We start from the raw sequence: 57,671 nt of genomic DNA, 5'->3' as shown, positions 1-57,671 counted from the left end.
TTCTGCTTCTGTAAAGGCTTCCGTAACCTCTGGTTCAGCCATCAAGGCATCTTTCATTTGTGCTTCTTCTTCATAGGCTTTCATACATGTACGGTAAACAATGGAATGTGCTGTCATACGGCCCAAACGAGGTGCCAAATGCATCATGATACATTCGCTCATCATCAAGCCACGTAGTTTGTATAGGTTTTATTCCATATGTTTTGGATATACAATAAGATTTTCTAATACGTCTTTAGATTTTTCTAAGGCAGCAGCCAATAATTCACAGGCTCTTGGAATGGATTCCCATTCTGTTAATAAACATCCCCAATCGCGTTCATTTTCACAGATCATGGCTTCCGTAATACCAGGAGCAATAGTACGTACGCTACGACAAACAGCGATAATGTTTTCTAATACTTGAGGATTACGTTTATGTGGCATGGTAGAGGAACCAACTTTACCCATGAAGAACGGTTCTTCTAACTCAAGAATTTCGGTACGTTGTAAGCTTAATATTTCATGAGCGATGCGGCCTAATGTACCTGCACATAAAGCTAGTGTACTAGCAAACTCTGCTTGGCTATCACGAGCAACATGCCAGGAGATAGTCGGTTGACCGAGCCCCAAAATTTCCATCATGCGTTGTTGTGTTTCTAAGCCTTTTTCTGGTTGTGATGCTAATGTACCAACCGCACCAGACATTTGCCCCACAAATACACGTTTTTCAATCTCTTCTAACCGTTGAATATCGCGCCCCAATTCATCGGCCCATACGGCTACTTTATAACCTAATGTAATCGGCAACGCATGAATAACATGAGTACGACCACACATAATGGTATCTTTATATTTTTTTACAAAATTAAGTACATGTTGTTGGCACAATTTCATATCTCGTAAGATAATTTGGTATGCCTCTTTCTCTTGCAGGATAAGACCTGTATCGACAATATCTTGGCTTGTGGCTCCCCAATGGACATATTCGCCTGCATTATCTGGCAGGATTTCTTTGAAAGCTTTCAACAAAGGAACAATGGTAATAGAGGATTTATAAAACTCGCCAATCTCGTCAATATTAAGAGCCTTAGCATCAGCATACTTAACGATATCTTCAGCTTGAGTTTTAGGAATCACACCGAGTTCACCTTGTGCCTGTGCAAGAGCTGCCTCGGTATCTAACCATTTCTGTACAAGATTTAGATCGCTAAATACACGTCTCATTTCATCAGTACTAAATAATGCCCCAAACACTTTACTATCGATTACTGTGCTTGCCATAATATGCGCCTCCTATTCTCCAACTACATCATCGAATTGCACACCATACACATTCATATATGCGGTTTGCCAAGAGTATACCTAATGCAAATTATGTTGCTTGAATCACTATACTTTATTATACATCTTATCATTAAATTTAATTATCAGTACTCAAAAATAAATCCGTTTAAGAATACTAATCTAATACAATTGTACATATTCATCTTAATTTGATGATATACCTTTATCTCTATAATATTAAAAGATAGTCAGACAAGTCGAAACATCGAGCGCATCTCGAAATCGAAAAAAGATTAGTAAATAGCCTTTCAGTTATCTAGTTAAACTAGGTAACGGAGGGCTATTTGCTTTTTGTAAGACAAATAAAGGATACTAGGGATCCCAAAGCAATGACAATAATCAGTTATAAATAGTGAGTGAAACCTCGTTACCACCAAAGAAAATAAATTCACCATGACCAATAGAAAATGGCAAATGATATTTATCCTTTGAAAGCTCCCCAATCCCATACACACTAAATAATAAATATAGTTACTTAATATATTATATATTATAAATATCACTTATTTTATTTCAATAATCCACCCTTCATTCCAAGAGAGAAAGTAACGAAACCTTAAGTATTTATAATACAAGACAATTAAACCCTTAGATTATACATAAGGCACTACCTACAATAATAAGGTAGTGCCTTTCTGTCCCCTAAAAGGGATTATTTAATTTAACGCCTTAGTGAGGCAAGAAGTTACCTTGTCAGAAATGTCGAACTGTTTCCGTCCCCTAAAGGGGATTATTTAATTTAACAGTGTCCCTGATGCCTATTACATCCAGTGTTAGCACTATATGGCGTTTCCGTCCCCTAATGGGGATTATTTTATTTAACTATCAATTTCTTCGGACTCCACTATTCTATCCGAGAAATATAGTTTCCGTCCCCTAATGGGGATTATTTAATTTAATCGAACGGGCAAGTCGACTGGGAAGCAGAATACGAAAAAGTCCACGGGTCTCCGTCCCCATCAGGGGATTATTTAATTTAACAATTATGATCCAGAATTCGTTAATGGATGGATTATCCCATTGTTTCCGTCCCCTAATGGGGATTATTTAGTTTAACTATTAGTACAAGAGATTTCCATGTTAAGAACGCCAATCACTTGTTTCCGTCCCCATCAAGGGATTATTTAATTTAACCGGTAAATCGCCACCATAAGAGCGAAACGAAAAGAGCGGTAAATGTTTCCGTCCCCATTGGGGGATTATTTAATTTAACTAAAACAGCTTACCTAAAATTGAACTTACGTGATGGCGATACGTTTCCGTCCCCATTGGGGGATTATTTAATTTAACTTCAGCAATCAAGAGGAACGCAAGAGATAAAGACACATGGAATAAGTTTCCGTCCCCATTGGGGGATTATTTAATTTAACACCTGTAGCCATGTCGATAATTTGCCAAACTGCGTTCATAGGGGTTTCCGTCCCCATTGGGGGATTATTTAATTTAACGCCATATTTACTTAACAAACGTTTGAGTACGGTTTTGATGGCCAGTTTCCGTCCCCATTGGGGGATTATTTAATTTAACATTCTCAAATTTTTAATAAAAAGGAGTTTTGAAATGAAAATCTGTTTCCGTCCCCATTGGGGGATTATTTAATTTAACAAGCGTATTCTGGTTACTCTATCGATTTTTTACCAGAAGAATGTTTCCGTCCCCATTGGGGGATTATTTAATTTAACATGTAATTTAAACTATCGTTTGGATAAATGGAAGAGTGAGGTTTCCGTCCCCATTGGGGGATTATTTAATTTAACTGCTCTTAGTATTTTAAAACGCTTGAATAGTTATTTTGAGTCGTTTCCGTCCCCATTGGGGGATTATTTAATTTAACTCGTATAGTCGCACTATATATTAATTCATCTTATTGTGATGAGGTTTCCGTCCCCATTGGGGGATTATTTAATTTAACCCTGTCTTTGAAACAACAGATATTTACTGGTTCCAAAACACAAAAAACGGCGGAGATTACAAATTAATCCTAAAAAGCACTTTAGCAAACTAAAATAACACTGTTAAACAGCACCATTATAACAACGGCGCAGATTTAATTTCTCAGGAGTTAAATTCTAGACCCATTATATCATATAGGGAAATAGATACTACAATAATAGAATCATCAATACAAAACATCAAATCCTGAAATACTTTTACCAATATTAATGATCCTATTATTGTTAATTACACCTCTACATCGTAACAGTATTAATCGAGAGTAACTGTTTATATTTAAAGAATGATGCAGTCTTGTTCCTTACGTTCTCCAATCCCCCAAGTATAGATATTTATAATGTCATCAAGGACATAGACTCGTAAGGAGTCCTCTATAGGATTAATCATCTTGCTAGCTCGCCGCATCATAGCATCATATTGCTTCCTATTAAGCAATGCTTCAAATGCAGATTTTTGGACACGAACGCCATAACGTTCCAAGCATTTAACAAGACGGTTACGCGTTTTGTTATCCACCACATCATAGATAACTAGGACGATAAACTTTTTCATATCAGTGAATCTCCAATGGCGTATACAAATCTACATCTTCGTGTATAATTGCACTAGCAAATTGCTTACACTGTTTATAGATAGATTCACGATAGCTTTTACAATCATCAATATATTGATTTTCAGAACGAATTTTCTTATTATAGGCCATTAAAAATGCCTTACGCCCCTCTGCTGTCAGGTAGCAACCTTTATCAGAATTATCAAATTCAGATAAATCTACCATATTACGGCTCACCATAGATAGCACCATAGAATCTATAATTGGCGCCCGCCATTCTTCAATTAAGTCAGATGCGAGGGCTGGATGACCTTTAGCTAGGCTATGCATGACTCCTACGAATGGATGGAGACCTGCATTAATAACACCAGCTAAGATTTCATTAAACAGCATGCTGTAACCTAATCCGAGCATGGCATTAAACGGATCTCGAGGCGGTTGTTTTGTACGTTTTGTAAAAGCAAAGGCAGATGGCACAATTTTACCGAGTGCTTCAAAATAAAGACGACTTATCAGCCCTTCATACCCCATGAGTTCAGATACACGCATACATTCACCAATATGACTACGTACAGATTTAATATTCGCAATCTGTACATCTATATTGATATCCTCTTCCAAATTACGTGCGTAGCGGCGAAGAATAGTCAGCTGATTACGCACCTTTGCCCGAATAATTTTACGTGACATAGCCACTCTAAATGCATTATCATCTAACAGATCAAATTGCTTCTTATGTTTGTTAATGTCAATAGTATTCGTATTGATTATAGTACCAAAATACTTGCCATAACCAGATAGCCATGTAATCGGTACGCCACGTTCAATAAAATCAGTTACCAATGAGCTTGTTATAGATACTGAGTCAAAGACAGTAATATCTTCGATTCGCTCTAAAGGAACCTCGAACAATACCTCATTATTACGACCAACTACAACATGACCACCGTCACGCTTGATAAACGATCCTGCTTCTGTAACATATAAGGATGACATATAGTCGCCTCCTTTTATACAAATGAATACGCTAAGGAATCAATTTGGGTCTAAAGATGATAACGATTGAATTTCTACAGCAGTACAAATGTCTTAGCCTTCACATCGCCGCCAAACACTACTAAGAATTAAAGCTCTCTTTTTTCATTATATATTCATTTCCAATTTAATCCAATAGAAAACTACCAGATTTATACAAAAAACCAGTATATTCACTAAAAAGAATATACTGGTTATATTTTTGTACTCATATGAGTTTTTGAGATAAAAACCGACTCCTAGTGGGGATTATCTTTTTAACTTGTACCGTTGGCGAACACTAAGGGTATTCGTGGTGGCGGGTTTCCGTCTCCTAATAGGGATTATTTTATTTAACTGGTGAAGGTCTATATCAATTAGTTGATAAAAAAGCTGAAAAGTTTCCGTCCCCTAATGGGGATTATTTTATTTAACACGTGAAAGGCTTTAAATACATGGTTGCCACTGATAGCAAAGGGTTTCCGTCCCCTAATGGGGATTATTTTATTTAACTGTATACACTGGGATGTATGATACGACTCAGGTAAATCCAATAGTTTCCGTCCCCTAATGGGGATTATTTTATTTAACGTACAGCCCAACTAGAAGCGGATATGCAAGCCTTATTGAAAAAGAGTTTCCGTCCCCTAATGGGGATTATTTTATTTAACACGGTTTAACAGTACGTCTGTTCACAGATAGAATGTACATTTGTTTCCGTCCCCTAATGGGGATTATTTTATTTAACACCAACACCTTGGATGTGTAATCTGGGACGATACTCAGAAAGATGTTTCCGTCCCCTAATGGGGATTATTTTATTTAACGTGTATTTACAAAATAATCAAGGCGAATTTTTAATATATGAGTTTCCGTCCCCTAATGGGGATTATTTTATTTAACATCTTGAATGTTCGCAAGTTATCGAATTTTATTACTAAAAAGGGTTTCCGTCCCCTAATGGGGATTATTTTATTTAACAATACTGGATATACACAAGTAATCCTGAAACACCATGATAAAGAGTTTCCGTCCCCTAATGGGGATTATTTTATTTAACCCTGTCTTTGAAATCACAGGTATTTACTGATCGGAAAATGAAAAAAACGGCGGAGATTACAAAACCGACCTAAAAAGTACTTTAGTCCACTAAAATAACGCCGATAAACCGCACCATTATAACAACGGCGCAGATTTGGTTTTCCGAGTTTTAAATCTAGCTATATTATACCATAAACAAAAGAAATAGAACCATTGGCATTAGTGAGATAACTCTATCAATATATCAAACTAAAAATAATGGTTCTATTAATATACTATAAACGTTAATTGCTGTTGCAACCTAATCACTGATACTTGTGGTATGCTTGAAGCTTACTCGTTTCAATACCGTAAACGGTAAGTGCTGTTGCAACAATGCCAATATCAGTACAGGCAATACAGATGTCGGCAAGTTTCAATACCGTAAACGGTAAGTGCTGTTGCAACCCGTAGATCCATTCTTCGGTCTACGTTGGTTATCAAAGTTTCAATACCGTAAACGGTAAGTGCTGTTGCAACTGGCCAAATCGTTGATTGGAGTGGCCGTCCTGATGGGGCGTTTCAATACCGTAAACGGTAAGTGCTGTTGCAACTAGGAGATTTTATGGAAGAAAAAGTTTCTTTATTAGAAGTTTCAATACCGTAAACGGTAAGTGCTGTTGCAACGATGCAGTAGCTGAATCTTATGATGGCTACTATTATGGGTTTCAATACCGTAAACGGTAAGTGCTGTTGCAACTATATTATTATTGTGAATATATGATGAGAATATTTAATTTAGTTTCAATACCGTAAACGGTAAGTGCTGTTGCAACTCAACTCCGACAAACCAAAATACTGCTCTGATTGTATGTTTCAATACCGTAAACGGTAAGTGCTGTTGCAACCTTAATTGTAGCATCAATAACTTCATTGATATTATGCTGTTTCAATACCGTAAACGGTAAGTGCTGTTGCAACATGGCGAAACTATGAATAGCATCATAGAAGATGCTAATGTTTCAATACCGTAAACGGTAAGTGCTGTTGCAACAGCAGGCCTCAGTAGTCCAGTATTCATGGGGCTTAAAAATAGGTTTTGGCAAACCTCACACCGTAAACGGTCAGATTGAGCTCCCATGGGATTAAAAATGCCGATGAGCATAGGTAAATACTGGTGGTAAATGATTTTTCTAATGTTACAGTAATTATAAGGTTTTTCAGATTTTGCGTCAATATTTAATTCATTTTCTTTTCATTATATTTTAAGGAAATACTATTAATAAAATTTTGATAGTTATTTTTTTCGATATACAGTTTAAACAAAAGAACCCTCCTAACATTTTGTTAAGCGAGTTCTTTTATTCTTTAAGGCATAAAGATAATAACTATATAGTTATATTTTAGGCTCATAACCTCAATCTATAAATAAAATTTTGTATGGAAATCTTTATAAAAATAGGTATATAGATTTTTCTATATAGTCTCTACTTATACATATAAAATACATACTTATCTAATGCTTTTTTATATTCTTCTATGGTGTCATAGGTCACGGTACTATCTTTAATCCAATCTTCAAATTTCAGATCTGGTCCACTATAACCAAAGTCTTTGTAGGTCTTCCATATGCCACCATGTTGTTCTTCGTATTGTTCCCAGCGTGCTTCGCCAAAAGAAGCCATGGAAAGAGCTTTGTGATAGTATTCTTTTGCTATTTCTATATTTCCTAACGTTTCATTAACTTGAGCTATTATATAGCAATCGAAGAAAGGCCATGTATATCCACTAGGTGCATCCTCCATAGGTTCTTTCTTATTAGGAAGAGCCATATCAAATTCTTTTTTATATTTCTCGGCTCGTTGCATATCTCCAAAATGAACAGCTAGCTTAATCATATAGTTAACACATAGCTCATAGTCATTTATGCCATAAAAAATAGGTATATAGTCCTGTTTTTCCCATTGTTCTGCCAATTCATTCCAAAATTCTTTATCAATATCATCTAAGTAGAACGCCCACAACGCTTTCACCCATAAATAGAAATCTCTATTAGAATAATTTTCACAATATTTACCATCTTCACCGTATAACAGTATATTCTTTTGTACTTTGTAATCTGAATCTATCCCTAATATTGGTGGATACAACTCTTTAATATAACGCTCATAGCCAAGTTGATTATTTGTTTCTATGTAATAATGTAGCAATGCATAGAGTAAATGTTCTATATTAAAAGCATGTTCTGGATCGTCTAAATTCTCAAAAATAGAATCTATATGTTCTTTATACAAAACTGGATCCTGCTGTTGTATAACCATTAAATCTTGTAATATTGGCTCTATTCTTTCATCTCCTAAACAAGCATAGGCTAGTGCTCGATACCACTGAGATATGCGAGATACTTTCACTAAATACTCAACTTGCCAAGCATCTGTCGCAGAAATTTGTACCTTTGCAAGTTGAGCATCTAACTTGTCTACAATCGGTAAAATATCGGCATACATGCGTCTATTAAAAGCATAGCGACATGCATCAATCATACAATAAAATGTACAGCACAGGCGAACGTCTAGAGTTAGTACAGTTGCTAAGTCTTGCTGCTTATAGATGTCTCGTCGATTTATCTTTTTTTCACATATTTCCTCAAAAATAGACTGCACTGCCTCATCATAGGTGAGTATAAAGTTAAGATACTCCTTACGCTGCTCATTTTGAGGAGATAACTGAACTAACAGTTTCTTTCGTGTGAGGTCTTTTACAAGGTTATCAAGTAAAGGTCCTACAAGATATTGTTTCTCATAGCCGATTACCCCATCGTCATAGGATGGAAACTCATCATTATAAACGTTAAGAATCTATAAATAATCATGTATAACATAAGCATCTAATATTTTATCTACCCAAATATTACATTCATCATAAATGGATATGCTAAAACATCTATTGTTAATCATAAAACACTTATGTAAACTACAACACATCTCACAGACAAATGGATCCTCTGTTAAAGCAGCTAACTGTTCACTCTCTGTATCACCTTCCATTGCTTGTACCATGTAAGCACCAAAGGCATCAGCGATTAATAGGAACTCTGTATTAATTATCGTAGGTTCGTCCAGGGTATAGGTATTGGGAATTGAGGAAACCGACAATGGAGATGGTACTGCTTCACGCTCGAGATCTTCCAAAATCTGTTGAACTGTTGTGACAGATAAAGGGGTATCAATATGAAATGCACCGTCTAAATAACCAAAAAAAGCATCTGGTTCAAAGAAGGCCTTTAAAAAATATCTAAGCATATGATCGAATATATACTGAGCCTCCTCTTTAGAAGATTGATGTGTTGGGAATAGCATATCCCTACCTCGATAGCTTTTATACATAGGATAAATAGTATAATATCCATCACGAGGTTCAGATAATAATGATTCCCCATTATAGGTACCATGACTAATAAACTCTGGCAAACAATTGATAACTTCTGTTCGCAACTCCTCTATAGGCTTTCCCCAGTCATTGTAAAGTGCTTTTACAAAAGCACGAATACGTTTACGTTCTAAATCATACCTTTCTCGAGCTGCCTCCACATCCTCTTGTTCATCTTCTAAGAAACATCGATCTGGTACATAATAATCCAAAGCAAGCAAAAATGTCGTTGTTTCCTTTCCTTCTATGGGTAGAAACAACGATGGTCGAATCGCATTAAATATACCTGTTGTGCTTAAGGTTAAAAATCTCATAAATCCTCCCTATGCATAATACTACATAATAACAAACTCTCTTTATACAAACGTTTTAATATATAACAACCAATTCCTATCATTGTCAAATCCTATTTCTCTATTTACCACATTCTGCAACTGATTCCACAGCCATTACGGTCAATCCTAGATTCCGAAGATAGTTAATAACCTCAGGATTGTCTTCGTGAAAGCATAAGTCCTCAGGCTCACAACCAAAGAGTACACAGAAATCCTGTACAGCATGGGCTACATCATCCTCTTTTTTATTGCTAAAGCGAATCGCTCTATATTCGGTAATCTTATGGTATCTTAGTAACATACGCACCCGTTCAGGATTGGCCACAGTCCACAGGGCACAACGTTCACTACCATAGGTAACAAGCACACGTGCTACAGATTCGTTCAGCTGAGATACCTCTAAATGGCGTTCTACATAGTCCTGTTTGAGTCTAGTAATATGCATTACTTCACCCTTTGTCAGCTGAGGATACCATTCCTGCACAATTTCACGTGTGATGCGTGGCACGACCTTACGAGGTTCTAAGTCCACACAGGCAAAAGCATGTACATAGCCCGCTGTATTAAGTTCGTCGGTGAACACCAAGGTGTTATCTACATCTACAATGTGAAACATAAGAACCTCCTTTAGTCATAAAAATATTAAAATAGTTTTTGCTGTGCCTCTAATGCAGGATTCACAAGGCTTACGAGGTCATCCACCATTACCGAGCTATATCCTGCCGTACCGACTCCACTTGGATTTGTCACCAATTGTTTTGCTTTTTGCTGTGAAAGTAGGCTACGGTTCAATTTCATCTCAAGTACTTCGCCATCTGTCGTTTCATCATACATGACACAGGCTAGATGTCCATAAGAGTGTGCTTTGCCCATAGCATGACGGGAGCCACTATCTCCATCTCGGCCTTCATAGCTAGCGATGAGCACTACAGCCTTGGCAAATAACGCTTGCAACCGATCTCGCTCTACATAACGATTAATCGCTTCATGACGACTGCGCGGCCCATTGTAGTATTCAGAAATAACAAGACCACCTTTTTCGATAATTTGATGGGCCATGTCCCGATGGTCTGCCGGTGAAATAGCATTTAATGGTGATGGCAAGATGGCAATCGTCTTTCCTCCACGTTCCATACATACCGTATGTCCGATGGCATCACAGCCTTTAGCAAGGCCGCTTACGATATGTTGGCCATGATGGACTAAATACTCAACAATCTTGCTTTCACGAGCAATGAGATTTTCATTAGGCGTCGTATAACCGATGACCGCCACATTACGATTTAAATCACCTAGTAAGGACAAATCCCCCTTGTAGAACAAGAGATACGGACAATCCCCTTTAGGGGCGCTTTCATTAATAACTGGAAACTCCGCATCAAAGCAGCATACTGCACCGTCCATCCAGTCCATGTCATCTACCGCTACGGATAGTTCATGCACTACATCATCGATGTTGGGAATTTCGCTCATCATGGCGAGGAATTCATCCTCCGTTTTCCAAGTATCGTGAAAGCTCTTTCTAGTTGTAATGCGGCTCGTCGTATTATGGACGGCCCAAATTTTTAAAGCTATCGGTGAAATATTCATATTATGCCCCTTTTCTATAAGAAGAACGACGGTAGGTGTATGCAACGGCGTAGAATACAACACGAGCTGCGCCCGCATCATATAATGCCTGAATACAATCCTCATCAACGTTCACTGTTTTTGTATAAATATCATCAATTAAAATAACCGTTTTGCCTCGAACTGCATCGGCGTCAATATGACAAGTGTCATTTGTAATGCCCACATAGGGCTCGCTACCGCAATTATCAAAGCCTGGCAAATTTTTATGAATATGTGTTGTCTTCGTATTTGTATGTCGCATAATACAACCGATGCCATCTCTGATACCTGAGTATCCGTTGGCCTGTAATATTCTGACACACTCTTGCACCGCATCGCGGAAGCCTAACTGGTTAGGTGACATAAGGGCTTTAGATCTAGGTACAACGGCAACAACCGCCTCCTCAAGCTTTTCAGCCTTCATGATATCGGGAATATCCCTTTTTACTCTATCATACACTTCCTGACGGGCAGATTTTAGGACACTAGGACAATAGTTGTTCAATGTATTTTTTAAGGTATTAAGAAAATCAGGATTTCCTGGCTCACGAAAGCGTAAATACAAGTCACGATAATAACCAACACAATCACGAGATAAATATTCATTGCTAGATAAAGTAAAACGTCTAATTAACTGTTCCATAAGAACCTCCATGTGTAAAAACTACATATAACAAAATTTCAAACTATACAATAAAACAAACAACACTTACAACTATAAGACCAATCAAACAATCATCAAAAAATAACAACACCCATCAAGAAAGAAACCATACTATCAATTAACACAAACATTAAAATTACTGTTAAACCTGTGAGGCGAGCATCGCTAAATTTTAAACCGTTAAAGACGGCCTCAAAACCCTAAAGGGTTCATGTGTGTAGAAAGGAGAAATTTTATTTTATAAAAGGAGAAATATCATGCTCATAGGAGGTAAAATGATTACTCGATGCTTTACCCCTCAGGCTTAACTTGTGTGTTCATTATACGAGTAATCCAAAAATGGAGATAATCAAAAAAACTAGGAACAAAAAGAAGCCTCAAAGACATCTATAACAGATGCCTTTAAGGCTTCTTTCATTGAGAGTAACTATATCTATGCTCCCATAGAATTTAGTTGTATGGACTATATGTCCTATTTGTTTTGTAATGTAACACGTACTTGACCAAGACTTTGGCTAGATAATCTACCTATGCCACTGTGCTGACCGAAGAGTGCCAAAATAGTAATGAGTTGGTTTTCCTCTTCTGTAAGTTTAGAAATATTAAAGGTAAACTTGCCTACAAAACCAGTAAGGCCACGATCACGACCATAAAACACGCGTTTTGTATGACCTTCCCAGCGTTCAAGAGTAACCTTCTCAACGACCGTCCGTATTAAATCCTTATTTAATGCATCGGTCATATCACCAGCATTCCATTTGTCTACAAGTGAGGAAAAAATAAGACTTACTGTAGGAAAGGTTATATCTCCATGTGTCCCATTAAAGGATGTAGGCATCATAACTTCAAAAGTAATACGTCTCACCTGTTTTGCAGAAAGGCGCCGACTGATGAGCTCCAGTTCATTATCTACTTTCAACGGTAGATTAAACGGTGCCCCGTAACGAACCCCTACAATTGTAGTTCGTAGTCTACCAAAGACTACTTCTAAGCCCTCAGATATACCTTCTACTAATCCCCATAACTCACTATGCCATACAGAAACATGTAAATATAAGATATCCCCACATCGAATGATATTATCTTGACGAAGCTCTTTAAAGGATAATTGTAGTGAGAAAGGCTTTATTCCTTCCATATCATGCCACCATGTAGCCTCATCTGCATCTATATGACTAAGAATAGAGAAGAGTGCTGCATGTAGATATCGCCCAGGAAAGGCAGGCAAGCTGCCTCTATTTTGAGCTTCTAAAGCAATAGTAACTGTGCCTAGCATTATTTAGACCACTTTGCGATGAAGGATTTAGGTGTATCTAGCTTGCTACGGTATTTGATACGAGGATCCATTTTATTATTCTTAATGGTCATCATAGAAATACCATCAGTCCAGTTTTTAGCTGCATTTGGACCATTAGCAATATTCCAATCTAGCATCATGAACAAATCATCTAGCATCGCTTTATAAGAGGATATGTTAGAACCTAGTACATTATCGCGATACTGAGTGAAAGAATCTACATACTCATTAGGAGTAGTTGTGCTATCTCCAGTATTCCAAGTATCACCACCGAATAGGCTGCCATAGCGTTCTTTACTATCGAAAACCGTTACAGCAGACTCTAGTTTAATACTACCAAAACCGATGGATTTTCCCATACCAAGTTTATAGTATGTACGACGATTACCGCCAGAGTAATGATCTAAATCTAAGGACATCAACAATGCGCCTAGCTCAACGCTGCTTAATCGGTCAAAATGAATGCGGCTTTTAAAGGTAACGCCAGTATCAACTGGACGAATTTTACGAGTACCTTTAATGGCTTTTTCCTCTTCTGTACGAGTCCAATCTTTTACTTTTGCTAACGGTTGATGCCAGTACATTTTATAACCGCGAATGGATGCCCCTTCATGCCCCCAATGGTTATAAGTGGAGTGATTATCTACATCTTGCTCTAAATACAATTGAAAGGATGTTGGATTAGGCCCCATCAATGGATGTGGGTAATCAGATTGGCACATTCTCACAGGTCCCACAACATGAGCATCGGAGAAGGATAAGCGGCCAGCCCAATTATCGCCATAGCCAAATACACTATCACAAAGATCCACACCATTATTATGTTGCTCTAATGTAGTTGGTAAGTGGTCGCTAATTTTCAAGTCATATGCAATACGATAGAATCGACCATGACCAAAATGCTCTACAATACCATCTTTTTCAGAGAAGAAACATGGTACTACAAACTTAACATCATTACAACGAGTATAATTCTTGGCTGCATCACCAGATTTACCGACTTTTTTATCCAATAGATTTAATGTACCACGGTTTTTATCGTCTTTATAACTGTCGATACATTCTTGAAGAATCGGAATGCGCTTACCTTCAAAATTACCAGGTCGAGTAATACGCATATAAGACATTTTAGAATTCATTCTACCAGTATGGATGTTTACATACTGATCCGTCCAATCAATAGACGGAGTATTTTTCTTCTTCTGCATTTCATAATCGTCAGAATAAGACATTTTTCTAGATTCACTAGGTATAGCAAAATAGTTATTATCTACAGTCTGAATGATAAAGCCAGGTGTCGCTTTTGTAGCAGCCTTTTCTTCACCTTTTGCATTTATTTCCTTTCCCACCATACGAGCAGCATAGTATTCTTTGAGGGATTTAATAGAGCTTGCAAAATCACGGAAATAAAGATATCTATCTTCGAAATCACCAAGACCCGTTCCCCGTTGGTATGGTCTAAAGCTACTAGCTGTAACAATCTTGAAGATTTGTTTTACCATACCTTTAAGGCTTGTCCCCGGAATTGTAGGATTATCTTGGCCACCATAAAATTCAAGTGGTGTATCCTCGTCTTGTTTAGACGGTCCACCAATGAATAGAGGTGTTTCAGTTGTAATGGTAAGGTCTATATAACCTGTATGTATATCAGCTTGTTGTACATGATCACAATAAGCCTTCAACACGTCTTTCGTAACTCCTTCAAAATGACCATTGTAAAACTCAGCTGGAATTACATGCTCTGGCAAGCGTACAAAATTATACGCTGCACTTGCTGGCTCACTTGGGTATTTGCTGTTACCACCACTACGATTACCGCCTTGATTATTGTAGGAATTATTATAGCCACCAGAACGATTTTGCCCACCACCACGATTTCCGCCAGAATGTCTTTCATTAGCTACTTTTTCAACATCCATTCCTGGATTATTTCGTGCAAAGAAGGCCGCACTAGCAGCATGTCTATTTTTACTTTTACCTTTACCAGCCATACTAGACCTCCTTATCTACGATTTTGACATATCGATAATCTGTATAGCTCGCTTGATGATTATCTAAATAGCCAATGTAATTGCGTGTCGTTAAATAACAGTATTGTTTTGTTGTGGACACAGGGATAGTTTGTGAAAGTTTACGTCCTGTATCAACTAAGTTTGTAAATCCTTCTGCTCGGTTCAACTGAGTACGACCTGCATCAACTTCACCAATCATACGAGAGGAAGAGTCAACAAAAGTTACAGGTTCACCAGCTTCATCGTTAATATAGCGATATACAATCTCACCATGTTGTATAGTGAGACGCAACTCTTCTGTTTCATTAAAGATACGCATATCTTGTAGATACGCCAAGTCTACGTCAGTTGTACCATCAGAAAATTGGAAACTACCTTGCTTGTAATAGCCCCATTTAACTTCATGGACAGACCAAGTAATAACTAGGCCCTCTTGCTTCATGTATTCATTTACTACAGCTAGTACGTTCACATTAGCTGTAGGGCCGCATGTACCGCTAGTACGTGTATATACACCTTCATGGCTATGTAATTGTTTACTCATGAGTGCCCTCCTTAGCTAACATTGTATCTTCTGTAGATTGATGTAACGCTTGAACCAAAGCTTCAAGTTTAGTAGCTTCACCTTCCGTAACCTTACCAGTATCATCGATACTATAACGTTCACCATGATATTGAGCCGTAACAGAATTACCTTTAATGCGGCCATAACCGATTGTACGATTAGCACCCAACGTAATTTGACCTGTCATAAGATCTTTCACAAGGAGTAGCACAAGGCCCGCTTCACTATCACTACAGTCTTTAACAGTCATACACAATGGGAATACTAACTCTTTACCTTTCCCCTTACGTACAGGATGGTCTTGGAATAAAGCACCATTCATGGCACCGCCTGTAAAGCGGTCCATGCGAATGCGAGGTTGCTCCTCTTGTGTAAAAGATTTATCAAAGTAAACTTCATCTACCATAACACGACCTTTACGGCTTTCATTGGTTTTTTCAATGCTATAGCCAAAGAGTGCATCCACCGCTTGATTGCTACGGCCTAATACCTGTAGTATACAGCTACAATGGTGACGTAATACGCCCTTAATTGATGTACCTGGAATAAAGAGAGCCACGGACTTATCTTCCCAAGCCTCTTCGAAGATAGATTTAATAAGAACAGTATCTTCTAAATAGCATTCCATATCTATAACAAGGTCTTTTTCAGCAATCATGCGTTGCTCAGGAATAGCAACAGATGTACCAACTTTGCGTAATAACCACGCTTTTACATGTTCTGGCTTAGTGAAGTCATAATGCTCTAAAGAAATATCTTTACATGTTATGCGACCTAAACCATTCACCGTACGAGCACCAATGGAGATGCCGTTTTTAAGTAGATTAGCTAACGCTACAAGAGCTCGCTCAATCTTATCCGCTTGATTTTCGTGGCATTGACGAATCACGCAATCGATACGCAATCGACCAGTCGCACCAGACTCGATGACTTCGAAGTCATATTTTGCGCCATCTTTAGTGACACCACGCACATCGTCTATACAGATGCCATCACGAACGACAATATTTGTATTATCTAATGGAATATCATTGATCTGTAATGCGCTTTGTGTACCTTTGTCATCAATGGAACCAAATAATACATCTTCAGATACAGGTTTAAGGCCTTGAATCGCTTGGCGCAATACGCCTGCTAAGGATGTCCCAGGAATGAATGGTTGGCCATCGTGATAGGTTACTACAATATCGTCTACAGTATCATTTAAAATATCATTACTAACACCAGCTCGAATAACGAGAGGGCTTGTGAGTTTGACAGTACCAGTTAGAGTGTACCGCCCTATTACACTTGCAGAGTTTAACATACGACGGTCCTCCTTACTTAATCTTTCTAATATGTCTAAAGAAATATGTCCAATATTCGTAGGCCACTACATTTGAAAGTTTTTGTTTGTCGAGCCCTACTATATCGACTAATTCAGCAGGAATTTCGTAGTATGTTCCACTTTCACCAGATTTTGCCAAACAAGCTGCCACTAATGTAGGAGCATCAAAATCAATGATATACTCCATCAAGTTAACACGCTTTGTTTCACTCCGCGTATAAGCATGCTCTAAATGGAACTCACGCAAGTTCTTTTCAATAACTCTAGGCTCATTTTTCTTTTGTCCTTCTGCCTTCTTGTCTTCCAAGAATTGTTGTAATTGCTTATGACCAGTTTCATGATTTGTACCAAGTTCAGTCAATAGTACAGATGCAAAATGCTTAGATACACCACTTCTAGACATAGTACGTTTAATATATGTATCTACATCGTGAGCAGCACGCAAACGAGCATTTACAATAACTTGTTTTTCCAAAACCTTTTTAGCAATTTCTTGTGTTGGCGTATGTAAAGATTTGAGCTTAGGTGCTTCTTGCTTACCTAATTTCACCATCTTGAACTCGCCAGGAGTCCATAAACGGCCTTGACCATAGCCCTCTTGAAGTCGAGTACCCATGCCGTTATACAAGATATTTTGTAGTTTATCTAGATCATCTTGAGACCAACCAGATTCCTTTACAAGCTCTACGATACTACCAGCAGATGCAGACGCTTCAGCACTACTACGAACGCCCCAAATACTATTAAAGCTTTGCTCCTCTTGATAAGAGGCAAACACAGTACCTACAGAGATATCTGAACCAATCGGTTGTACTGCTTGTGCTACTACATGACTAATAGATTCATTGCCTAACACTAATGGCGTATGAAGTCGCACATATACAGAGTTACCAATATTTACTGGCGTTGGAACAACTGTAATATCACCAATTTCAACGAGACAATGACCATATTCAGTACGACGAGAGCGACCGATATGACAATCCAACTGTTTAGGGAATTGACGAACAAACTCTTCTAATGCAGCTTTAGGCCCCACCACAGAACCTACAAATACTTGATTTGGCTCAATGTATTCATAATTAAAGATATTACCATCTTTACTGCGACCTTGCACACGTTCTTGCTCTAAGGAACGAGACATATGTAATTTAATAGCCGTTTCAATTTGTACAGGACTACATTCTTTGCCATCTACAATGACAAAACCTTTAACACCTTTAAAACCCAAAAGATCTTTACCCGTGTAGAAGTCTACGGCATCATCACTGGCATAGCCTTCTGCATTTTTGTTCTTTTGTAAGCTCAACGGTGCTGGGAAGGACGTACCTTTTGGCGTATGCTTATAAGCAGCAACAAATCGTAAGTCACCATAGAATAACTTCATAAAATCCTGGTTTTTATGAGCTTCTCTACCAAGTTTATGAGAGGAAATAAACTGAGAAGCAAAAAGACCGCGCAATACTCGACCATCAATAGAGCCACGTGTAGATGTTAATACACCTGCCGTGGAGGAATTCGCAATAAGCGTTGGGGATTTAACGGTAATCGTAATATTTACTTGTTCCATAATGTACCCCCTAAAGATTCTAAATCAAAAGATGTGTCATCAATTATGCATTCCACTTGACCAAAGCCACGATTACGTTTACCACCAATGCCAGTCAAATTACGCACTGCACATGCTAAAATCAATCGTTCTAATTCCGTCATATCTTCCACATCGATTTGACCACTGAAAGCAAGACCTCTATTGAGAACGCGAGAGTTATGCAACGTCCCCTCTAGTGCTGTACCTGTTACTTGATCGATAGATGTGTAATAACGCATAGATGTGTACTCTTCGAGGACACGTTCCTTCGTAAACACTGCTGGATATTGCTCTTCAAGAGCCGCTAATTCACTAGCTACCACGTCATAATCAGCAATTGTTAAATTAGAAATAGATAATCTAGGGTTATCCTCTGCACCTTCAAGGCGATTAAACAATACCTTTACATCATCAATAGTAAAGGTATTCAAACCTACGGCATACATCATTTCAGCTACTTCAATGGCACTTTCATATAAAACACCACGCACACGTTTAGCAGGAATAAAAGGAATTCCATAACGATCATGGACGATAGTGCTGTCCGTGTTGACATCGCCTTGGCCAGACATAAGCATCGTTGGCGACAATAATTTAATAGTTAATGTGTACATACTTACTCCAATCCAGGCAAAACATAATCCATTAATTCTATGGCATCAACATATGGCGTACGCATTTTACCATTTACCTTAGCCCACAGTTTTTCTTTGAAAGCATCCCAACCAAATACAGTAGGCATAAATTTATTAGTGTTGCGCAGCTGCTCGAGGAATACAGTCCACATATGTTCATTATCTTGTAATACAGAACGCAATTCTTTGACCTTATTATGAGCCAGCAAATCACCTGAATATGCTTTATCCTTAACCAAAATAAATTGATGTGTACACTCTAATAATTTTGAAAGAGCAAATATATCTTTTTCAGCCTCAATATTATCATTAAACACTTGATATGGCCCAAAATGCATATTACCGGTTAAGCTACTATATTCATTAGCGAAAAACTGCTCCAAGGTAGGTGCTGTTTCACCATGAAGGAAGGCAAAATCCATCCAACAAGACTCATTAACCTTGTGCACCGCATTATATTCACGCATTTTAGATTTAGCGCTATCGCAAAGCTGCTCTGCCATTTCATAGCCTCTAAAGAATGGGTAAGACGTAGGAATTACAGCAATACCAGCACAAGAAGAGATGGATATGCCGTTCTTATCACTCAAGAGTTGTTGCATTAAATAGTGAGAGGCTTGCACTGCAATACGAGCATTGCAAATAAAAGTAATATCATCGCCACCAATGATAATCGGACGGATTGGCAACATATTCTTAGACAATTCGAGGTTTTCATCAAGAATATCGTATTTATCAATAATCCATTGCACCAATGCTTTAAAGCTCTCCAATGTCTTTGTAGCTACACGTTTAGAAAGAGCACTGCGTTCTTCTAATGTTTTACATTGTCTAAAGTGAGCACCCATGTTATTACCATCGATATGAACGATAGCAATATCATTGATACCTGTTTTACTCTTTTCGGTAGATTGGTTTTGACCTAACTCTTCAAATTCAGATGGAAATACCCAATCAGTCGTTTCCGTACCAAATAAGTCTATTTTTAAACGGCTATTCGCAGCCTCAAAGGCTTCAAACTTAGCTGTGAAGGATGTAGCAACTAAGCGCTTGTCATCACCAAAGCTTTGCGTTGTATCTGCTACATCACCACTGAAATCACAAATGGTTGTCAAACCTGTATTGGCAGGATGCACAATTAGATTCAATGCAAATTGATTAGCTTTCAGTTGTTTATATAATTTGCCGAGATCTGCAGAAAACTGTGTTCCATCAAGAGTAATGTAACCAGTTGTGGCACCTACTTTTAGACCTGGATACTGCACCAAAACTTGAGTCGTAAATTTCTTAACAATATCTTGAACCAAACTTTCATGTTTATCATCTACAAGAACCAGAGCATTACCGCCGCCAATATACGCAACGTATATAGGTTTTGGAAGAGATGTAATGCTGTCACTACGTGTCAACCAGGATATAGTGTCAGCCTCTACCCCAAGCTTATTGATAATTTCTTTACACAGTACATCCTCAAACAATCTATCCACAATAAACGATGCTCCAACATTGGCCTTCAGTTTATTGTTAGCAAAAATATACTTTTGAATAGACTGCACATCAAACAATATGGCATTTACTTGCATAGGCTCACTCCTTACCTATTAACACAACATTTATAAATGACAATATTCTCGAAATTGAACAAACTGAAAGTTGACGATTTTCTCATTTATGCCTGCTTCGTAAGATTCACTCACCAAGCGCTCACTAGTGGCCGCTAATACAGTAATTCCCACTGCTAATAGTCGTTCCACTAAAGCGTGACAGTATACAAATTCCCCCTGGCACAAGACAGCCTGTGGATTAAGACTTATAATCCTCCCTGCATATTCCTGTACTAGCTGCCCAATTTCACCAGATGGTAACGCTGGATCAATGAGGGGAAATGGTATATCTACCACCTCACCATATTGATGAGCTGCTGCCAACTGTTCATCCGACCAATATTGAGAAGGATGATTCGTATGATTGATAAACATAACCACTCCTCACTATACAAACTACAAAACAAAATTCATTTATTATTCATCTTTAATAATAGCAAATCGTATAAAAAAAATCACTCATAAATACATGATTTATGAAAGATTTTTCATATTTTATAAATTGTATATAATTACACGAATGTATAGGCTGATACCATATTTTTACATATACATCGGCCCCTACTATCAAGATATATTCTCAGATTTTTCAATATCTACTGTTTCACCTAACGATTTGAGATATGAAATAAAAGCTTGTATTTCTTGTTGAATCCATTTTCTTGGTGCTAGATTATCAAGGCGAGAAAGCTCCGCTTTCATATAGTCCTCATAAAGCTCCACCCATTCCTTATTGGTCTCTTTAGATAAAAAACAACCTCGTTCTGATAGATCAAAATCTTCAGGGAGTATCATATGACGATTCAATAGTTTTAATACAAAGCGATCGATTATATCTTGTCTAAATATATCCATTACATCGTACACTAAACTATCCTTTCGATTATTCGTGCTATGTAGAACACCTATGCGTACATCTAAACCAGCAGTCAACAAACAGGCACGTACTTCCCGTTCTAAAAACGAATAGCCATAACTCAAGATAGCGTTAACAGGATCAGGGCTAGGATGACGTCTACGGCCAGAAAATTCCCATGGTTCAGATAATACATGTCTTAATACAGAAAAATAAGTCCTAGATGCTAATCCCTCTATACCACGTAATGTGTCTACTTTTTTTGTTCTTTCTACACGTTTCAGCAACGCTTGCATCGTTCTATGTACGGCCACAAAATTTGGAATGCATTTACTCTTTTTGTACTGATTCAACAAGGCTATCTGACCTTTAATCTTACGTCGCACAATATATTTGGCCCCATCTAAGGCAAATTCTTGATTTTGAAAGCATGCTACTTGCCACAACAAACGTTGTAAAGTCGTATGCTCATCCCCTAAGGTCCCTACAAGCTGATACTTATAATCTACAAACTGAATGAGAGAACCTTGCTTCACTAAAGAAAACATAACCTGCGTAGAAATTTGAATCGTTCGGCCTAATACAAGATTTGATACAGTCGCTATAGGAATTTCTTTAATAACAGAATGATCTTTTTCAAGTACTAACAATCCTCCATCTTGTCGTATCGATATACCAGGTGTCATTACATATAAAGTTTCTAACATCACAACCTCCTACAAAATTAAATGATCAACATCTTATCCTCTGTTAATGGAATCATTTTATTACACCATATAGGTGTCTTAGCTGTGTCAGAAATAGAGACGATGAGGAGACGCCGTGTTTCATCCCCTTGTGTTAGCACCTCGAGCTTTTTGGCAATCGTTTCTACTCTAACGTGAGCATGAACACATAAAAACACACTATACTGTACGCGGTAACAGAAGGATTCTAAATACTTAACTACCTTATTTCTAATTTTAGTATCGGAAATATCATAAGAAATAAGATACTGCATCAGAACCTCCTGTATCTTTACTTTCTACCATTAATCAGAGAATCAAAAATCATAAGCAATACAATCCCACACAAAAATATCCCTATGAAGCCAGTCATTCCATTTACTCCTTTACTAAACAACAATCATTGAATCCGGTTTTTCACCATAATTATTAGGATCTTCATTCCCTGGCATCAGCACTAAACCAATTTTTACAAATCCCATTATTTTAGCCAAAGTGGGCTCAAAAATAGCTATTATAGCGGCCACAATATAAATACCTGCTAGATAAGTTGGCCCATTTAAATCATGAATACGACGCGATGCAATAGCTAACTCTCGAACAACAGAATACCCTATGATTGACCAACCCAATACCCAGAAAAACTTTGATACAGGGGCAAGACTAATACAAAGGCCCCCAAGATAGCCAATACCAATAATCATCAACAAATTCATAAAATAAGAGCGACGATTCATACGCCCTGATAAGGACAACATAGACTTTAATTCTTGCTGTAAATTTTCCATAATACCCTCCTTAATAATCATTCCGTGATGGTAATATAAACCACACCAATAAAGTTAAAAACAACATTGCCATATACTACCTCCTATATAAGACCAATTAAACTTGTTGAGTTCATTATACGAATCATACTGAAAGTAAACTAATCAGAAAAACTAGGAACAAAAAAAGAACTGTATCTTTGTGTGATATACACAAAAACACAGTTCTTTATTATTATGTAATTTTTAAGTTAGATATTCCCATTCTTCGACGCATACCGTAAACGGTAAGAGCTGTTGCAACTGTAAATTTACCTAAAGCTACTGAAATTGATAAAGAGTTTCAATACCGTAAACGGTAAGCTGAATCCTTTATCACCTTCGTTTTACCTTTACTTCGTTCAGGTACTTGAGATGTGCGGACCTCATCGTCGCTTTGATTCTCTGCTGTCTCGCACCCTTCTGCGCATACCGCAAACGGTAAAAGCTGTTGCAACTGGGTAGGTAATTACTGTTTCTGAAGACCCAATGACACCGTTTCAATACCGTAAACGGTAAGCTGAATCCCTTATCACCTTCGTTTTACCTTCACTTCGTTCAGGCACTTGAGATGTGCGGACCTCATCGTTGCTTTGCTCCTCTGTTGTCTCGCACCCTTCGGCGCATACCGTAAACGGTAAGCACTGTTGCAACACAGCATACCTCAGAAAGCCAGTATTCATGGGGCTTAAAATTAAGTTTTGGCAAACCTCACACCGTAAACGGTCAGATTGAGCTCCCATTGGATCAAAAATACCGATAAGCATAAGTAAATACTGGTGGTAAATGATTTTTCTAAGGTTACAGTAATTATAAGGGTTTCTCGATTTTACGTCAATATTCTTTATCGTTTTCTTTCTGACTTATGGCTTATTTTTAATTAAATGTAGATAGTATCTAAGTTTAACAACTTTTAACTTAATTTGAATACCTAAAAAAGGATTTAGTCTATCTACTACATATAAAAAGACCTATCCATACGATATCATATGAATAGGCCTATATACAATTATATTCCATCATTATTTCTACTATTAATCCTCAAGATACCAAGCGAATATATACAACAATAATAATCCTATTAGAGTTGACATGTACACCTCTCCTATACTCAATCAAATAATTCGTCTAGTACAAAATCTACTGCTTCATCAACAACTAGTTCTATTACTAGATCCAATAGTTCATCCATATTTTCACCTCATTACAATTAAAACCTTTTAATACAATCCTTAAAACTTACATCTCCTGTTTTCTACTAATTTATATTGTAACAATTGTTTCATACTATTTTCTCCTTGTATTAGTCCTCAAATAATTTACATACTATTAATCCTACGGCAAAACCTATATATGGATACATACTATCACCTACCTTTCTTAATATATCAACCAACAACTAGTCATCAGACTTAACGGCTTGATATACGGACACACCTAATAATACACCTGCTGCAAAACCTTCCCATGCGGCTGCGGCCGCTGCTGCTGCAAATAATGGTAGCATATTAATTCCTCCTAAAATACATATAAACAAAACAAATCCTTTGACATTTACAATTTCAAATATCCAATTCTACAAGTCATTCATTACCTCCCAACTCATATGACTAAATTAACTATCCATAGTATAACCTTATCAAAGATACAATTGAATTCATAAAAACTAAGGCGAACGACCATCTCTATAATTCAAGTATTTCCCTTTGGGCTACAAAATCATTATAAAATGAAAAGCGACAAGTCCATATTCAAAATAACTAAGACACAAAAAAAAGAGTGGATCTTTAGATTCACTCTTTTGCATTAAATATGAAAATACACAATCATAAACAGTAAGTACTATTGTCTTATCACCCTTGTTTTACCTTCACTTCGTTCAGGTACTTGAGATGTGCGGACCTCATCGTCGCTTTGCTCCTCTGCTGTCTTGCACCCTTCGGCGCATACCGTAAACGGTAAGTACTGTTGCAACTTGCATGATATGGGCGAAAAAGAAACACATCGTCTTAAAACGTTTCAATACCGTAAACGGTAAGTACTGTTACAACTGTGTGTATTGACGATACAGAGGCATCTTTAAATGGAATGTTTCAATACCGTAAACGGTAGGTACTGTTGCAACCGGTAGAGGAGAATAATTATGAAATTCGTATATAAGTTTCAATACCGTAAACGGTAGGTACTGTTGCAACCGAAAAGAAAATACATGCATCCGAAGAGACTGTTCATGTTTCAATACCGTAAACGGTAAGTACTGTTGCAACCATAAATATAAAGAAGCATACCTACCGAAATCAAAGCGTTTCAATACCGTAAACGGTAAGTACTGTTGCAACACGTAGAAAAATACTATTGAACAATTTAATTTTTCGTGTTTCAATACCGTAAACGGTAAGTACTGTTGCAACTAAAAAATCCGGTACTATTTTGCAAAGGAGACTATCAGTTTCAATACCGTAAACGGTAAGTACTGTTGCAACCAACTCATTAAAGGCATTTTAACCCCAGCAATTCAAGAAGTTTCAATACCGTAAACGGTAAGTACTGTTGCAACTGGGAATGAATCAGAACTAGATGGCCAAAGTTATCATAAGTTTCAATACCGTAAACGGTAAGTACTGTTGCAACATAAATATACTATCCGACTTATTAATGCTGATGAGCTTTGTTTCAATACCGTAAACGGTAAGTACTGTTGCAACTCTGCAGAACCAATACAGAAAATTACTTGACCTTTATGTTTCAATACCGTAAACGGTAAGTACTGTTGCAACAGTGTCTCTCAGAAAGCCAGTATTCATGGGGCTAAAAAATAGGTTTTGGAAAACCTCATACCGAAAACGGTCAGTTTGTGCTCCCCTTAGATTAAAAATGCTCATGAACATAGGTAAATACTGGTGGTAAATGATTTTTCTAAGATTACAGTTATTATAAGGTTTTTTGAATTTGGCGTCAATATTCCTTATCATTTTCTTTTTTAATCATCTTAGCCAAATACAGATAAAACTTATATTCAGCAAATTTTATAATACATTTATTACAGTAGAAAATGATTGTGACCAAATGTTACATATATAAAAGACCTACTCATATGAGACATCATATGAATAGGTCTAATTAACATCAGATTCAATTATAATGATCAAAATTACTCCTCAACACAAACATGAACTAAACCAAACTCAACAAATAGTTCCATACAAACACCTCCTCCTATACTAAAAGCCTGAAACAACAAAAGTACAATTACATATCTACACGACTAATCTTTCTACACATGTTACCTCCTTATTATATGAACTTAAATTAACCATCTAAAGTATGAACTAATCCGGTCTACCTATGAGTTCATAAAAGTAGAACGAATCTTTGGTTTTATGAATCAAAAGGTATTTTATTTAGGTTACAAGGTTATTATAAAATGTGAACCCATATATCCCTATTCAAGAAAACTAAGACGTAAACATAAATTTTAAGATTCGCTTATATATCTATTATTTTACTATGGGCTAGGCTCTATGTAATTTATATAAAATTTGGTATAGTATTCATAAAAGCTTCATTTTTAATTCTCGATTCTCTAGGAGCCATATTATGGAACATCATATTTACCTAACATTTTTAAGCACCTTACATACGAAAGATAATCCATATAATCCGCAAAAGCTAGAAAAAACAGTTGTTAATCTTACTGAGATAGCTCCCTTTGATGTCATCCGTCAAACCAATGAATCCGCTTTAAAGTATCTTTTACATAATAAAAGAAAAGAGAACTCTGCTTTCAAATTAGATAAGCTATTCTTTTTTAAATCACCAGAAATGGAGAATACGTTTAAAGAATCTACCATATCAAGCCTAAACGTATTTGAAGAGCAAATGTGTGATTATATCAATAAAACCAGTATACCTATTACGTGGGACCCAGAAACAATTAATTATATAGATTGTGGTGACATCGACTATATAGACAATCTAAAGGACAGCATCATAGATATGTCTCAAGCTATAATGGAATATTACAAAAGCAAGTCATCTGACGACAGGGTTATCTTACATGTAGACTTATCTGGTGGCCCACGAACTGCGATTATGCTGATGATTGCCATCATTAGACTAGTAGCTTTTCAAGGTATTGAAATTGGATCTATTTTATATGCCAATGTAAATGCAAATAACAATAGCATAGTGCGAGTATATGAAGGGAACTCCATCTATAATATTTACGATATGATTACAGGATTTGCTGAGTTCAACCAATTTGGTAGTGTTGATACATTAAAAAACTATGTAAACACCTTAGATAACCCCGATGTCCAAATCAAAGAACTAATCTCTAGCATGGGAGATTTTTCAGAAGCCGTTCGTCTATCTAGTCGCGGTATATTCCAAAGATCCATGGAGGACATTCATAAACTTTTAACAGATATCGAATCCTCTAAACAAGAAATACCTGCAAATAATAGGGAAAACCATAAAAACTTTGAAATTGAGGCACTCAAATTAATGAGTGGCAAAATTCAAAATAACTATAAAACAGTGCTAGCTAATAAAGAAGACGATTTAGCATACATTGATTGGTGCCTAGCTAATGGTTATCTACAGCAAGCCTTAGCACTATTCGCTGAATTTGTACCTCGTGCTATTTTAGAATCTAAAATGATTATTTTAGACGACACAATCTTCCCTACAGACTCAGACAATGAATTGAGTGCCTCTATGGAGAACTTTAATACGATTAATGAGTATACCGCCAAAACAATGGAAATCGTAAACAATAGAGCGACTAAGATTAATAATAAAATAAAAAGCGTATTACTGAAATACTTTAGTGGTGATTTTTCAAAAGAGTCTAAGCAAATTATCCAACGAACATTAAAAAACAAGAAAAATAACATTAGCACTAACATTACTAGAGAGGATACACAATACCCTAAATTTGAAGAGCAACTAATAAACGATATTAATCAAATAATCTTAAAAGAAGCAGAAAAAGAGCCACATAATTATTTGAAATACAAAACGTTTACCAATAATAATGTTAATGTGCCTAGTAAGCTACTGCGACTTATCAGTAATATAGGTATAAATACCAAATCTATTGTAGGTATAAATGAGTTCAGTAAAGATATTAGAAGATATTTTACTGCTGCACTTGTACATCAATTAAAAGAAATTAAAGATTTACCTAGCGATGTTGTAACAGTTAATGATCAATATGAAATTACACTTAACGACACTAATAAACTCTTTAAGGTAAGAGATGCATTTATTTCAATCTTCACGAACTCAAACAATGATGATATATATCGTTTTCTATTTGCTAATTTTGTATCATATCAATATCCAATAGATTTATTTCCCCATCAACTTTATGGTATAGATGGACTCACACTTAATTCAGTATTAAAAAGCAATCCAGAAAAAATAACACAAGTGGCTCGCATATTAAACCTGTATAGAACATTAAAAGGTAGTCGAAATGATACGGCACATGCACGTGAAGAAAAGCGGGGCCAGTTTATTGAAAGTGAAGACATAAAAAGAGAGTTAAAACAATGTCTTAATGATATTCGTGAGGTTCGTGAGTATATCTGTACGTATAATCAACAATAATTTCATAAAAACTAAAAGGCTATAGATTATTACTATCTATAGCCTCTTATATTAAATATCCTATTTTCTACTCAATTCTCTTGCCATTGCCACACATTTACGCATCTCATCTAGCAATTCTTGTGAAGTAGTATATTTACATAATGCTTCTTTATTTGCATGATTACTATCATTACGTGCTTTTTTTATCTCAAAGTATTGTTCAATAAACTTCATAGTCTTAGCTATATCATCTAATAGAACATGTGGAATGTACACACCAGAGACCTCAAATAAAGGAACCCCTCTATGATTAGGCTTTTGTTGTGATAACAAAAGCTCAGCCGTAGTAACCGCACTATCTTTAGTATCTGGTAACTGATGCATAATCAAACTTTTATAAGCCTTATATTTCTTTTCTGCAATTAAATGATTTAATATAGCATTACACACCACATTACGCGCTAACATACTTGTTTTTTTCAACCTAAATGAAGAATTATCTGCATCACAAATAATATACTCTTTAAATTCCTCTTTACTTAAGACTTCAGATATTATATTTTTACGTAATGACTCTAAGATATTATTAAAGGTTTCTACATTCTCTGCACTTTCAAGAATATCTTGCAAAAACGAGATATATTCTAATAATGTATAATTTTCAGCATATCTATCGTCTTGTAAATAAAGTGTAAACTCATATTGATTTAAAAGAACCTCACATTTTTCTCTAAGTTTAGTAGTTTCTTCATCCACCATCAGATGAATACGTTCTTTCTGCTTTTGGAGGTCTCTTTCAACAATTTGTATTTTCTTTTTTTCGTTTCTTACGAATTTAATATAATAAGTAATTACTTTATCGATATTAGGAGCTACTTTATCTTTTTTTGTATTTATCATAGCCGCCAAGTTTTGCATACGAGCGTTATTAATAGAATTGAATAAGCGCATAGGCATAGACCGTACATCTTTTTCAGAAGTTTTTTTATCATGATCGGGCATGACTACATTATAAAATGTACTAAACTGGATATGATTCCCCGCTCTATTCCATGCTTTTATAGCAGCTTGTAGCAATCTCTTTTCTTTATTCTGTAGGGTATCTTCATAATATGCATTAAACACAAGTGGATTACACTCTATAATACCTTTATCTACTGCGTATTCCGGTACATATTCACAAAATAAGGTAAGTGCTTGTTGTAAATAATCATGATCTAAACACCAGTCAATATAGGCTAGTTCATCAGAAGCATGATTGCGATGATGTTGTAAAAGTGTAGTATACGACTGCTCAATAGGTTTGTGCAATAATTCAATCAATTCTTGGTCAAAGGTCTTATTGTTATCTGTATTATTTGCCATGCTACGTACTAAGGCTAAGCTATCATCAAGACGAGCTATAGATTTTTCAAATGCTCCACGGCTTGAAATATTAATAGCTTCTGAAAAGCTGTCCATAGCTTTTAGCAATTTTTTTGTAGCTGTAGCAGTCGATTCAATATTACCTGTTCCAATATTTTCAGGTGACTTAAAGTAAGTATTTAATTTTTTGGCACTACCAAATAGTTTAAACTCTTCAAATCCTGCAATAATATCAAATAGCTCATAAATATCTAGCACTTTATGAACTGTAATTTCTCCTGGGCCGTTCTCAATCTCCTTATAACCAGAGTAATATACATCATCAACAATGATACCATGATAGGCGAGCAGTCTACTAATAACAAGGAGAATCATAGCTGCATTGCGTGGGCCACCAGTGATATCCATATAGAGGCGGACCTCATCTTTATCATTGGTGAAAGTATCTTTAAAGTCAAGAATCTTCTTTGACATCTCAATGATGCTAGACTTAATACGACTAATATCATCTAAGTCTGTACCACATGGGACATGATCAAGAGCATCTAAAAAGGCCTGCTCATTGTGGCCCATCACGTTATAAAACTTACACATTTGATTAACAAAGATATCATAAGATGATGGGCTATTACTTTGATGTGCCATTACACCATCAGTACATAATAAATATATCTTATCAAAGGATATATCTCTTGTTTTTTCATCCTTCCATGTATGGTATAAAATATATTTCAAAGACGACTCATTCGTGGCAATGCTACTACGAATAGCATCTTCCATATCTGTATTTACAATCGTCTTTATACTCGTATTAGACACCTTACTCAAAAAAGATAAAAATATATTATGAATTGCCATAGCTTTCACCAAACCTACATTAATTGATTAACTACACTTGGTCATCCGTGCATTATCAGAACCTAACCTCGAATTTTATCCTTACATTTTATATTGTATCATGTTATATTCATAATTAAGAATTATTTTGTACAGTCGAGAATGTACATATTTAAAAGGGAGTCAATAATGGCAACAACAACTAATTATCTAAATGATTTAGCTAGTATGCGCCAATTTATCCGCAGCTTAACCTTCGGGAACCATAATAGAGGTAAAGCAACAGTTCGTGGTATCAAAGAAAGTCAGCACGACGATGTGATTCGTCGCCTTGATTATTTTGATATCATACGTCACATTTACACGCAAAGAATTGGGAAAACATCCATTCATCATTTGGCAAAAGATGATTTTATAGATGGCTATAATTATCTTAACAATTTATATGAATTATATGCTGCCGTTCCAGAACAAATTTATGTACAGCTCTGCATCTTATCATATATTGGAGCAAACGATGATGTAACTATTACAGATTTATATACTAATTTAAACCAAGAACCATACTTGGATCACTATATTGATTTAGTAAAAAACCTATATGAGCAACGAAATAAAAAACAAGAGCCCCCTTGCATTATTGACCAACAATATATTCAACGCCAAGTAAAGACTTTAGAAATTTTAGGTGCTATCACCAAAACAGAGCTCACAAAAGGCTATACATATTCAATAAAACCAACTATTATAGAGGAACTATCAAAACAGCAGTTGCAAGAGCTAGCAATGGCAGTATTCTTTTATACTAATGTTTCTATTACTTCAGCAGCAGGTCATATCTTACTCAAGAAAATTATGTATTTAATTAATGACTTTTCTTTAAAAGACCAACAAAAGTCTATGTACTATGACTTTAATAATACATATTTTTCTTTCAAGGATAATAATCCAAATAATGTAATTGATGGAGATATTTTCTACCCTTTAGCCGATGCCTTACATCGACAAAAAAAGGTGCGTCTATCCTTTTATGAATCTGGGAAACCTAGGGAAATCGTTAGTCCATTAGCGTTACAAACCTATTATGGGGAAAATAAAAATATGCTATGTAGTATTAATAATGGACGTATCCAATGGAATCGTATTGATCGCATCAAGTCTCTTGAGGTTACAAAATATAACAGTACTAATACTGTACCAAAAATACAAACAAGAGATAAAACATTTGATACTTGTATCATTCACTTCTTGACCTTAAAAGATTATGAGTTGGTCTACGATAAATTTATTCGTCATTTCAAAGAGTCACTAACAATGCTCTCAAGAACAGATGAATATATAGAATTGCAACTAGAAGTACCAGATGCATTACAATTATTACCGCAATTACGTAGCTATTTACCTTATGTATATATTACATACACAAACAAATCCAGTATTAAGGATAAATTCTACAATAATTTATACGCCTCTTTAAATATAGATTTTGTAGAACCAGAAGGATATAAAAAGCGAAAGAAAATTAATCGATTTCTTCATCCACTCCAAAGAAAAGAATCTGATAATAACAGAACTAAAAAAGACAAAGACTTAGATGGTACCTATGTATCATCCGTTTTAAACGATATCAATGCTATTACCTTTACGACACAATACCAATTGCAATTAGACTTAATTAATGGTGTTGTCCATACAAAACAAGATATAGAAGGATTAATTAATCATCGTAGGCTGCTCACGCCAGCCCCATACAAAAAAACATTGCGGAATGATGATTATGAGCAATTCCTAGCCGATGCATTAGTAGAGCCGAATGAAAATGGCGAAGAGGTTGAGTCTATTCTTCCAGATTTACCTCTTGTTATTATCTCTGATGCTGAAAGAATGTTCTTAAAGGACCTCATTTCTGATACTCGAGCTAACTGGCTGCTTTCACCAGAGCTATGTCAAATATTATCTACTGAATTAAAAACTGTAGACACTACCTTTCCAAAAGGATCATGGACACGTGTTCCAACCATGACAAACGATACTCCGTTAACAATGCAAGTAATCACCCAGTGCTTACAAGCTATCCAAAATAACGAACGTATCATGATTCAAGATAAGGAGCTATCTCCTTGTCGGATAGAATACTCTGTAGGAAGCAATGGCTATACGCTTATTGCCTATGACCATGCAACGGATACCTTTTTAGACTATCCACTACGCAATGAATCTAATATCATAAAAACGGCTGCACCACGACTAGAAAATATAGAAACTATATATGCTAACTATAGAGATGAATCAAAGCGAACCGTAACATTTACCTTGCACGATGCAAATAATGCAGTTGATCGTTGCTTTAACTATTTTAGCAACTATACAATTCAAGCTAAAGATATCAACGATGAAGAGTTTACCATTGAAGTTAGCTATCTTCCCTTCCAGGAAATAGATATCTTACGACATTTATTAAAACTAGGCTGTGCAGTCCGAATTACAGATGATAGTCCGTTAAAAAAGCAACTAGAAACAATTTATAAAACAGCACTCATTCATGCCCCTAGTATCTAATATTTATAAAATTATATGATTAAAAGGACCTAGTCACATATCTCTATGCACTAGGTCCTTTAACTTTCTTGTATCCAAATCAAAATCTACACCAATTATACAATAATACTATGTACTAAAACTTAACGAATCCAAAAACCCGAGGTCACTTACTACGCTCTGTTCGAGATAGTATGAAGCCGGACATATGATTAACTGTCTATACAATTTAACAAAATAATTACTTTTCTAATCCAATTCTATACTTACTCAAAATATCACCACCTTACAAACTTTAACCGATCAACATACATAAATAAAATTACTCTTCAAGTGCATCAAGCACCGCTACTAACACTGCTACTGCAGAATCCACTGCTAAAGGCGACATAACATCCCTCCTATCATTACAACTAAATATACTATTATTAGAATAATCCATTCCTATTAACGTTCATATACTACCTCCTATACCTAACACTATACATATTTTCTACAATCCCCAACAAGCTACCAATGATTTAATACAAAACTAAGATACCCTAAGCATATTAAAATTATTACCGCTTATCGGCTACATCTTTAGTATAGGATGAAATCTAATATAACCAAATTCAAAAAAACTAAGACTAAAAAAACGAGTGAATCAAAAAATTCACTCGTTTTCTATTAGAAATGAAAATATAGTACAACCCCTTATCACCTTTATTTGCCTTCAATCTGTATAGATAACTGCAGTATGGGGATTTCATCGTTGCGCTGTGCCGCTTCTACCTCACAGTCTGCGACATATATCATAACGGTAAGTACTGTTGCAACATGCAAAAAGAATCATTGGCGAAAACCGAAACATACTTGAAGTTTCAATGCCGTAAACGGTAAGTACTATTGCAACGAGAATTATTATGTGTGTTATCGCAGTTTATGAAGCGTTTCAATACCGTAAACGGTAAGCACTGTTGCAACGTTCAGGATACCGATGATAAATTCTCTTATAATGATAGTTTCAATACCGTAAACGGTAAGCACTGTTGCAACTCATATTCAAAATGAAGTGTTAGGGATTCCTAGTAAGTTTCAATACCGTAAACGGTAAGCACTGTTGCAACGTCGATATCCCTGATGATGTCGGTGAATCTTCTAGGTTTCAATACCGTAAACGGTAAGCACTGTTGCAACTCCTCGATTACTGGTGATAGTATCGGAATACCGCGCGTTTCAATACCGTAAACGGTAAGCACTGTTGCAACCGATAAATACTACATGTGTCATGATATTTCCTCCTATGAGTTTCAATACCGTAAACGGTAAGCACTGTTGCAACAGCGTGTCTTAAAAAGCCAGTATTCATGGGTCTCAAAAATAGGTTTTGGCAAACCTCACACCGTAAACGGTCAAATTGTACTCCCATTGGCTCTAAAATGTCGATGAGCATAGGTAAATACTAGTGGTAAATGATTTTTCTAAGATCACAGTTATTATAAGGGTTTATAGATTTTACGTCAACAATTAAGTTCATTTTCTTTTCATTTGAGTTTAAAGAAAAATATAATCAATCATCTACCCTTATTACCCTTAGTCTAAGACCATACCATAATATCCATGTCAATTCTTCTCATTTAATACCATATTTAGACAATTAAGATACTATCTACTATACCTAGATAAACAAGTAAAACTGTACGAAAAACTCTATCTATAAATTCAGATAAAGCCAATAATATATGAATATTAGCTTTTTAACATTCATATATTTCTAGTGGAAACTATTCTATAATTTCACACTTCACACCACCCATACCAAGTGCCGTTTTAATACCAAGTCCAGTAAATTGACTATAATAACTCAATAGTGCCAAAATTTTTTGCAATTCTATATTTCTTTTAAATTGCATAACAATTTGACCTCGGAATCCTCTTATTTTTATACCTTCAAGTCCATATATACCCATGCGTAGATTATAATCTCGGATAAATACGCCAACTTCAAGAGCACCTAATAGGGAATCCGTATCCATCGTTCCAGAAGTACTAAACTGATTCCATTGACGTAATAAATAGCGGTATATACGAAATGCTTCGGGGAAGATTGTATATTGCTGATCTACTTTAAAACTTGTGGTACTCATGCACTGTAACTTAGTCTGAGAGTAGAATGCATCACTACTCCAGAACTTATGTATCAAAGCCTCATAGGAGGTTTCTTCCAAAATAGTTCTATCTTTAATATATAAATAACCTCGCTTTTGCTTTAAGAAGATTTTCTCAGGCATTTCTAACGTAGGTCTTACTATACGATTAACTGCATCAGCTGTTACAGCTGAAAGACGCCATATATATTGTTTTTTATGTTTATCAAAGTAAATATATTGGCTATAAGGACGTAAACCAGTCTCATGTAATTGGCCTGCATACTCTGTTCCCACAAACTCCATTAGTACACCATGTAAAACACTACCTATAGACTGTACAATTTTGATAGATAGATCTGCAACTATAACCAACTCTATAGACATAATCTCTACATTATCAGACAATAAAATCCCTCCTTTCTATCTTACGCATATCTGAATATATAACACCCACAATCTATCGTTTTCATTATATATTCATTTCTGATTAAAACCAATAGAAAACTATCTAATTTATACAAAAAGCCAGTATATCCACTAAAAAGAATATACTGGCTATATTTCTGTACTTATATGAGTTTTTGACATAAGAACCATCCCCATAAGGGAATTATTTAATTTAACCAGAAAACCAAAAGAAACGTAATAATGTTTCAGCTATTCAAGCGTTTCCGTCCCCTAATGGGGATACGCCAGCATTATATAGCTGTTACTGGTAAAGCGAGCTGGTGGATGTTTCCGTCCCCTAATGGGGATTATTTAGTTTAACCTAATCGTATGAAGGATGAGAATACCACAACTATGATAGTAAAGTTTCCGTCCCCATTAGGGGATTATTTAATTTAACTAGATTGAGCTTTGATATATTATCATCTGCATATTTAAGATTGTTTCCGTCCCCTAATGGGGATCATTTAATTTAACATATACTGTAGTTAAGAAAGATGAAAAGCAATATCCTAAGTTGTTTCCGTCCCCTAATGGGGATTATTTAATTTAACGATGCGGCTCGTATTGTCGCAGACCATATGGGCGAAAACATCCCGTTTCCGTCCCCTAATGGGGATTATTTAATTTAACAAATCCGCCCCGAAAGGCACTTTAGCGAACTAAAATAATGCCGTTTAACCCCGCCACTATAACAACGGCGTAAATTTAGCTTTCAAAGGGATAAATCTAAACTCATTATATCACATAAATTATATGACAAAATAATAATAGAACCATTTGTACTATAAGATCTATAACACAAATGGTTCTATTCATCTCTACAGGTTTATCCTATTTCACATTATGGAACTTGTTTTAATAGTAATTTTTCCAAGACTTCTACGAGTTTTTGACCTCGTTCATCGATTTGGGGTTTATCCCAGTATGTTATTTGTTCAGAGTTATCCACTGCAAAATATGTATTTTGAAAGTTAACCAAAGGTTGTTGGTTTTGAACGGGGCTCTCTATGTCCTCTGCCAAAGCTCTTGTGATAACAAATTCACAGGCTTTATAATGATCTAATTTTTCAACAAAGTCACCATTCTTAACAGAGGCATTTAAACTCTTATCTAAAAGTGTCAAATTACCTAGATGATTCAGATATTCCTTTCGAGTGTCTTCATCATTAAAGGAATAATTTTCGTTATCTGCAGCTTGTGGCATGATATGTTCTAACTCAATCTTTTTATTTGTTTTTATACTGTCTCTTTGGTTCAAGTATAGCTCGATAAATTTAAGAATTTGGAATGCTTTTGGTGCTTTTTTCTTGTCTTTAGAGCCAAAATCTTTCACAGGCAACAAAGCACGAATCAAGTCAACATATGGTTTTGTTCGTGACTCTAATTCGGTTACTGCAACCTCTAGTCTGCGCACTGGATCAGATTCATGTAATATTTTTTCAATGATTTCAGGCAATTCTGCTTCAATTGCATTCGTTTGCGTATAAGAAAATATCACTGCTGCTACATATCTCACAGCCGCATCAACAAGTCTCACCTTATCTACACGCGTAGCATTATAGAACGGCATTAACAACGGATGAATTTGAACTGTATTAAACAATGTAAATAATGTGTACATTCCATCATCATTGGATAAAAAATCATTAGATAGTGGGTCTCTATTGATACTAGCATACACCTTACTGATGGAATTGATATCTGATGAAAGTTGCAAAATATCGTTCGCTCCAAGTTCATTATCTTTAAAATATTCAAACAAATCCTTCTTCTTTACATTAATTGCTTTTGTACCAATAATAAAATGTTTAATGAAAGTAGATGTTTCAATCGCTTTTGATTTGCCTGTATCTTTCAGATTTTTCAAGAACTGACTCCAACTGTCAGAGAAGTCCTTAATCTGATTCTGTGTAATGCCAGGTGCAGAGGTAAGATTTTTCAGTAAGTAATTTTTTAAAAGATCTAATGGCTCTAAAGACTGACCACGATTATTTAAAATCTCAAACAACTGGAATGCACGTTCAATCGATGGTGCTGTAGTTTCAATTAACTTAACTTTAGTAGTTAAATACTGCAAGAAATACAATAATTTCTGAGGCTCATCATCATAAATGCTTCTTAAATGCTGAAGAATAGATTCATAAACAGCCTCTAAGTTATTAGCACTTGTATTATCCTCATCACTCACTAGAGCACCTTGTTTGATGATACTTTTATAAGTCTCTTTAAAATCTAAATCCTGAGTATGAAGAATCTTATAATCTACAAACTGTAAATTATTATCTAGTATTCTAAAGTACTCTTTAAAGCTAAATGTATGCCCCATCCACATATCTGCATTGGCACCTAAATTTCGACGCGTCTCTTCCGCAATATCCATAAATAAATTATTTAATGCACAGAAAATGAGCGTTAATGTTGTAAGCCTTTGCTGACCATCAATCACATCAAATCTAGTCGGATTATTTTCATTGCTAATCAAAACAATATTGCCTAATAAATACCCAGGTAACGTATCAAGCCTATCCGTGTAATTATCTGTATCTTCCTTAAAATCAGAAAAAAGTGTATCTACATCTTTATCTGTCCATACAAAACTCCGTTGAAAATCAGGTATAACAAATTGATTTTTATTATCTAATATCCCCTTAATATCCTTCATTAAGGACGTAATTTCAGCCATGATATCCTCCCCATACCAAAATTTAGTTTAACTTATCTCTATTAGATCATAAAAATAAGATGAAGATCAACACTTTAAATATATTAGACTAACCAAAGAAGGAAAATCTTCATTACATAAAATAACCACCCTATAAATAAGAGTGGTTATTTTTGTCTTTAAAACTTTATAGCAATTTTACTCTGTCCCCTAATGGGGATTATTTAATTTAACTGCTAGTCAAAGATGAAACAAAATATTGCTGGTGTGAGAATGAAGTTTCCGTCCCCTAATGGGAATCATTTAATTTAACAAAACAGGTATTACACTGTATTAATGGTTTGGTTGAATAAGGTATGTTTCCGACCCCTAATGGGGATCATTTAATTTAACTGAATTTAACAATCGTAAACTATGTATCCGCTTTATCTGATAAGTCTCCGTCCCCTAATGGGGATTATTTAATTTAACATATCATCTAATGTCATTTAACTTACTCCTTCAATATGAAACAAGTTTCCGTCCCCATCAGGGGATTATTTAATTTAACTGTCGTGTAATTTTTATTGAAAGGAGTGCAGTATGGATATTGTTTCCGTCCCCATCAGGGGATTATTTAATTTAACACAAACAGATAGCGAACTATATGACATCAACGGAAATTATGTTTCCGTCCCCATCAGGGGATTATTTAATTTAACATACGCTCAAAAGTGTAAGCATTGGTTATTCCCAAGCCATTCTGGTTTCCGTCCCCATCAGGGGATTATTTAATTTAACGTAATATTTTTCTTTTGCGATTGGTTTAAAATCAATCCATTTTGTTTCCGTCCCCATCAGGGGATTATTTAATTTAACAAGCACAAAATGCTATGCTAATGAAGTTATTAGCAAATAAAGGGTTTCCGTCCCCATCAGGGGATTATTTAATTTAACTCACACCTTGGTATGAAAACGGTACGTTATATCACCGAATGGTGGTTTCCGTCCCCATCAGGGGATTATTTAATTTAACACCTTTCAATAATCTTTAATTAACGAAAGGCAAGCCAACAGGCTGTTTCCGTCCCCATCAGGGGATTATTTAATTTAACTGCTATTCATAGGATGCTCTAAGTCAACTCTATTTAAATAGAGTTTCCGTCCCCATCAGGGGATTATTTAATTTAACCGGAGAGAAAGTGAGGTTTAACATGAAAAACCCAATCACTGGTTTCCGTCCCCATCAGGGGATTATTTAATTTAACTGATTTGGAATAGACCAATTTCCATCAATGCACTTAGATGACGTTTCCGTCCCCATCAGGGGATTATTTAATTTAACCCATGTTTAGGTAATGGATTATTAAATGATGATATTTCATCTAGTTTCCGTCCCCATCAGGGGATTATTTAATTTAACCCTGTCTTCGAAACAACAGATATTTACTGGTTCTAAAATACCAAAAACGGCGGAGATTGTAAATCCACTCCGAAAGGCACTTTACCGAGCTAAAATAATGTCGTTTAACCGCGCCACTATCACAACGGCGCAGATTTATTTTTCCAAAGATTAAATCTAGGTCTATTATAGCACATCACTAGCATTAATGAAAAATATATGAAAATAGAGCTACCTTATATAAGGTAGCTCTATTGAGGTGCCATATGTAACTCATTTTTAATAATTCATCTGCTCCCGCAGTTTCATTTATTTTCTTATACGCCTATCCTCCTTTTCCAAATTTCTCTCCACCCTCCTATTTCTACTTTCACCGTCCAACGAATTATCTCGTTAGGTCTCTCCAGGCGATAAATAGTTCGGCCACGACTTGAGGGTTTTGGCTAAGTTTGATGCGGGCTAGCATTTTTCGCACGTAGTTGCAGTGTTCTAGCATCGCTTCGTTCAGTTTGTGTTTGACATGACGCGGAGATTGGTACACCAAGATGGGTGCAAAGTCCGCCACATGAATATAGCTCGTATCGGGTTCCGGACCTTCTGTAACGATATATTCATAGGGTATAGCCACGTTAAAGAGGCCGTACACCACGTCCTTACCGATAGGGCGGCGACATTTAATATGAGCAAAGGTTAGATGCGGACCATAAGTCTTAGGCGCGGTATAGCTGCTACGTCGACCGTCGCTGGTCATGATGTAATTGGGTCTCAGCCCTTCCTGCATCGCTAGCTCTCGCGTGATCGTGCGCATCGGCAAATGAACCATTTCTTCACGACCATCCACAAAATAACACTTCGTACTGTCCCCACCACTAGGTTGATAGGTAGGAATAAAACAAACAATGTGATTCTTTGGATTCGTATAGATCAAATCCAAATCTTCTCCCTTAGATAGCCGAGCGGCCATCAAATCTGTTAGTTTATCATCTATTGCCATGGAATTCTCTCCAATCTAATCAGGAACATTCCTTTCAACAATACAATGAACACGTGTTCTGTGAAAGCAGATTAGCATGCTTTAATCTGCTGCTGACTTAATTGTATATCAGCCTGTATAATTTGTAAATATATATACAAAACTATAGAAATTTACGTATATTTAATGACTTTATGATCTTGTAAAAGTTATATATACCTTGATGTGTCATTATTTTCTCATTTAAATTGAGAATTGCATATTTTATGTATATTCGTTAATCGAGATTAAAAGAAATATGCAATATATAGGATATAAATAAGAAATTAAATTATAATAACTAATGCACACGCACGTCTGTAAAGTCCGTACTCAAATACCTGCGCAGCTTCCGAATGGCTCGTTCGTGGCGCCGTTGGATAGCTTGACGACTACAGTTCAATTCTTCACTAACCGATACCAAGCTTTGGCATTCACCGTAGACACGGCGCAGTAGGTCTCGTTGATCAGGAGACAATCTACCTAAGGCCCATACGAGGCGTGCTCGCAGCCTATGCTCTTCGTCGGCACTCATCACCATATCCGCCACATTTTCGCCAGATGCGAAGATATCCATGCCAAAGGTGACTTCTCCATCATCGGTGGTGCGATCTGGGATGTGAATTTCACGGCGATAACGCAATCGCTCACGCTTCCAGTACCGCATGTAACCGTACATAATGCCAGCTTTCACAAAGCCTGGGAACGGTACGGCCCCGTTCAAATCAAAGCTATAAATCGATTCTATGAGGATGGCCCAAAGATAGCTCTCTACGTCCTCGCGGAACTCACGGTTTCCCATGCGATTCGTATAGTGCAAGATGAGCGGTCGATACCTGCGACAAAGCTCGATTTGTACCGCATCATGGCGAAGCTCATCAACGGACCAAGGCTGATATCCTACCGTCTGAATCCTCATATTCGGCTTTTGACAGATGGATACGAGACTCTTGTCCGACAAGGACGATAAAACTTGATGACCACAGACGAGGGTCTGTAATTTCAATTCCTCTGGAATACTTTCCCTAGACTCATTAGCTTTCGATAGTAAAGAATGAGATGGTAATGCCTGTGTTTCTAACGTTTCTAACTGAAAATTGTCACCTTGTAAGTTTGCAGTTTTAATACATGTTCTTTGTACTAAAGGTTCTTCGTTTGTGTATAACATAAATCCCCTTTCCTGCCATGGCATAGCGCTTATGTACACAATACCGCGGAAAGAGTGTTTTGACAAATTGGCAATTCCTTGGAATTTCCCTATATTCTGTTATATTTGAACCTTAATTTCTATCCATAGTACACCGTACCTATGCGATTCAAAGGGTAATTGCTGAAAATAGATAATTACCAAAAATGACACCACATACATAATGTGGTGTCATTTTTTAGAGGAAATATATACTATCATTGGGTAATAGTATTCAATCTTTAGGTAGTAGTATTCAATCTGAGATTGTCTGATTAAATCGCAATACACGCGGCTTGGACAAAGTCCTTTAGCTGCGGTTTTACATGATTATAATATACATCAGCGCCATAACCGCGCACGATATCGCCCCAATATTTATATACATAGCGGTACCAGAAATGGAACATACTGTTCGTAAAATGGTAATCCGCGTACTTTGCGTTCCCACGGTTACTTGCCTGAATACGGCCCACGAGCCCCATGGACATGAGATCGTTCAAACGAGATGTAAAGGTGCCACTTTTAATTTGGCTTTCTTGTAAAAGCTCTACGTAGTACGGTCTTTCCAAGCTAGCAAGGCCCGTTAAAATGGCATTGGCGCCAGTTATATTCTTCATATCTCGATGCAAAATATATTGTGTTTCTTCAAAGAGAGCTCCCGTTACTGAGAAGAACAAGTTAATAATATTCGTATCGATGCTTTCACCATTATCAAAGTATTGCACATAGGCAGGTAACCCACCGGTTACGGCAAAGACGGTGCGCAAATCATCCTTTGCATAGTGAAGACCCAAGGATTTCATATCAACCAAGGAAAATGGTTTCACCTCAAGATATTCGGACACGAAAGGCCCAATGAGGCTACGATCGCCAATGATGCGGCCATCGAGTTGTTCCAGACCATTAGCCATCAAAATGATGTTCAAACGGCTCGTATCTTTGTAGGTATCTAACAAATCGCGCAAGTGAATGGGAAACTGAGGAACTGCTTCCACCAAAGATGGATAATCGTCAATCACCACAGTCTGAGGTGTTTTCACACTGCTTTCAAAAAGTCTCACAAAAGCCTGCTGCAAACTCTCTACAGGCTCGAATGTATCTTGAGCATTAGCAGGAACAAAACGTGCCTCAAGAGCTCTATTTATATCAGCCACATGGACTGATTCATTGGCCATGCGCCCCGCCAAATATATCGCCTTATGACGGCGTACAAGTTGCGAAGCCACATAGGATTTACCACTGCGATGAGGACCATATACAACACATAAACTCATTTGGCCCATTGCAATTCGGGACTGGATACGCTCTATAATTTCAGCACGTCCCACAAAATTCATATACTCACCTCCAACTATTTACGGAAATTATTATATCATAATTTTAAATCATTATTAAACTTTTTTTCATATAGTTAACATAGCTTTTTATTATGTTAATTTTTTTACGCATCAAATCAGAGCTTTTATGCGATACATGTTGCCTTATCATCATAAAAGGCCTTATGATTACTTTATTTTCATATACATTTGATATCAACATATCCTATAAGGCGTGGTTATATAAGTTATACATTATAAGCTATACATATTAAACTATAGATTTTAATCTATATAGTTTAATATGTATAATTTAATCTATATATTTTAAAAATGACGTGCTACCTGAGAGGTATAGCACGTCATTTGCATATAAAGTATATTAAATTGTTACCGAATTTTCTTATACTAAGTTTCTTAATAGTAAATATCTAACTTGTAAATATCTAATTCGTAAATTCCTAATTACAAAATCTAATATTCCTAAATATCTTATGGATCCATTTGCGTTTGCATTTTCATCAATAAGATGCGCTTAACCGATTCGTTAAGCCGCTCGGTCGTAATCGTTCCATCCGCCACCGCTTGCGTCAGCGCACGATGGACTTCATCGATATGAATCGTATCCGCATCAACAAGAATGAGGTCACTGCCCGCCAAAATGGAAGCCACAGCGTAATCGCCTATCTTTTGATTGGATTGCAACGCACCCACATCGATACGGTCCGTCATAACGATACCTTTATAACCAAGCTCCTTGCGAAGCCAACCATCAATAATCGGCTTAGAGGAACTCGCCAAGTGTTCATTATCGATAGCAGGAATCTGAATGTGGCTCATCACAAGCATATAGCTATTCGCCGTTGTCTGCGCAATGAGCCGTTTAAAGACGGCTACATCATTATTGCTGAGATACGCTTTCGCCTCATTAGCTGAACCAAAGGACGCATCCCCTAAGGTCACTGCCGGAAAGTAGTTATAAGCGGACCACATATGATTAATTTGGTAACGCTCCACCATGGCAAGGTTTATATGACCTGCCCACGTGGGGTCCGATGTATAGGACATATTCGGTACACCAAGGTTAGCATTAGGCCCAATAACCAAGTTAAAGCCCATATCCCGCATTTCAATAGCAGATCGCGTGGCCAAATTAATGATACGATCCATAGGCAATTGCCCCCACCGATTGGGCTTCGGCAACCGCAAGAAACTTTCATTCCCATGCAATATGCGATCACGATGCACCGCAATATAGGGTGTCACCATGCTAGAGGTTATCGCCGTTTGCATAATATCGCTGGTGAAAGTTTTCACTTGGTTCTTATTAATAAGATTTTCATTCGTTAGCATCACGCCACTGACACGGTATTTTCGAATCACATCCTTTTGGGATTGTCCTATCGTACTACCATGAAGGCTGATCATCATCAGCTGCCCCACCTTATCCTCTTGAGACATGGCCGCAATCCAAGTGTCCACCTTTTCAGACACGGGTTTGTCGGACTCCAGGACGGCACGGTACGATACAGTTCGTACCGTTTCTTGTTCTGCCTGACTCTCATGTTGGCATCCAGTTGTACCAACGACAGCAACTAGTAAGGCAAGGCCACTCAGGACCCGCCGAAAAAACTGGTTCATCTCTCCTAAAAGCTCCTTAATGCTTACGCAATATTATGAATATTATGGGCTTTCTATGTTGCTCTCCCAATGCAACACCCATAAGTCCCCTCTTGATCCGTACAGTATATTTTTATATTATACACTAAATGATTCATCTTTTCCTCATAATAAAATAATTTTTTTTATACTGAATTATTATAATAAAGTTATACAGTAAAAATATGTGAATTTTGAATAATTATATAAAAAAATCCTACGAATCGTTTAAAAAGTGACCGCACTGTAACAAAAGGCTACGTGAGTATCAAGTCACTCATGACCCGTAGGATTTTCTATTTTATATTGTTGTACCCTAAATAGCAAACGCTACTATATGTTTACTTGCACCATATTTAAGCAATCGGCTATCATTAACCTTTAAATTTAGGGGATGTTGGACATGTTTTAGGTGTTACGTCTTTACGAGTACCAAGAACCGCGCTACGATCTGTGTAGTGTGTGTGTAAAAGTTCGTGCGCCTTGTGACCCAATGGTTCGCCTAAGAAATCTTTGTACAATGTTTGAATTTCTTCATTTTCATAGGACGCAACCCATTTATAGTTTTCGTCAGCTTCGTAAAGGCCGCCGATACGAGCTTCCTTAGTTTTAACCGCTTGAGGCAATTTAGTACGCGGTTGACCACCGCCACCGATACAGCCACCTGGGCACGCCATAACTTCAATGAAGTCATAATGTTTACCGTTTTCTTTCAAAGCATTCAAAAAGTCACGTGTATTTTTACCACCGTGAACAACGGCAACCGACAATGTTACATCATCACCCAATTGAACAGTCGCCTCTTTTACGCCTTCCATACCGCGAACGTCCTCGAGGTGAGTCAACGCATATGGAGGTGGCTCTTTATCAGTGATGAGCTTGTAAGCCGTACGCATCGCTGCTTCCATAACACCACCGGTGTTACCGAAGATAATGGATGCACCAGTTTCCATACCGATTAAATCATCAAATTTAGAATCTTCAATGGCATTGAAGTCGAGGTTTTCCTCTTGAATCCAACGGATGAACTCACGAGTTGTGATGGAAATATCTGTATCCATGCCAAGGGAGTCATCATTATGATAACGAGCCGCTGCATTTTCTTCTTCTCGTTTTGTTTCTGCTTTTTTAGCAGTACAAGGGTTTACAGATACGGACACAATGTTGCGAGGATCGATGCCTTTTTTCTCTGCAAAGTAAGTTTTAATCATAGCCGCTTCCATAGCGATACAAGAACGTGTAGAAGACAAGTTAGGAATCAACTCAGGGAAATAGATTTCCGCAAAGCGTACCCACGCTGGGCAGCAGCTTGTAAACTGAGGAATTTGTCCGCCATTTTTAAGGCGTTCTACAAGCTCGGATGCTTCCTCCATAATGGTTAAGTCCGCACCAAAGTTAGTATCTACTACATAGTCTGCACCAAGTGCACGCAAGGCACCGACCATTTTACCTTCCAAGAATGTGCCCGGTTCATAACCGAAGCCTTCACCAATTGCTACACGAACAGCTGGAGCTGTTTGAATTACGACGATTTTTTCAGGATCAGCAAGGGCTGCTTTTACCTTTTCAAGCTCGGATTTAGCATGCATAGAGTCGAATGGGCATGCTGCCGCACATTGACCGCAATGGATACATACAGGCACATCGCCGTTTGCATCAAGGTCGTAGTAATCAAGTACGCTCATTACATCCGCACAAGCGCGACGGCATAACGTACAGTTTTTACACTTGGAAATGTCGTGATAAATGGATGGATTGTCGAGTGCAATCGGCACGCGTTTATCGATAAATTCGTATTGAGACATGAGGACCTCCTCTAACAAACTATAACTACCAAACCTATTGGGGCGAAATATGCCAAACTACGGAGCACTACGCCCAAGCCATACTTCTGCATCTTACCTATAGTATACGCTATGGTGAAAGTTTATACTATGTAGAATTGTTACACTTTTGCACAAAATCTCCGAAAAAGTGTAATATAAATCACATTTTACCATAGAAAGATGAATAATTCACCTAAAAAACGCACGCTCTTTAAAAGAACGTGCGCAAGTGAAGCTTTCACAAAATCATTCAATCTAAACAAGCCTGTACTAATCAATAGTGTACTCGTCTGTAGGATTCAATTATTTACCGCCCCAAATAAGTTGGAATACAGCATACGCAGGCGTACCTGGCTCAACTTTACGGCTATTTTTATTAACTTGTTCCTCTTTCACAACATAACCTTGTGGGTTATAAAGAGTCACCTTAAGATCCTTAACTTCCCGTTTTTTATGATTGAACTCTTCAGTCACGATGTAGTGGTACCCTTCGTAGTCCATCGCTTTAATATCCATTACCGCTTTTTTATCGTCTTTTTTAACAGAATCATTGTCGATAGACCAAGTAACACCATTGCTATCAGTGCCTACTGTATACCAATTAGCCGCATCAACACTACCAATACCGCCGATTAATAATGCGCCTGCTGCCAAAACAGCTGCCAATGTTTTTTTCATATTAATACCTCTCAAAGAAAATACAAAAATATACAAACTAGTATATAAGGGAAAACTAAATATTTTATGAAAGACAAACTTATGGACTCGAATCTTAAAGCTTCACATAATAGGTCGAACGGCCACCACCCTTACGCTGGATACTGCCTTTTCTTACAAGTGTACGCACTGCACCTTCAATAGCACTATCGCTGATATTTGGACACCATTCTCTAATATCTTGCTTTGTGAAAGCCCCTAAATGCCTATCGATGGCAGCTTGCACCTGATTCATCGCAGAACCGCTATTTACTAGCAAAGCACTGCGCTCCTCAAAATCATGATAAGCGGCCAATAACATTTGTAACCAATACCGAATGAAAGCCGTAGGACAGGAGCTTTCACCATACCACGCACCACTAGACTCGCGTAAAGCCGCATAATACATGTCCTTATTTGCTGCAATTTTAGCCTCTAAGGACACATATTTACCAACCATAAAACCACTTCGATACAGCAATAACGTCGTCAGCAATCGACTCATGCGACCATTTCCATCATTAAAAGGGTGAATACATAAAAAGTCATGAATAAAAATGGGAATCGCTAGAAGTGGTTCCACCTCGCCATTACCTACAACCCGATTATATTCCGCGCAAATCTGATCGAGAGCCTCCGCCGTTTCATAAGGTGCTAGTGGAGTAAATAATACCTCTGTTCGACCATCTGGATACGTAGCACTAATATAATTCTGTAAGCTCTTTAACTGCCCACCACGTGCATTAAACTGGTAATTATACAAAATCTTGTGCAACTGTAAAATATGGTTCCGAGACAACGATATAGAATCATAACTCTTATGGATAACATTCAATGCATCGCGATATCCCATTATTTCCTGCTCATCCCGATTACGAGGTGTCGTCTTGTCAGCCACCAACTGCCGGAGACGTGTACTCGTCGTCACAATCCCTTCAATCGCATTTGAAGCCTCTGTACTCTGTACCTTTGCCAACTCCACAAGCGAATCTAATATGGCAGGACTCTGTGAAAGCAAAACCTCCTCCTTGCCATTTGCCCGATAAATCCCCGCAATAAGACTCAAAATATCCATATCCCACGACAAAAATTGAATCTGACCATACTCAAAACGACGCATACACACACCTCCATTCCGCTCTAATCCCTTATAAATAAAATTATTCCCTTACATTATACCATAAAATAAGGGAATAAATAATTCTCTATGCCTCTACCGTGTGTAATCCAACGAATTTGAAAACTGATATTCGCCCTGTAAGAGTACTAATAATATAGAAAGCCCCGAACTATTCTGAAAACGACTTAGGTCACTATGGAGGCTTTCAGGATAGTTCGGGGCTACTTATACGTTCTGAGTATCTAAATAGACAGAGCGAATATCAGCTTCTATTAAATTGTTGGATTATTTCCCCCATAGGGCCTGCATAACTTCCGCCCCCATGGTATCCGGTTCAATTTTCGTAGGTTTTTGTGCTTCTTTACTGGATAACAATGCTATACCAGCATTGCTATATACTGTTGTATCAAGTTCTGTCCATGTTTTTTCTTTGCGATCAATCCGTACTGTGTAAATATATGTAAAGCCTTCAACATTGTTGATTTTAACAAGTACTGTAGCCGCATCATCTGTTTTATATACAGACGAGTTGTCAATAAACCATGCCGCATCGTCAGCATCAGCATCAATATAGTACCAGTCAGCAGCACTAGCTTGACCAAAGCCACCTACAAAGAAAACCCCTGCTGCAAACATAGCAGCTAACCATTTTTTCATTTTTAAACTCCCCCAACACTAGAGGCGACCATCTTAGATGGTCGCCCATAATTACTCAATAGTTAATATAGTGTTTTATATTATTCTACTTCTTCTTCGATTTCAGCGCCTGGAATAACAGCAATACTAGCTACCTTATCACCTTCGTCGAGATTTTGTGTTTTCACACCAGAGATAGCTTTGCCCTTCTTCACAGCGATGTCATTCATATTGAAGCGGATGATTTTACCTTGCTCAGAAATAAGCATGACTTCGTCATCGTTATGAACAACTTCTACGGCTACTACATCGCCGGTTTTGTTCGTAATCTTGAAGTTCTTAGAGCCTTTACCACCGCGTTTTTGCAATGTATAAGCTTCCGCATCATTGCGTTTACCAAAACCTTCTTCAGAGATAGTAAACACTTGTGCTTCACTTTCATCAGTATTAAGAACACCAGCGCCTACAACTACGTCGCCTGCATTCAATTTAATGCCGCGCACGCCGTGAGCCGCCCGTTTCATGAGGCGCACATCATGTTCGCTGAAGCGAATAGCGATACCCAACTTAGTGCCAATCAAGATATCTTGGTTGCCAGTCGTTACGTTAACGGAAATCAAACGATCGCCTTCGTCGAGATTAATTGCATTGAGGCCAGAACGACGGATATTGCGGTATTCTTCAATAGCTGTACGTTTTACAACGCCGAACTCAGTGACCATGAATAAATTTACATCTTCATGGACACGTTCAAGGTCGATCATAGTCGTAACGGATTCACCTACAGCGAGCGGCAATACGTTAACCATAGCGGTACCGCGAGAGTTGCGGGAGCCTGCTTCTGGCACTTCGTACGCCTTGAGGCGATATGCACGGCCTGCAGATGTGAAGAATAGCAATGTATTATGGGTCCGCACATGCATAATCTGCGTTACATAATCGTCTTCCTTCGTCTTCATGCCGATAACGCCAGCGCCGCCTTTATGTTGGTTGCGATATACGTTCGCGTTCATTCGTTTGATGTAACCTTGTTTAGTCAAGGTAATAACCATCTCTTCGTCAGCGATGAGGTCTTCTACATCAAGGTCGGACGTATCAATCGTGATTTCAGAACGACGAGGGTCGCCGTATTTTTTCTTCATATCATCGAGTTCGTCTTTGATGATTTGACGTTGACGCGCTTCGCTAGCCAAGATAGCTTTCAAATCTTCGATCAATGCCAACAATTCCTTGTATTCCTCTTCGATTTTTTCGCGTTCCAAGCCTGTTAAACGGCGTAAACGCATGTCGAGGATGGCTACCGCTTGTTTCTCTGAAAGCCCGAATTTTTGCATCAATGCGTTACGTGCGATTTCGTCAGTTTGAGAACTGCGGATTGTAGCGATAACTTCATCGATGTGATCGAGAGCGATCAATAAGCCTTCCAAGATGTGTGCACGCGCTTCGGCTTTGTTAAGCTCGAATTGAGTGCGGCGTACGATAACATCGAGACGGTGATCTAAGTAATAACCCAATACTTCTTTCAAATTCAATACGCGAGGATGACCATCCACGAGGGCCAGCATAATCACGCCGAAAGATTCTTGTAATTGAGTGTGTTTATATAATTTGTTAAGAACGATGTCTGGTTGCACATCAGCGCGCAATTCGATAACGATGCGCATACCTTGACGGTCAGATTCATCGCGAAGTGCTGTGATGCCATCGATCACCTTATCACGGCTCAAGTTCGCAATTGTTTCAATAACACGAGCCTTATTAACTTGGTACGGAATCTCAGTCACTACGATTTTATGCTTGCCCTTAGACATCTCTTCGATGGTCGCACGAGCACGCATTTTAACGCTACCACGACCTGTGGAGTACGCTTTTTTGATGCCTTCCCGGCCCAAAATGAGCGCCCCAGTCGGGAAGTCTGGGCCTTTAATAGCAGTCATCAATTCTTCCACAGTTACCTCTGGATTATCGATGAGCATAGTAAGGCCATTACACACCTCGTTGAGGTTATGTGGTGGAATATTTGTCGCCATCCCTACAGCGATACCGCTGGAACCATTGATGAGAAGATTTGGAATCTTCGCTGGCAATACTGTTGGTTCTTGCAAGCTTTCATCATAGTTCGGCATAAAATTAACAGTTTCCTTGTCGATATCGGCAAGCATTTCTGTTGTAATCTTCGCCATACGTACTTCGGTATAACGCATCGCAGCGGCACTATCGCCGTCGATGGAACCAAAGTTACCGTGACCGTCTACCAAAAGGTAGCGCGTATTGAAATCCTGTGCCAAACGAACCGTTGCATCGTAAACGGAGCTATCACCATGTGGATGATACTTACCGAGTACGTCACCGACGATACGAGCGGATTTCTTGTACGGTTTATTTGGCGTCATGCCTGTTTCATGCATCGCATACAAAATACGACGATGTACTGGTTTCAAGCCATCGCGCACATCTGGAAGCGCACGCATAACGATTACGGACATTGCATAATCGATGTACGCATTCTTCATTTCTTTATCAATCTGAACGGGATGAATATTCCCGTGGGACCATTGTTGGTCTGCCACAATCTCACCTCATTTTACTAACACTGATACTAATTCATCATATAATTATAGCATTTTTGCAGTTTTAACGCTATATTTTGTAAAAGTTTCTTCCCATTACATGGCCCAATTGTACAACTGTTGCATAGCTGTAATTAATTCTATAGAATTTACTTTAAAAAGCCCTTATTTCTTGATAAAATAACATTACTTTATTATTATTCTTTTTCTATATACATATAAATTCTCATTGTATATAGGTTCATGAAAGGCGATACATATGAACGACGAGAAATCAAAATTTCATATTCCTAAAATCCCCATGATCATATGGGTCCAATTAATCTTACTCGCTGTAGGCTATGCATTCTACTCAGCAAATCGACTATCCTTTAGTGTCGGTTTAAAAGCCATTGCGGCGCAGTTAGCATTAACCCCAATTGAGGTAGGCACCATTGGTACTATATTTACACTAGGTCAAGCAATTATCGATATTCCGGCAGGTTATTTAGCCGATAGATTTGGTCGCAAACGTTTACTTGTATCTAGTATGATTTTCCTTGGTATTATGACAGCGATTGTAACCAAAGCCTCTGATGCCATTCAAGTAGGTTTAGCCCGCACCATCTTTGGCATGGCTGAAGGTATCTGGAATATCGTCATGTACTCAGTAGCAGGTTCCATCTTCCCCGCCGCAAGGGCTATGCTCAACGGGCTCATGATGACTTTCTACTCCATTGGCGCTTATGTAGGACCTGCCTATTATGGATATAGTCTCTCTGCAACGGGCGATTGGACCCACGGTCTGCTCAATATGGGCTTAGTTACCGCTCTATTCGGCGCATTACTCTACTTTGGTTTCCGTAAAAAATACACCGACAGCTCTACAGATGTGAAAGGTATGAATCTTATTGAAGCAATAAAGACGGTAGGGACTAATAAGATTGTATGGCTTGCCATTCTTATTCAAATTTTAAATATCGTACCTTATTGGGGCTTTGCTTCCATGGGACCATACTTATTTATGACCTTTAAAGGCTTTAGTGCTGCAGAAGCAGGGCAATTCTTTGGTATGGTATACGGCATAGGCGGTCTCTCCGGCGTAATTCTAGGCTTCTTCGCCGATAAGTTTGGTCGCAAGCCAACCATCGTGGCACTAGCTTTGTTAAATACAATCTGCGGCATTCTAGTATTTCACTTCATCCCTAAAGCCTCTATTCTCTTATATATCGTTGGTGCGATTATGGGAATTGGCCTTCATGCCATTTATGTACTAGGCTATACAATCGCACAAGATGGTGTCAGCCACAAACAAATTGGCCTTGCTACAGGTCTCGTAGGGGCCTCTAGCTATTTCCTATCCTTCTTCTCTGGTCCATTCATGGGTTGGCTCACTAGTACATGGGGACATATGATTGCTCTAGACATCGTTGTTGTTACCTTTGAGGCTACATTAGTTTTCATCGCTTTCATTATGAAAGAAACACAAAAGAAACATCCTATAGTATTGAACGAAAAATAAAATAGCTCATATATACAAACGACGTGTAGATAATACTACACGTCGTTTGTATATATTGTTAATTTCAATCTTAATAATACAGTCGAGGCTTACTTATTAATAATAGATATGTACTAAACAACAATTGCTATTTACTTAACCATAGCTTGTAAACTACTGGCTAGATTACGTTCCAACTGTTGTGTATCCATACTTTCACTACCATAATTTTCTAACAATGTCTCTCGCCAATCTTTGTTTTTACTGAGGAATCGGAACCCTTTTATATACTGAGCCTTTGTTTTATCTACCTCACCTTTAGGTAAGTAATAGAAGGTAACCTTGCGACCGTACGAAGCACTCAATAAGTGTTTATCATTATTTGGCGAGTAGAGATTATAAATCCCCTTTAACACTGCTACCATATCAGCACCCTTCACGGTATCATCTACAAATATAAATTCTCCTTCATCAAATAAAGATACATCACTCTGTCCAGCACGTCGTTTTAATTTAGAATCCATTAGCATATGCTGCTCATCAACCGTAGCCGTTTGCATACCATACTGTTTAGTTAAATTGCTAACCCTACCATTCAAATGATTCAAATATGCATCAGCATACGCAAAATCCGCATCATTTTTTCGCTCGCCACCAGGGGCCGGCAATGTTGGCCGCTTGACTACAGAATTTGTAGTAAAAGAAATACCATTACTTTCATCATAAAACACATACACATTTCGCTGGAATGGCTTCTCCTTCTCCACCACAGATGACTGAAGAACAAGATTCGGATGCACAACTGAGAACTCTTTCTCCACGCTAGACTTGATATCCTCTGGTGTAGCAGGATCACCATTCTCCGTCGTCCAAATGAAAGAACAACCACTCAACACAACACTACAAACACCAACGATACCTAACAACACAAACTTAACAAACAACCTCATACACAAAACCTCCCCTCTCTCTATGTAGAAACTATAGAATGAATATGCTGGGATAACTATGGATAGGACTATATTATTATTGATGGGACACCTCTATAGCTAGTGTTTTAAAAAGTGCTATTACCTATTGATGAGCGACTTAGGTCACTATGGAGCGAAGAGATAGGTAATAGCACTTTTTAATTAATTACGTATATAGTTCTCGGGCCCCATCAATAATAATTACCTATTAACTAGTTCATCTAGCATATTCATCCTGTAATTTTCTATTACGTTCATAAATTTTTTATTGTGTATCGGATTTTCACTCATTCCGAATAGATGGCTGTTGCAGTCACAGTCGCTACACCCAAAGTTCGGTACATTCCATTCCGCAATAGCTCGCACCGCATCAGCGAGAGCACATTCTACGTCAATTTTGGTTAAATCTACATCTGTGCTTTCACGAGCAGCCGAATCATCAGAGAGTTTACCTTTACGCCGTTCCTGAGCAGAAATTGTCATAGCCTGCGGCCGCCCACTAGTACGAATCGGCAAGCCCGCTATCATTTCACAGTGACCGCGGAAGTAATCTAGATGCCAATGCATTTTCTTCCGTTTTCGTTTATGACGTTCAATGCGTTTCGTTAAATTTGCCTTCGCGGAACCAACGTACATATAGTAACCAGGTTTGAAATGCATCATCCTTTTAGAACCGATTTCGAGATCTAAATCGTGATCAAGGTGCATGACCATCACATACACGCCACTATCATGAGCCTCTGTGTCGAGGATATAACTAGGATAGGAACATTCATGTGTCACCGTAGGCATGGTGAAAGTCTCATCCCACGCCACAGCCACAGCTTTCCAATCTAATGAAGGTGCCACCTCTTTAAAGGTTTTAGCAAATTCCAAATCCGTATGATAATCTGGCAAGAACCACTGCGCTTGGTCCCATTGTACGAGGAATAGAACACCCGTGTGGTAGCCTTCGTTTTGTAATTCTTTCAGATGCAATAAATGCTTGCGGCCTCGCTCTGTAATAGCATCAGGGAACATGGCTCCCGTCTTGGAAAACAAGGTGCAGGACTTAACCTCTAATAAAAACTCATCCCCCTTATCATTGGTGAGGAGCAAGTCAAATCGAGATGATGTGCCATGTAGTTTAACCGTATATTCCCGCCTCACTACGCGCCACTCCTCCCAACCAGGGATACATTTATTTTCAATCAAATGTTGCGCCACATCGTTGCTGTAGTTTGTATCGAGCATGATAACAACGCCATCGCGCTCGATGCCTACCACGCGATATTTCGTCTTCGCATCCGGTTTATCGTGAGGCACGATGTACATCGTTACCCCCGTAAACAAGAGCTCCCACATGCGGCCCGGATTTGGCAAATGAGCGAGTACACTTTCACCATTCAAATCTAAAGTCACCACAAAACGGTTCGGGCGACCTATATATGTTGCTTTTAAAATAGTATCGTAAAGGACTTTCATCGTTTCTCCTACATCAAGAACATTCTATATGTCTATTATACGATATGTAACCTTGGGTTTCATCTGTAAACAGTATCGTATATAATGATAGTTAGTAAACAATCAATAATTAATATTAAAAAAGTTCTATTTTTGTAGCTTGAGTTACATTATTGTTTGTTAAAATGGTTTATACTAAGAGCGTCGGGTCAGTATTCTAAATACCCATACTGATCATTACGCCGGGTTTTGATGAGGCATCGCCTAGTTGATCTCATCCCACTTGTCCGTATATATGTGCGAAGCTTTCACAAAACCCTAGGGCGTAAATAATTAATATATAAAGAGTTTTATAGATTAACTAAGTAGTTTTAGCCACTATTCTCCGCAGAGAGGGCTCGAGAAAGGATTTAATATGGCACAAATTGCAGCAAATTTACAACGCATAAAAAACGGTCAACGCCGTTATGCAATTACACCTCGCGTTCCTGCAGGTTTCATTCAACCAGATCAATTACAAAAATATATCGACGTAGCAAATGAGTTCGGCGCTGTTCTTAAATTAACTGGCAGCCAACGCATTATGATTACAAATTTGAAAGCAGAAGACGTAGATAAAGCATGGGAGATGCTTGGCATGGAGCCAGCGTACACTGTATCTAACCGCGTACGCAGCGTAAAAATCTGCCCAGGTACTACCTTCTGTAAACGCGCTAAACAAGACAGCGTACATCTTGGCATGCAAATCGAACGCAAGTACTTGTCCCTTGAAATGCCAAGCAAAATGAAAATCGGCGTGTCCGGTTGTCCAAATTCTTGTACTGAAAGCCGCATGAAAGATGTGGGTGTTATCGGTACTGTAGAAGGTTGGAATGTATACGCTGGCGGTAGCGGCGGCGCGCATCCTCGCATCGGCGACCTCATCGCAGAAGTTAAAACAGAAAAAGAAGCTCTTGCATTAGTTGATCGAATCATCGCATACTATAAAGAAAACGCACAAATCGAACGCATGGGCGAATTCATCGACCGCATTGGTTTAGAGGCTTTCAAAGCAGCTGTATTGGGCGACCTTGAAGGGGCTCCAGCTGAAAGCAAGTCCGAAGAACCAGCTGTGTTCTTGCCTGGTCAAGGTAACGATCCTGAAGTAGAAGCACCACGTCTCGAAGCAGGTTCCCCTATCACTCCAGACACAATTATTCGCGACATCGTTGAAACCTACCCACATGTTGTACCTGTATTACAAGGTATTGGTATGGGCTGCCTAGGTTGCCCATCTGCAACAGCTGAGCCATTATGGCAAGCCGCAGAAATCCACGGTTTTAATGTATACGATTTAGTAGAGAAATTAGAAACAGCACGAAAAGGAGCTTAATATGTCCGCATTCTTAGGTCACATCCATTACTGGTTATATCGCAAAATTCAATTGCTCGTTGAGCGTGAAAACTTGATTTTAGAAAAAACGTCTA

General features: G+C 37.6%; 39 protein-coding genes and 5 CRISPR repeat arrays (2 of these 44 cut by a window edge). Of the genes, 5 read left to right on the top strand and 34 right to left on the bottom strand.

Translation table 11 applies throughout. The features are described from left to right. The 20 genes from E7K77_RS06580 to E7K77_RS06485 all read right to left on the bottom strand — a co-directional run. Nucleotides 1-165, bottom strand: partial view of a hypothetical protein gene (locus tag E7K77_RS06580; protein WP_325306219.1) — the 5' portion only. 81 nt of this gene lie to the left of the window's left edge; the window shows 165 of its 246 coding nt (coding positions 1-165); the start codon lies at nt 163-165; its stop codon lies off the left edge, out of view. Nucleotides 166-189: 24 nt separating this feature from the next. Beyond that, the gene (locus tag E7K77_RS06575) at nt 190-1,263 is read right to left on the bottom strand and encodes a class-II fumarase/aspartase family protein (RefSeq protein ID WP_325306220.1); all 1,074 of its coding nucleotides are present in this window, start codon (nt 1,261-1,263) and stop codon (nt 190-192) included. Between the two features lie 2,292 nt (nt 1,264-3,555). After that, a complete protein-coding gene (gene cas2, locus E7K77_RS06570; RefSeq protein WP_060919607.1) occupies nt 3,556-3,831 on the bottom strand; it encodes a CRISPR-associated endonuclease Cas2 in 276 nt (91 codons plus the stop codon). A gap of 1 nt (nt 3,832) precedes the next feature. Next, nucleotides 3,833-4,828: a CRISPR-associated endonuclease Cas1 gene (gene cas1 / locus E7K77_RS06565; RefSeq protein WP_325306221.1), complete on the bottom strand. Its 996-nt coding sequence runs from the start codon at nt 4,826-4,828 to the stop codon at nt 3,833-3,835. 1,398 nt (nt 4,829-6,226) lie between these two features. Then, nucleotides 6,227-6,920: direct repeats of the CRISPR family, unit length 35 nt; unit sequence GTTTCAATACCGTAAACGGTAAGTGCTGTTGCAAC. 433 nt (nt 6,921-7,353) lie between these two features. Continuing rightward, nucleotides 7,354-8,529 carry a hypothetical protein gene (locus E7K77_RS06560; protein ID WP_325306222.1) on the bottom strand — a complete coding sequence of 392 codons (1,176 nt, stop codon included), beginning with the start codon at nt 8,527-8,529 and terminating at the stop codon, nt 7,354-7,356. Nucleotides 8,530-8,724: 195 nt separating this feature from the next. Further along, nucleotides 8,725-9,609 (bottom strand): hypothetical protein, encoded by an 885-nt coding sequence (locus tag E7K77_RS06555; protein WP_325306223.1) that lies wholly within the window; start codon nt 9,607-9,609, stop codon nt 8,725-8,727. Nucleotides 9,610-9,709: 100 nt separating this feature from the next. Continuing rightward, complete coding sequence (locus tag E7K77_RS06550) at nt 9,710-10,246, bottom strand: hydrolase (RefSeq protein WP_325306224.1); 537 nt, start codon at nt 10,244-10,246, stop codon at nt 9,710-9,712. 26 nt (nt 10,247-10,272) lie between these two features. Then, nucleotides 10,273-11,220 (bottom strand): DNA-processing protein DprA, encoded by a 948-nt coding sequence (locus tag E7K77_RS06545; protein ID WP_325306225.1) that lies wholly within the window; start codon nt 11,218-11,220, stop codon nt 10,273-10,275. Nucleotide 11,221: 1 nt separating this feature from the next. Next, the gene (locus tag E7K77_RS06540; protein WP_325306226.1) at nt 11,222-11,884 is read right to left on the bottom strand and encodes a phosphoribosyltransferase; all 663 of its coding nucleotides are present in this window, start codon (nt 11,882-11,884) and stop codon (nt 11,222-11,224) included. A 493-nt stretch (nt 11,885-12,377) separates the two neighbouring features. Further along, complete coding sequence (gene cas6 / locus E7K77_RS06535) at nt 12,378-13,181, bottom strand: CRISPR system precrRNA processing endoribonuclease RAMP protein Cas6 (protein WP_325306227.1); 804 nt, start codon at nt 13,179-13,181, stop codon at nt 12,378-12,380. After that, nucleotides 13,181-15,193, bottom strand: a complete 2,013-nt coding sequence (locus tag E7K77_RS06530; protein WP_322352812.1) for a TIGR03986 family type III CRISPR-associated RAMP protein — start codon at nt 15,191-15,193, stop codon at nt 13,181-13,183. The genes cas6 (E7K77_RS06535) and E7K77_RS06530 overlap by 1 nt, the downstream gene beginning before the upstream one ends. 1 nt (nt 15,194) lies before the next feature. Continuing rightward, the gene (gene csx19, locus E7K77_RS06525; RefSeq protein ID WP_325306228.1) at nt 15,195-15,758 is read right to left on the bottom strand and encodes a type III-D CRISPR-associated protein Csx19; all 564 of its coding nucleotides are present in this window, start codon (nt 15,756-15,758) and stop codon (nt 15,195-15,197) included. Continuing rightward, nucleotides 15,751-17,085: an RAMP superfamily CRISPR-associated protein gene (locus E7K77_RS06520; RefSeq protein WP_325306229.1), complete on the bottom strand. Its 1,335-nt coding sequence runs from the start codon at nt 17,083-17,085 to the stop codon at nt 15,751-15,753. Before E7K77_RS06520 ends, csx19 begins: the two co-directional genes overlap by 8 nt. 13 nt (nt 17,086-17,098) lie before the next feature. Then, entirely contained in the window at nt 17,099-18,676 is a 1,578-nt protein-coding gene (locus tag E7K77_RS06515; protein ID WP_325306230.1) for a hypothetical protein, read from the bottom strand. Beyond that, nucleotides 18,664-19,311 carry an RAMP superfamily CRISPR-associated protein gene (locus E7K77_RS06510; RefSeq protein WP_325306231.1) on the bottom strand — a complete coding sequence of 216 codons (648 nt, stop codon included), beginning with the start codon at nt 19,309-19,311 and terminating at the stop codon, nt 18,664-18,666. The genes E7K77_RS06515 and E7K77_RS06510 overlap by 13 nt, the downstream gene beginning before the upstream one ends. Before the next feature lie 2 nt (nt 19,312-19,313). Further along, a complete protein-coding gene (locus E7K77_RS06505; protein ID WP_325306233.1) occupies nt 19,314-20,915 on the bottom strand; it encodes a Cas10/Cmr2 second palm domain-containing protein in 1,602 nt (533 codons plus the stop codon). Between the two features lie 30 nt (nt 20,916-20,945). Then, complete coding sequence (locus E7K77_RS06500) at nt 20,946-21,311, bottom strand: CRISPR-associated protein (protein WP_325306234.1); 366 nt, start codon at nt 21,309-21,311, stop codon at nt 20,946-20,948. Nucleotides 21,312-21,503: 192 nt separating this feature from the next. Then, the gene (cas1, locus tag E7K77_RS06495) at nt 21,504-22,499 is read right to left on the bottom strand and encodes a CRISPR-associated endonuclease Cas1 (RefSeq protein WP_316692774.1); all 996 of its coding nucleotides are present in this window, start codon (nt 22,497-22,499) and stop codon (nt 21,504-21,506) included. Nucleotides 22,500-22,516: 17 nt separating this feature from the next. Next, a complete protein-coding gene (gene cas2, locus E7K77_RS06490; protein ID WP_316692773.1) occupies nt 22,517-22,792 on the bottom strand; it encodes a CRISPR-associated endonuclease Cas2 in 276 nt (91 codons plus the stop codon). A 114-nt stretch (nt 22,793-22,906) separates the two neighbouring features. Continuing rightward, nucleotides 22,907-23,305: a DUF805 domain-containing protein gene (locus E7K77_RS06485; RefSeq protein ID WP_316692772.1), complete on the bottom strand. Its 399-nt coding sequence runs from the start codon at nt 23,303-23,305 to the stop codon at nt 22,907-22,909. Between the two features lie 1,958 nt (nt 23,306-25,263). Then, nucleotides 25,264-26,100: a CRISPR direct-repeat array (repeat unit 35 nt; unit sequence GTTTCAATACCGTAAACGGTAAGTACTGTTGCAAC). Nucleotides 26,101-26,920: 820 nt separating this feature from the next. On the opposite strand from E7K77_RS06485, the gene E7K77_RS06480 reads away from it, so the two are divergent. Next, nucleotides 26,921-28,939, top strand: a complete 2,019-nt coding sequence (locus tag E7K77_RS06480) for a hypothetical protein (protein ID WP_322352813.1) — start codon at nt 26,921-26,923, stop codon at nt 28,937-28,939. Nucleotides 28,940-28,999: 60 nt separating this feature from the next. Here the strand turns inward: E7K77_RS06480 and E7K77_RS06475 are convergent, their stop codons facing one another. Continuing rightward, nucleotides 29,000-31,144: a TM1812 family CRISPR-associated protein gene (locus E7K77_RS06475; protein WP_325306235.1), complete on the bottom strand. Its 2,145-nt coding sequence runs from the start codon at nt 31,142-31,144 to the stop codon at nt 29,000-29,002. Between the two features lie 168 nt (nt 31,145-31,312). Between E7K77_RS06475 and E7K77_RS06470 the strand changes: the two genes are divergently transcribed. Then, a complete protein-coding gene (locus E7K77_RS06470; protein ID WP_325306236.1) occupies nt 31,313-33,682 on the top strand; it encodes a hypothetical protein in 2,370 nt (789 codons plus the stop codon). An 839-nt stretch (nt 33,683-34,521) separates the two neighbouring features. Further along, nucleotides 34,522-34,985: direct repeats of the CRISPR family, unit length 35 nt; unit sequence GTTTCAATACCGTAAACGGTAAGCACTGTTGCAAC. Nucleotides 34,986-35,427: 442 nt separating this feature from the next. Here E7K77_RS06470 and cas6 (E7K77_RS06465) read toward each other — a convergent pair. From cas6 (E7K77_RS06465) to gyrA, 11 genes are all read right to left on the bottom strand, one after another. Continuing rightward, a complete protein-coding gene (gene cas6, locus E7K77_RS06465) occupies nt 35,428-36,198 on the bottom strand; it encodes a CRISPR system precrRNA processing endoribonuclease RAMP protein Cas6 (RefSeq protein WP_325306237.1) in 771 nt (256 codons plus the stop codon). A gap of 329 nt (nt 36,199-36,527) precedes the next feature. Further along, nucleotides 36,528-36,873: a CRISPR direct-repeat array (repeat unit 35 nt; unit sequence GTTTCCGTCCCCTAATGGGGATTATTTAATTTAAC). A 211-nt stretch (nt 36,874-37,084) separates the two neighbouring features. After that, on the bottom strand, nt 37,085-38,926 hold the full coding sequence (locus tag E7K77_RS06460; RefSeq protein WP_325306239.1) for a DUF262 domain-containing protein: 1,842 nt from the start codon (nt 38,924-38,926) through the stop codon (nt 37,085-37,087). Between the two features lie 257 nt (nt 38,927-39,183). Then, a CRISPR array of direct repeats spans nt 39,184-40,307; the repeat unit is 35 nt; unit sequence GTTTCCGTCCCCATCAGGGGATTATTTAATTTAAC. A 364-nt stretch (nt 40,308-40,671) separates the two neighbouring features. Beyond that, a complete protein-coding gene (locus E7K77_RS06450; protein ID WP_004694448.1) occupies nt 40,672-41,280 on the bottom strand; it encodes a hypothetical protein in 609 nt (202 codons plus the stop codon). 319 nt (nt 41,281-41,599) lie between these two features. Next, nucleotides 41,600-42,466 (bottom strand): sigma-70 family RNA polymerase sigma factor, encoded by an 867-nt coding sequence (locus E7K77_RS06445; RefSeq protein ID WP_325306240.1) that lies wholly within the window; start codon nt 42,464-42,466, stop codon nt 41,600-41,602. Between the two features lie 293 nt (nt 42,467-42,759). Continuing rightward, nucleotides 42,760-43,824: an AAA family ATPase gene (locus E7K77_RS06440; RefSeq protein ID WP_004694443.1), complete on the bottom strand. Its 1,065-nt coding sequence runs from the start codon at nt 43,822-43,824 to the stop codon at nt 42,760-42,762. 471 nt (nt 43,825-44,295) lie between these two features. Beyond that, on the bottom strand, nt 44,296-45,444 hold the full coding sequence (locus E7K77_RS06435) for a glycoside hydrolase family 3 N-terminal domain-containing protein (RefSeq protein WP_038150453.1): 1,149 nt from the start codon (nt 45,442-45,444) through the stop codon (nt 44,296-44,298). 392 nt (nt 45,445-45,836) lie between these two features. Then, on the bottom strand, nt 45,837-47,267 hold the full coding sequence (locus E7K77_RS06430; RefSeq protein WP_325306241.1) for a [FeFe] hydrogenase, group A: 1,431 nt from the start codon (nt 47,265-47,267) through the stop codon (nt 45,837-45,839). A 324-nt stretch (nt 47,268-47,591) separates the two neighbouring features. Next, on the bottom strand, nt 47,592-47,966 hold the full coding sequence (locus E7K77_RS06425) for a hypothetical protein (RefSeq protein ID WP_004694437.1): 375 nt from the start codon (nt 47,964-47,966) through the stop codon (nt 47,592-47,594). 94 nt (nt 47,967-48,060) lie between these two features. After that, nucleotides 48,061-49,104: a Fic family protein gene (locus E7K77_RS06420; RefSeq protein WP_325306242.1), complete on the bottom strand. Its 1,044-nt coding sequence runs from the start codon at nt 49,102-49,104 to the stop codon at nt 48,061-48,063. A gap of 285 nt (nt 49,105-49,389) precedes the next feature. Then, on the bottom strand, nt 49,390-49,761 hold the full coding sequence (locus E7K77_RS06415; protein ID WP_004694430.1) for a hypothetical protein: 372 nt from the start codon (nt 49,759-49,761) through the stop codon (nt 49,390-49,392). Nucleotides 49,762-49,841: 80 nt separating this feature from the next. Beyond that, on the bottom strand, nt 49,842-52,310 hold the full coding sequence (gyrA, locus tag E7K77_RS06410; RefSeq protein ID WP_325306243.1) for a DNA gyrase subunit A: 2,469 nt from the start codon (nt 52,308-52,310) through the stop codon (nt 49,842-49,844). A gap of 259 nt (nt 52,311-52,569) precedes the next feature. Here gyrA and E7K77_RS06405 point away from each other — a divergent pair, with 259 nt between their 5' ends. After that, entirely contained in the window at nt 52,570-53,811 is a 1,242-nt protein-coding gene (locus E7K77_RS06405; RefSeq protein ID WP_278451868.1) for an MFS transporter, read from the top strand. A 131-nt stretch (nt 53,812-53,942) separates the two neighbouring features. Here the strand turns inward: E7K77_RS06405 and E7K77_RS06400 are convergent, their stop codons facing one another. Further along, the gene (locus E7K77_RS06400) at nt 53,943-54,740 is read right to left on the bottom strand and encodes a hypothetical protein (protein WP_024060918.1); all 798 of its coding nucleotides are present in this window, start codon (nt 54,738-54,740) and stop codon (nt 53,943-53,945) included. Nucleotides 54,741-54,962: 222 nt separating this feature from the next. Next, a complete protein-coding gene (sfsA, locus tag E7K77_RS06395) occupies nt 54,963-56,225 on the bottom strand; it encodes a DNA/RNA nuclease SfsA (protein ID WP_325306244.1) in 1,263 nt (420 codons plus the stop codon). A 394-nt stretch (nt 56,226-56,619) separates the two neighbouring features. Here sfsA and E7K77_RS06390 point away from each other — a divergent pair, with 394 nt between their 5' ends. Together E7K77_RS06390 and E7K77_RS06385 are read left to right on the top strand one after the other, a co-directional pair. Next, nucleotides 56,620-57,576: a DUF1858 domain-containing protein gene (locus E7K77_RS06390; protein ID WP_325306245.1), complete on the top strand. Its 957-nt coding sequence runs from the start codon at nt 56,620-56,622 to the stop codon at nt 57,574-57,576. A gap of 1 nt (nt 57,577) precedes the next feature. Beyond that, nucleotides 57,578-57,671 carry the start of a hypothetical protein gene (locus E7K77_RS06385; RefSeq protein WP_215676029.1) on the top strand. The gene runs 572 nt beyond the window's last position, so only the first 94 of its 666 coding nucleotides appear in the window; it begins with the start codon at nt 57,578-57,580; its stop codon lies beyond the right edge, outside the window.

Origin of the sequence: Veillonella parvula (genome assembly GCF_032577575.1) — a bacterium.
Lineage (GTDB): Bacteria > Bacillota > Negativicutes > Veillonellales > Veillonellaceae > Veillonella.
Note: the sequence above shows the minus strand (reverse complement) of the source record. Positions and strands in the feature narration are given on the sequence as shown.

What these genes read in the sequence shown, in the direction of transcription:
- E7K77_RS06575 (WP_325306220.1), bottom strand. Translation starts at nt 1,263, where the DNA reads ATGGCAAGCACAGTAATCGATAGTAAAGTGTTTGGGGCATTATTTAGT.
- cas2 (WP_060919607.1), bottom strand. Translation starts at nt 3,831, where the DNA reads ATGAAAAAGTTTATCGTCCTAGTTATCTATGATGTGGTGGATAACAAA.
- cas1 (WP_325306221.1), bottom strand. Translation starts at nt 4,828, where the DNA reads ATGTCATCCTTATATGTTACAGAAGCAGGATCGTTTATCAAGCGTGAC.
- E7K77_RS06555 (WP_325306223.1), bottom strand. Translation starts at nt 9,609, where the DNA reads ATGAGATTTTTAACCTTAAGCACAACAGGTATATTTAATGCGATTCGA.
- E7K77_RS06550 (WP_325306224.1), bottom strand. Translation starts at nt 10,246, where the DNA reads ATGTTTCACATTGTAGATGTAGATAACACCTTGGTGTTCACCGACGAA.
- E7K77_RS06545 (WP_325306225.1), bottom strand. Translation starts at nt 11,220, where the DNA reads ATGAATATTTCACCGATAGCTTTAAAAATTTGGGCCGTCCATAATACG.
- E7K77_RS06540 (WP_325306226.1), bottom strand. Translation starts at nt 11,884, where the DNA reads ATGGAACAGTTAATTAGACGTTTTACTTTATCTAGCAATGAATATTTA.
- cas6 (WP_325306227.1), bottom strand. Translation starts at nt 13,181, where the DNA reads ATGCTAGGCACAGTTACTATTGCTTTAGAAGCTCAAAATAGAGGCAGC.
- E7K77_RS06530 (WP_322352812.1), bottom strand. Translation starts at nt 15,193, where the DNA reads ATGGCTGGTAAAGGTAAAAGTAAAAATAGACATGCTGCTAGTGCGGCC.
- csx19 (WP_325306228.1), bottom strand. Translation starts at nt 15,758, where the DNA reads ATGAGTAAACAATTACATAGCCATGAAGGTGTATATACACGTACTAGC.
- E7K77_RS06520 (WP_325306229.1), bottom strand. Translation starts at nt 17,085, where the DNA reads ATGTTAAACTCTGCAAGTGTAATAGGGCGGTACACTCTAACTGGTACT.
- E7K77_RS06515 (WP_325306230.1), bottom strand. Translation starts at nt 18,676, where the DNA reads ATGGAACAAGTAAATATTACGATTACCGTTAAATCCCCAACGCTTATT.
- E7K77_RS06510 (WP_325306231.1), bottom strand. Translation starts at nt 19,311, where the DNA reads ATGTACACATTAACTATTAAATTATTGTCGCCAACGATGCTTATGTCT.
- E7K77_RS06505 (WP_325306233.1), bottom strand. Translation starts at nt 20,915, where the DNA reads ATGCAAGTAAATGCCATATTGTTTGATGTGCAGTCTATTCAAAAGTAT.
- E7K77_RS06500 (WP_325306234.1), bottom strand. Translation starts at nt 21,311, where the DNA reads ATGTTTATCAATCATACGAATCATCCTTCTCAATATTGGTCGGATGAA.
- cas1 (WP_316692774.1), bottom strand. Translation starts at nt 22,499, where the DNA reads ATGTTAGAAACTTTATATGTAATGACACCTGGTATATCGATACGACAA.
- cas2 (WP_316692773.1), bottom strand. Translation starts at nt 22,792, where the DNA reads ATGCAGTATCTTATTTCTTATGATATTTCCGATACTAAAATTAGAAAT.
- E7K77_RS06485 (WP_316692772.1), bottom strand. Translation starts at nt 23,305, where the DNA reads ATGGAAAATTTACAGCAAGAATTAAAGTCTATGTTGTCCTTATCAGGG.
- E7K77_RS06480 (WP_322352813.1), top strand. Translation starts at nt 26,921, where the DNA reads ATGGAACATCATATTTACCTAACATTTTTAAGCACCTTACATACGAAA.
- E7K77_RS06475 (WP_325306235.1), bottom strand. Translation starts at nt 31,144, where the DNA reads ATGGCAATTCATAATATATTTTTATCTTTTTTGAGTAAGGTGTCTAAT.
- E7K77_RS06470 (WP_325306236.1), top strand. Translation starts at nt 31,313, where the DNA reads ATGGCAACAACAACTAATTATCTAAATGATTTAGCTAGTATGCGCCAA.
- E7K77_RS06460 (WP_325306239.1), bottom strand. Translation starts at nt 38,926, where the DNA reads ATGGCTGAAATTACGTCCTTAATGAAGGATATTAAGGGGATATTAGAT.
- E7K77_RS06450 (WP_004694448.1), bottom strand. Translation starts at nt 41,280, where the DNA reads ATGGCAATAGATGATAAACTAACAGATTTGATGGCCGCTCGGCTATCT.
- E7K77_RS06445 (WP_325306240.1), bottom strand. Translation starts at nt 42,466, where the DNA reads ATGTTATACACAAACGAAGAACCTTTAGTACAAAGAACATGTATTAAA.
- E7K77_RS06440 (WP_004694443.1), bottom strand. Translation starts at nt 43,824, where the DNA reads ATGAATTTTGTGGGACGTGCTGAAATTATAGAGCGTATCCAGTCCCGA.
- E7K77_RS06435 (WP_038150453.1), bottom strand. Translation starts at nt 45,444, where the DNA reads ATGAACCAGTTTTTTCGGCGGGTCCTGAGTGGCCTTGCCTTACTAGTT.
- E7K77_RS06430 (WP_325306241.1), bottom strand. Translation starts at nt 47,267, where the DNA reads ATGTCTCAATACGAATTTATCGATAAACGCGTGCCGATTGCACTCGAC.
- E7K77_RS06425 (WP_004694437.1), bottom strand. Translation starts at nt 47,966, where the DNA reads ATGAAAAAAACATTGGCAGCTGTTTTGGCAGCAGGCGCATTATTAATC.
- E7K77_RS06420 (WP_325306242.1), bottom strand. Translation starts at nt 49,104, where the DNA reads ATGCGTCGTTTTGAGTATGGTCAGATTCAATTTTTGTCGTGGGATATG.
- E7K77_RS06415 (WP_004694430.1), bottom strand. Translation starts at nt 49,761, where the DNA reads ATGAAAAAATGGTTAGCTGCTATGTTTGCAGCAGGGGTTTTCTTTGTA.
- E7K77_RS06405 (WP_278451868.1), top strand. Translation starts at nt 52,570, where the DNA reads ATGAACGACGAGAAATCAAAATTTCATATTCCTAAAATCCCCATGATC.
- E7K77_RS06400 (WP_024060918.1), bottom strand. Translation starts at nt 54,740, where the DNA reads ATGAGGTTGTTTGTTAAGTTTGTGTTGTTAGGTATCGTTGGTGTTTGT.
- sfsA (WP_325306244.1), bottom strand. Translation starts at nt 56,225, where the DNA reads ATGAAAGTCCTTTACGATACTATTTTAAAAGCAACATATATAGGTCGC.
- E7K77_RS06390 (WP_325306245.1), top strand. Translation starts at nt 56,620, where the DNA reads ATGGCACAAATTGCAGCAAATTTACAACGCATAAAAAACGGTCAACGC.